A 57,671-nucleotide genomic window follows, 5' to 3' on the forward strand; every position below is an offset into this window, starting at 1 on the left:
ACGCTCAAGGAGGAATACGAGCGTGATATGGAACGTGGCATGAGCAATGTGCCATTCCCACATAATTACTTCCCGCACGATGACCCGACCCTTGAACCCCTGTTCTCGTGGCGGGCCCATGCAAATCTGCTGTGGCGCAATTGGTTGAACTGGGTATATCAGACAACCCCATACGATTTGCGCGAGATACCCCAACTGCGCGCGGAGAAGCGTCTTGGAACCGATCGCTCGATACGTCATAGTCCCGAAAGTCCAAGAGGCGATGGATACCAGCCTTTCATGAATCTTGATGACTAATATTTCGTTCAATGAGATTATTCTCTGGACTCATCTGCTGGGCACATAAAATTTACTGAGTTTTCACATGAAGAAAGGATTCATTGCTCCTCTCGCATCGTTGGCTTAGTGTTTCCAAGGATTTCAAGATCAGCGTCAAGACACATCAATCACCATGTGCTCATTTTGTGGTATGGATCATGCCTCAAATCCTTAAAAAGCTCGTAGGATATCCACGGATGGCAGTAGACCGAATACTGTTTCCTGTTACACAAGGAATGTTAGTTTCGTCACAGTCTGGAGTATCGTAAGTCCGGATGGATGCGACGCATGCCGATAAGTTTTGCAGAAACAAAAATGTCACATCAGTTTCAATAACTAGTGTTATATTGAATGCTGGTTTGAGTGAATTAGGAGGCGCTTGATGGCGGGATTGGTAAGTGCACAGATGGTTTTGGCATCAGGTCCAAACTTTCCGACAATTAATGACTTCCTTCCTCCAGAGATACTCTTCCAAGGCACACCGTTCGCACTCAATCGCATAGTGTTGATTCGTCTGATCATGACGGTTGTCATTCTGCTGGTTCTTGGGATCACAACCATGCGGGCAAAGCTCATTCCTGGCAGATGGCAGGGTGCCGTGGAGTGGATGCTGGGCTTCGTACGCAACAACATTGTCTATGAGGTGATGGGCGAGCGCAGAGGTAAGCGTTATGTTCCGATGATCACGACGATGTTCATGACCATCTTCCTGTTCAATCTTTGTGAGGTGATTCCAGGGGCAAACATTGCAGCTACGGCAACGATTGCAATGCCTCTGGTTTTCGCATTCTGGACCTTCTTCCAATATTGGATCGCTGCAGCTCGTGAACAGGGTCTTGGCAAGTATCTGCGCCATGAACTGATCCCGAAGGGTGTCCCGCTGCCAGTGCTGATCATCGTGTTGCCCATGCAATTGCTTGACGTATTGGTTGTCCGTCCCGTTTCACTCATGGTTCGACTCTTTGCCAACATGCTTGCTGGCTACTTTATTCTCGAGCTGTGTCTGGCAGCCGCCCAGTACTTCCTGGTAAACGTGACCGACAAGTTGATGATGCCTCTCGGAGGCTTCATGCTCATTGCGGCACTTGTCATGACGCTGTTTGAATCATTCGTCGCAGCGCTTCAGGCTTTCATCTTTGCAACCCTCAGCACGGTATACATCAATTTGAGCTACCCAGAGGAAGCATAACAACACTTATTCTCCAATAATCACGGCTTGACTCAAAGAGCCTATAGAAAGGAATAACAATGGATCTCATCACACTTGCAGAAGTGTCTGGCAACCTGAGCGCTATTGGCTACGGCCTTGCAGCTATCGGACCTGGCATTGGCGTAGGTATCATATTCGGCAAGGCAATTGAGGCAACGGCACGTCAACCAGAACTCGGCGGTCGCATTCAGACGTTGATGTGGATTGGTTTCGGACTTGTTGAGTTCCTCGCACTTTTGGGTATCGTTTGCGGCTTCCTGTTCAGCTGAACCACTCGTTACGCAGGTTCAAGACAACAGGTCGTAAGCATTAAAGAAAGGAGGATGATGTGATGACGTTAGCTCAAACAGGCGGAATTAAACTGTTTTTGCCACAGACCTATGACATCATTTGGTCGTTTATCATTCTCGTTGTCATAGCTTTGTTCTTCTACAAGTTCATGCTTCCACGATTCCAGAAGATTTTTGATGAGCGTGCAAGCAAGATCGAAGGCGGCATCAGCAAGGCGAAAGTCGCTCAGGAAGAGGCTGATGCAGCGAAGAAGAAATTCGAGGATCAACTTAAGTCAGCACGAGTCGACGCTTCGAAGATTCGTGATGACGCACGTGCTGAGGCATCGCATATTATTGCCGATGCGCGCAGCCGCGCTGAAACGGAGGCTGCACAGATCACCGCCAACGCTCAACGTTCCATCGAATCTCAGCAGCAGCAGGCTTTGGTAAGTTTGAAAAGTGAGGTCGGCGCTCTGGCAACTTCACTTGCAGGCAAGATTCTCGGGACCAGACTTCAGGACGATTCGGTTCAGTCCTCAATGCTTGATTCCATGATCGATGAGCTTGGTCAGGACAAGGACAAGGCAGCTTGAGCTTGAATATCACAAGTATCGGGAAGGGGATGTGATATGCGCGGTGAGACTTCGCTGGCTTCCGACAAGGTAGCTCGGCAGAAATTCGCTTCACAACTGCGTGATTCGGGTGTGCAATCCGGCACAGTCGCGATTGAGCTTTTCGATTTCGCAAACATGCTTGACGATAACGCTGCAGTGGAACGTGCTCTGACCGATCCTTCACGCCCTGCACATGACAAGATTGTGCTGACAGACAAGCTGATCGGCGATACGGTTGATCCCTTGACGAAAGAGATTCTCGAAGATCTTGTGTCACGAAAGTGGAGCCGAGTCGACCACATTGCCAATGCCGTCGAGGATTTGGCAGTTGACGCAACTCTGTATTATGCGGACGTCAAGGGTGTGACATCCACGGTTGCAATCGAGCTCGCAAAGATTCATTCTGCGTTCATCAATATTGCACCTGTGCGTGCCAAGCTTTCTGATATACGAATGTCGGCAAACAGCCGTGTTGCATTTCTCAGGGAACTGCTACGCAACCAGCGCTTGAATCCCTTGACGGTGCGCTTGGCCGAGCATGCGACGCGCGATTTGCGTAACCGCAGATTCCTTTCGACTCTGCAGTGGCTTATCGATGAGATTTCGCATCACATGGGTGAATCGGTGGTCACCGTAACCTCGGCAATTCCGCTTCGCAAGGAACAGTTTGCCAAGATCATTGCGGCCTATTCCGCGAAACTGGGACGCCAGGTCCACATCAATTCGGTGGTCGATCCCAATGTGCTTGGCGGCATGAGAATCCAATATGGCGCAGAAGTGCATGACAGCACGGTTGTTGCTCAATTGCAGCGCCTGAAACAGATGGTCTCGGTCCCCGCCTGATTTTCGTCAGACTCAGACACGGAACATACTTATCAACCAGAAAATAATGTAAGGAGTGATCATGGCAGAACTTACCATTGATCCCGCCACGATACGCAAGGCGCTCGATGATTTTGTCGAGTCGTACAAGCCGTCGGACAATCCCGCTCAGGAAGTCGGATATGTCAAGACGGCCGGCGATGGCATTGCGCACGTGGAGGGTCTGCCTGGTTGTATGGCCAACGAGCTGCTGACCTTTGAAAACGGCACGCTCGGTCTGGCATTCAACCTTGATGCTCGTGAAATCGGTGTGGTTATCCTCGGTGATTTCGCAGGTATTGAAGAAGGACAGGAAGTTCGTCGTACCGGAGATGTGCTCTCCGTACCCGTTGGAGATGGATATCTCGGCCGTACGGTAGATCCTTTGGGCAAGCCAATCGACGGTCTCGGAGAGATCAAGAGTGAAGGACGTCGTATTCTTGAGGCTCAGGCCCCGGATGTGATGCACCGTCATCCCGTTGACGAGCCGCTATCAACCGGTATCAAGGCAATCGACGCCATGACCCCAATCGGTCGTGGACAGCGTCAGCTCATCATCGGTGATCGTCAGACCGGTAAGACCGCTCTGGCAATCGACACCATCATCAATCAGAAGGCCAACTGGGAGAGCAACGACCCGAAGAAACAGGTCCGCTGCATCTACGTAGCCATCGGTCAAAAGGGCTCAACCATCGCATCAGTCCGTTCTTCCCTTGAAGACGCCGGAGCTATGGCATACACAACAATCGTTGCGTCCCCGGCCTCTGATTCCGCAGGTTTCAAGTACATCGCCCCATACACCGGTTCTGCAATCGGTCAGCACTGGATGTACAACGGCAAGCACGTGCTCATTGTCTTCGATGATTTGAGCAAGCAGGCCGAAGCCTATCGTTCAATTTCCCTTCTGCTGCGTCGTCCGCCGGGGCGAGAAGCCTACCCAGGCGATGTGTTCTACCTGCATTCTCGTCTGCTGGAACGTTGCGCAAAGCTTTCCGACAACCTTGGTGGCGGTTCGATGACGGGTCTGCCGATCATCGAGACCAAGGCAAACGATGTGTCTGCGTACATTCCAACCAACGTGATTTCCATCACCGATGGCCAGATATTCTTGCAGTCAGATCTGTTCAACGCCAACCAGCGGCCAGCTGTGGATGTCGGTATTTCCGTGTCCCGTGTGGGAGGTGCCGCGCAGACCAAGGCTTTGAAGAAAGTTTCTGGAACACTGAAGATTTCGCTGGCTCAGTACCGTTCGCTCGAATCCTTCGCAATGTTTGCATCCGATTTGGATGCGGCTTCCAAGGCTCAGCTGACCCGTGGCTCGCGTCTGACTGAATTGCTCAAGCAACCCCAGTTCTCGCCATATTCGATGGAGCAGGAAGTCGTTTCGGTGTGGGCTGGAACTCACGGCAAGCTTGACGACCTCGATTTGGCCGATGTCTTGCCATTCGAGCATGGTCTGCTGGACTATCTGGCTCACAACACTGATATCCTCAAGACGATTCGTGACACCGAGGATTTCACTGCCGATACGGAGAAGGCACTGGACAAGGCAGTTGACGAATTCCGCAGCAACTTTGTCACCAAGACAGGCAAGACGCTTGATGGCAAGAAGCAGGATGGCGTCAAGTCAGCCAATGTTGAGCAGGAAAAGCTCGTAGCGGGGGCGAAGTAATCTATGGGATCGCAACTCGCATTCAAGTCAAGGATTGCTTCGACTGGTTCGTTGGAGAAGATATTCAACGCCCAGGAGATGATAGCGTCTTCGCATATTGCCAAGGCTCGCAAGGTAGCTTTGGACGCGAAGCCATATACTGATGCGATTTTCGATGCCGTTCAGGCACTTGCTGCACATACCCATATCAAGCACCCGATTGTTGAGAAGCGAGATGACACGCCAAGAGTCGCTGTGCTCGCTCTTACTTCGGATCGTGGTATGGCTGGCGCGTTCACGTCATCAATCATTCGAGAGACCGAAACTCTGCTATCGAATCTCGATAGCCAAGGCAAGAAGCCGGAGTTGTTCGTATACGGTCGACGCGGTGTGACCTATTACAAATATCGCAATCGTGAGATTGCCGATACTTGGGAAGGTGACAGTGATCAGCCAGGTGTGGAGATTGCCGAGAAGATTTCGGCTGAATTGATGAAGGCTTACATGGCACCTGCCGATAAGGGCGGTGTGAGTGAGCTGTACGTTGTATTCACCGAATTCGTCAACATGGTGGTGCAGAGGGTTCGCGTCTTAAGGATGCTTCCGGTTGAGCTCATAGCGGCTTCGGACAGCGCCAATGACGAGGATCTGCTCTCTGACGAGCATGGTGATCTGCAGAAGAACGATGGCAAATCCGAGGCACCGAGTGCCTCGCCTCTCTATTCGTTCGAGCCAAGTGTGGATGAAGTTCTGGATGCGATTCTTCCCAAGTACATTCAGTCCCGCATTCATGAGTGCTTGCTCACTTCTGCAGCTTCGGAGACGGCGAGTCGCCAGAACGCCATGCATACGGCAACGGATAATGCGCGCAATCTCATCGACGACCTGACAAGGCAGCTTAACCAGTCCAGGCAAGCCGCGATTACGCAGGAACTTAGTGAAATAATTGGCAGCGCTGATGCGCTGAACACAGAGGAAGAGTAGGAACGCCAATGGTTACAGAGCAAGATACTCAAACCAGAACGGCACCTGACGACACGGATTCCATGTCGCAGGGTCGCGTGACTCGCGTCCAAGGCTCGGTTATCGACATCGAATTTCCGGTAAATCATCTGCCGGATATCTACAACGCCTTAACCGTAGAGATCGCCTCGACGGGAGACACCGAGGGCGAAAGCGTTCATGAGATCACGCTGGAAGTCGAGCAGCATCTCGGGGACTCAATCGTTCGCGCAGTGGCTCTTAAGCCAACCGATGGCATTGTGCGTGGTGCCAAGGTCACCGACACCGGTGGCCCGATCGAGGTGCCAGTCGGCGATGTGACCAAGGGCCATGTCTTCGATGTGGTCGGTCATATCTTGAACAAGTCCGACGACGAGACGATTTCAGTCAAGGAACGCTGGCCAATTCACCGCGATCCACCGCCATTCGATCAGCTTGAGCCAAAGACCGAGATGTTCGAGACGGGTATCAAGGTCATCGATCTGCTCACCCCATATGTGCAGGGCGGAAAGATTGGTCTGTTCGGCGGTGCAGGTGTTGGCAAGACCGTGCTGATTCAGGAAATGATTCAGCGTGTGGCGCAGAACCACGGCGGTGTTTCGGTGTTCGCAGGTGTCGGGGAGCGTACCCGTGAGGGCAACGATCTGATTGGTGAAATGGCCGAGGCTGGCGTGCTTGAAAAGACCGCGCTGGTCTTTGGACAGATGGATGAGCCCCCGGGGACTCGACTTCGTGTTCCGCTCACCGCCTTGACGATGGCTGAATACTTCCGTGATGTTCAGAATCAGGATGTGCTGCTCTTCATCGACAACATCTTCAGATTCACCCAGGCGGGCATGGAAGTTTCCACGCTGCTTGGTCGTATGCCTTCTGCAGTCGGTTATCAGCCAAATCTGGCTGACGAGATGGGTGCTCTTCAGGAGCGCATCACCTCGACCCGTGGTCACTCAATCACCTCGCTCCAGGCCATTTATGTGCCTGCGGATGATTACACTGATCCAGCCCCTGCAACGACATTCGCCCATTTGGATGCAACGACCGAGCTTTCTCGTGACATCGCTTCCAAGGGTATTTACCCTGCAGTCGATCCGCTCGGTTCCAGCTCTCGCATTCTGGATCCTCGCTATGTTGGTCAGTCGCATTACGATTGCGCCAACCGTGTGAAGGCGATTCTGCAGAGAAACAAGGAGCTTCAGGACATCATCGCCTTGATCGGTATTGATGAACTCTCTGAGGAAGATAAGACCACTGTCAATCGCGCTCGTCGCATTGAGCAGTACCTTGGTCAGAACTTCTATGTTGCAGAAAAGTTCACCGGCCGTCCAGGCTCATACGTGCCAGCGGATGAAACCATCGAGGCGTTCACCAGAATCTGCGATGGCGTCTACGACGATGTGCCAGTTCAGGCGTTCACCGGTGTCGGTGGCATCGATGACCTTGAGAAGAAGTGGCATGACATGGAAAAGGGCAATGACTGATTATGGCCGGCGTTGAAAAACCAACGATGGCAGTCAACATTGTTGCTGCCGATCGCCCGGTATGGTCTGGGAAGGCACGTTCCGTCACCATACCGGCCTCCGAGGGTGGCATGGGCATTCTGCCGAATCACGAACCGGTGCTCACCGTTATCAAAAGCGGTACGGTCACGGTTGTGGATCCGGAAGGAACCCGACAATCCTTCAAGGTTGATAACGGTTTCATAGCTTTTGACTCCAATAAGCTCACCGTTGCGGTGGATCGAGGATCGGTCGTAACGGCAGAGCCCGAAGATTCGGATGCTCTCGCCAGCTGACGGTGCTTTTCCGTTTCGCCTTGTCTTCAAGTGGGTGGGAAGTGAACAATGGTTCACTTCCCACCCACTTCGTATATTCCTCGCGGTCATGAGATGGCTGCCCCATCCCCAATTACACGATTTGAATCGAGATTTTTATACAGTCAACCGCTTCAACATGAGTCTCGTGACGCGAATTTAGGCAAGAAGAAACGACACATTCTTAGATTTGAATAGTTCAAAACAATGATATAGTCTGTTTATGTGAGCAACATTGGTGAAAACAACATGGAGCATGGGCTGATGGCATCTCAAGATGCCACGTACGAGGCTCAGACGAAAGCGCAAGCCAATGCTTCACATGCTTCAGATGTTTTCGATGCTTCCCAGAATTCTACGGTCACGAAAACCACAACGGATTGGCGTGATCGCCTACGCAAGGCTCGCATCAGGGTTACCTCGCAGCGTCTTGCTGTGCTTTCAACTCTTGAAGATCATCCTCATAGTTCCGCTGGTGAAATCATCAGCTCCGTCAACGCTGGGGAACGTGAAAATCTCACTGCGCAGGGTACATATGTCATCCTGCAACAGCTGGAGCAATATGGTCTTGTCAGGCGTGTGAGCTTACCGGATTCTGCGAGCATTCGTTGGGAGACCCGAGTTGCGGACAACCACCATCATGTGCAATGCGTGGTGTGTGGACGCGTCGAGGATGTTGACTGCGTTGTTGGTCATGCTCCTTGCCTTACGCCTTCCGACACTCACGATATGGAAATATTCGAGGCCCAGATTGTATTCCGCGGACTCTGCAAGGCGTGCAAGGCAAAAATTGAGAGTGGTGCAATCCATAAGGAAGACCTACCTCATCAATTGACCGATGAACTGTTCGGAACCGCAGGATGAAAGCACGCCATTTGCTCATCTGGATGACAGCACATCGGTACGAGATAACGAAAAACTTGTCCACACGAAACATCGAACAAGATTGAACCCTTTAAAGGGGTTGGAAAGGTTGGGTTGCAAATGAGTGCAGCTAAGAAAGTCATAGTGGTAGGATCATCGCACGGCGGGTATGAGGCAGTGCAACAGCTGCTGATGGATGCTCCTGACACCAACATTCAGTGGTACGAGAAGGGTGACTTCCTATCCTTCCTCTCTTGTGGCATGCAGTTGTATTTGGAAGGCGTTGTCAAGGATGTCAATTCAGTCCGCTACGCAACTCCAGAGGGGGAAACCGCAAAGGGCGCGCACGTCTTTACACAACAGGAAGTGACATCGGTTGATGCTGCGGCGCACACGGTTCATGTCAAGGACCTCAAGTCCGGTGAAGAACGCGATGAATCCTATGACAAGCTCATCTTAAGTCCAGGTGCAGTTCCTGCTTCCCTGCCGGTCGAAGGCAAGGATCTGCAGAATATATATGCGATGCGTGGACGCAATTGGGCGATCAAGCTCAAGGCCGCCACCGTTAATCCAGACATCAAGAACATCGTGGTCATCGGTGCCGGCTACATCGGCGTCGAGGCTGCCGAAGTCTTTGCCAAGGCAGGCAAGAAAGTTACGCTCATTGATATTCTGCCGCGTATGCTGCAGCTGTATCTCGATTCGGAATTCACCGAGACCCTTGAAGATGTAGTCAGCAAGCACGGTATCACGCCTGCCATGGGGCAGACTGTCCAAAGCTTTGAAGGCAAAAACGGCAAGGTTTCACAGGTGAAGACCGACAAGGGCAGCTATGACGCTGATCTCGTCATTGAGACCGCCGGAATCACAGCTAACACCGCATGGCTGAAGGAGACGCTCGATGTGGATGACCATGGTCTCATCAAGATTGACGAGCACCAGGCAACCAGCGCCCCAGATATCTTTGCAGTGGGCGATGCCACGCAGATCAAGTTCGCGCCGACCGGTGGCGAGGCTCGCATTGCGCTGGCAACCAACGCACGTCGTCAAGGCCGTATCGCAGCGCGCAACGCCCTTGGCGAGAACGTTGCCATCACGCCGGTTTCCGGTTCTTCTGCATTGTCTGTATACGAATACAAGTTCGCATCCACGGGCATGAAGGAAGGCACTGCAGCGAAGTATGGTGTCAAGGTCGCATCGGTGTTCGTTGAAGATACATATCGTCCACCGTTTGTTCCTGATGATGCTGGGAATGCACCGGTGCGTTTCAAACTTACCTATGATCCTGCCGATGGAAGAGTGTTGGGAGCCCAGATCATGAGCACCCAGGATGCCACCGCAAACATCAATGCGATTTCCCTCGCCGTGCAACTGCATGCAACGGTCGAAGATCTTGCATATGCCGACTTCTTCTTCCAGCCAGGATTTGATCGTCCCTGGAACATCATCAACATTGCAGCCCAGAAGGCTGTTGCAGCGATGAAGACTGAGAAGTAACAGCATATTCTGTTTCGGGCGGCAACTGATGAGTTCGCTGCCTGAAACCGAACAACAGACTTATCTCGAGTGATTGGTTAGTGCCCATGCCATATATGGTGTGGGCACATTTCTTTATCTCCCAGATATTTGGGCAGCGTGTGGTTCTGCCATCGCCGTACTCTTCCGGCCATCCCGAGCGGAGAGCAGCGGAGTCTAGGGATTTCACACCATGGGACGTCATCAGAGGAGATCCCTCGACTTCGCTCGGGATGACGGGGTGTGGTGGGATGACGGGGTGTGGTGTGTTCCGTCCATAAACTATGGTGAATTGTTATGCGCATTATCGTAGCTGACTGTTCCGCTCGCTATACCGGACGTTTGAATGCTTCCCTTGACCGTGCCAAGCGGGTTTTGCTCATCAAGGCAGATTCCAGCTGCCTTATATTTTCAGAGCTTGGTTCATACAAGCCCTTGAATTGGATGACGGCTCCGTGCACGCTGCATGAGTCGGTGCCTCAATGCTCCGGGAACGAGAGGGCAGTCAATACAGGCATTGTCGAGGCCGCTGAAGTCGATGCGGCCGATGTTACTGACGACGATGCATTGGATAATGATTGCATTCCGGAAAAGGTCATCACGGTCTGCGCTGATAAGTCTGACGATGTGCTCGCGATTGATCTATGGCACATCTACAGCGATCAGATGCACGAGCTCGGCATTGACCCAGGTCTGGTCAAGGACGGCGTCGAGGACCATCTCCAGCATTATCTGGCTGAGCAGATTGACCGAATCGGCAAGGGAGCTCGTCTGGTGAGGCGTGAATATCCCACTGCAATCGGCCCGGTTGACATTATGGCAATCGATGCCGAGGGCAACCATGTGGCCATAGAAATCAAAAGGCACGGCGGCATTGATGGTGTCGAGCAGTTGACGCGATACTGCACGCTGTTGAACCGAGATCCACTGCTGACACCAGTGCGTGGAATCTTCGCTGCACAGACCATTACGCCGCAAGCGAAGGTTCTGGCAGAAGATCGAGGCTTTCATTGCCTGATCCTTGATTACGAGTCGATGAAACATGCGGAGAGTGACACGCTTACGCTGTTCTGAACAGCTTCAGAGAGCCAATTCCTATGAAAATCATGGAAATCCAGAAAATATGAAAATGGGCTGAAATCCCTATATCTAGTGACTGACCATACGACACGCCACTATAGATAGTGCTTTGCTTTCTAATCACATGCGTGTAGTCTTCAATATCACCGAGTAAATTACACGGATGAAATTTTTGATCGAGACGCTTCATTGCAAAGGCACTAATGCAAAGGCACTAATGCAAAGGCACTAATGCAAAGGCACTGAGTTTTTGCGGAAGTTCCTGAGGAGTCAAGCTTTTCGTTCATAAACGATGAATCTGTATGTTGAATTTGTATGTTGAACCAAGGGGAGAACATGTCAATCACGGTCTATGCAAAACCTCATTGCCCACAATGCAACGCCACCAAGCGTCAGCTGGACAAAATGGGAGCGGATTATTCCGTGGTTGATCTCACCCAAAGTCCTGATGACCTTGCTCATTTCGTATCTGAAGGTTTCCAGCAGGCACCAATCGTCGTCGCGGGTGAAGATACGTGGAGCGGATATCGCCCAGACTTGCTCAGCAAGGTTTCACAGCTTATCAATGCCTGAACAACCAGACGTTCTTTATGGATGATCCCGCACGGAACTTTCCTTGCGGGATCATCCATGTCTCACGAGCCACAGCTTGAAGGTCATGAACCTCAGTACGCTGCGAGAATATCCACCACGAAGATAAGCGTCGAATTTGCTGGGATGCTGCTTTGAGCCGTCGAACCATAGCCTTCATCAGGAGGAAACGATAAGCAGGACCTGCGATCCGACTGTCTGACCAGCAAGGCCCTTCTTCCAACCGGTGATGACCCGGCTAAGACTGAAATCGCTTGCCGATCCGCGATCCCAAGAAGAGTCGAACTGCTTGGCGTTACTCGCCAACCAACCGGTGTAGTTTGCACTGACCGTATTGGTGTCCTTGACGGTTTCTCCCTTGCCCTTGATCAGTGTCTGCACCACAAGCGTCTTTCCAGGCTTGTAGCCGTTCAGATCGATAGAGGGCTTGCCATTGGAAGCGAGCGTGACCTTGGGGAGATTTGAAGGGATATCCTTGACCTTGTCGCCTTCGGCGCGTGTCAGTGCCTTGGAACGTGAAACGAAGGTGAGTGCCATGATGTATGAGCCCGACGATGAAGTCGTTTGTGAAGTATCAGTCGATGCAATCGCAATCGTCGTATTGATCTTTTGCCCTGCAAACAGCTTGTACCTGGCCGCTCCCAGCGATGTCGAATTCACGACGACATCGCATTGTGGGGTGTTCGCATCCCATGTGGACTGAACCTCCTTGCCGGTCTCGGCACTGAGGGCGATGCCTTGATAGCAGACGCGATCGCCTTCCTTTATGGTGGCACCATCGCCTTCCTGAAGGATTGCCGCAGCACCATCGGTGGCCTTGAACGGTGTCTTAAAAGAAATCGTAGGCTTCTTGCCGAGTGTGCCCTTTGCCGTCACCCCCGTCAACGTTGCTGTTGAGTCGCTGCCGGTTGCTGAACTGGAGGTCGTTGGAGATGCGCTGGTACTAGACGAACCTGAACTTGATGCGGAGCTGGAGCTGCCGCAGGCAGCAAGTGAAACAGCGAGAGTGAGCGAGCAAACCGCTGCAAACAGTTTGATCAAAGGAGTAATCTTGATATGTTGATGCATATAGGCCACTCTAATGCTCGACATTGATTTTCCTCGTGATGCTTTGTTATTTCTGGTTAGTATTGATTGCGACAGTTATCGTTGATCGGTGCCATCCGGCGCTGATTTATGCCCTCACCCTAAGCATTGATAGGGGGAGACTGTAGAATAGCGGTGTTATGAGTGTAGATGAACAGACAAAGCGCCGAGACCCGGCAGATGAGAAACCATCACGCCACAGCACAATTATGCGTGGTGTAGTGACACCTGCCCTTGGAATAATTGCTATCGCATTCATTGTCCTGGGGGTCTTGAATGCCACGATATGGCAGCCGACACGTCGGATAATCGCAACGGCAACAACGAATTCGCAGTATGTAGTTACTGATCCAGGCGTTCTGCAGGTCGTCGATTCGAAGGTAAGGATCAGGGTTGCTGCCACCAATAACGATGCTCGGGTATGCCTCGCTCTCGGATCCCCGCAAGATGTGACTGGGTGGCTTGGAGATGCCGGTTACACGCGACTCACCGGACTTTCCAGTTGGACTGAGCTCAGCCATCGTCGCAGTGCATCGAACGGCAAGACAATGGACAATGCTGTCGGTTTCAGTGATTCCGATCTGTGGTCTCAAGTCGTGTGTGGCGAGGGTAAGGCGGCACTGACAACTTCCCAAGGAACATCGGGCAAGGTGTTGCTTATCGATGCAGATGCTGGAAGCTCGCAGGGCACGGACTCATCATCTGACGATGCAACCACGGATTTGAAGGAATCTCAGGCGACCATATCAATGGATTGGACCCGTGAGAATCTTCCAAATTATGCCATGCCATTCTATTTTGTAGGCGGGCTGCTTATCGTTGCCGCTATTCTTGCTGCTAGCGTCTTCGCTATCGATCCAATGAGACGCCGCAAGAAGCTGGATGAATCCAAACTCAAGAAAATCGAAGAAACGGAAATGAGCGTCATGGAGGCCTTTGCCGGTGCCATGCGTCCGCTTGCAGGTGAGATTCGTTCCTCGTTCAAGAGGAATCCTGACAGCCGCCGTCGCCATGCCCATGGTGGTGCATCGCGGCGTTCCCGCAGAAGTAACCGCACCGTGAGCGCTGCTCAGCAGAGCGAAGAACCTCAGGTTCCTTCAACGCCTCGCGTTATCGACGTGGGCTCCAAGAATCTGGTTGCCGTGCAGCAGGGGAGCGCCGATGCCATGCATACTTCAGCAGAAGGGCATACGCATGCAAATCATGTTACGAAAGTTTCTTCGACATTGAGTAACACGCATTCTGCTTCAGACAGTGCAGAGGAAACTGCGGTGATCAGTCCGGAGGAATTGCAATCCTATTTTGCGCGCTTTACTGCTGAAACGACTGGCTCAATCAAGAAGCTGGATGATGACAACGGCAGTTCGAAACAAACCGTTGATCCGGCCAAGGATGATCAAGAGGCGGCCGATGCATCTGATGTATCCGACATATCAGACACAACAGTTGAGGCACCGCAGCATCCATATGAGGACATCGAAGATCCAGCCAAGGAACAATCGACAACAGAGAACGGGGGTGAGTGAGATTCGCATGAGAAAACATATTGGGAAAATGGCTGCTTGCATTCTGGCTATTGGCCTGTGCACATCGATGGCCGCATGTGAAGGCCAGGTACCGCAGGTGAGTGCACCCACATCATCCGCTTCTGCTTCACCGGATCTGACTCAGGCACAGGAGAAGCGCATCAGGTTAAGAATTCTTGATGCACTGGAGAAGGCCAACAAGGCCAAGGATCCCAAGGGCATAGACGAGTATGTTGGTGGACCTCAGCTTCAGATTCGTACCAGCGAGCTCAACATAGCCAAGGCTTCTGGAGATTTGGATAACAAGACCACAATTCCGAGGCAAATCACGCAGACGGTGATTCCTACCGATTCAGGTTGGCCGCGTTCAATATTTACCATTACGACCACGACTGCAGATCAACAATCCAAGCGTCTGTTGGTGATGACTCAGGACGTCGCGGGCACCAATTACAAGCTGTGGGGTGTGGCAAGGCTTTTCCAAGGAGCACAGCTGCCAAAGTTTGCAGTGCCGACAATCGGTTCAGAGATGGGTGATTCAAGCGATACTGGTCTGGTCTTCACACCTGAGAGTGCAGTCAGCCATTATGCTGATATTCTCCAGAACGGCACTTCGAGTAAATATTCCTCGGATTTCACCTCAGATTATTTCCAGCAGGATCTCAGCAAGCTGGAACAAACGGTGCAGCAGGGGATGGAAGCCAATAATGGCACGCAGAAACAGACTTTCACTGCCGTTCCCGGAGCAATCAAGATCATGAGATCGTCCGATGGAGGTGATTTGGTTGTCGCTCAGATCGATTCAGTGTGGACGCGCACAGCCGGTGAAGGACGTGAATCGTTGCCGGCTTCGGATGATGAAAAGGCGCTCTTTGGCAATACCAAGGCAACAAGCACCATCAAGGTCACCTATGTGAATGTTGTCGCCATGTATGTGCCGCCTGCAGGATCGGGTGCGAAGGTGAGTGCGGTTGGAGCTGAACGTCAGGCGATCAAGGTCGAGGCGCTATAGCTTTTCTTCGCATCTCTGCTGGGTTGCCTCATGCTGATCCTGTGCAGGAGGCATCAATGATGCAGGGGATTGCCGGGAGTACAAGGATTTTTCAACGTTATATTCACAATGAGATGTGAAAGGGATGTCGATATGGTCGATAGCAACAAACAGTTTCAACCAGGAGTGTCTCTGGCAGGGGCAGTCGATTTGGAGGCTTTGTCCCATCAGGTGAAGGCACAGCCGGGAGAGCAGGGTGGAGCGCCTTCCGCGGGTGGATATGTCATAGATGTCACTACGTCGAGCTTCCAGGCAGTGATGCAGACATCGGGCACCTTCCCGATTCTTCTTCTGCTCTGGGTGCCTACGGATGATCGGCTGTTTCCACTGGTCAAGACGCTTTCGGATGCCGTGAATGCTCAACAGGGCAAGGTCCAGCTCGCACGAGTTGACATTGACACGGAGACACAGATTGCTCAGGCTTTCCGTGTTCAGAGTGCACCTGCTCTCTACGCTCTGGTGGGAGGACGACCGATGCCCATTCTGCAAGGCATGCCATCGGATGAAGAGCTTACACAGGTTACTGATGAATTGATTCCTCAGGTAATCCAGCTGGCACAGAAGTCAGGGATCACTGGCACCGCACCCTATCAGGGTGACGACACTGCAGATGCTGATGGCGCAGCCGAGAATGCCGACTCGAAAGACCAGGTTCCTCCTGAGCATCAGCAGGCCTATGCACTTGCACAACAAGGGGACTATTCAGGTGCTGCAGAGGAATACAAGAAAGTCCTTCAAGCTGATCCATCCGATAAGATTGCACAGCGTGAACGCTCAAAGGCTCTTCTGCTTGCCCGTTCCGGTAATGCAGATGTCAATGAGGCTCGCAAAGCCGCCGCTGATAGTCCTGACGATGTGACTGCCCAGCTCGCCGTTGCCGATATCGACATGATCGGTGGCCAGACTCAGGATGCCTTTGAACGTCTTCTGGATTTCTTGCAGGCTCACCGTGCAGATTCACAAGCGGTTCGGGAGCGTCTGCTCGAATTCTTCGCCATTCCCGAGCCAACCGATCCACGATTGGCGCACGCACGCCGCCGTTTGGCCACCTTGATCTATTAGTATTGCGTTCATTGTGAACTTGACCAAGTACCAAAGCTCGAAACGGGCGATTTGGCGTTGGAGATATGCGGAGAATACGCGCTGATACTTGGATGAGTTCACAATGAACATGCGGAATCGCCTACAGCACGAATTCAATGCTCGAAAGTTGTGTTTTCTCCAAAATTCTGCATGAATCGCGGACCTCGTGTCGCCAATTCCATTTCAAACTCATCCTTCCACGTTGAATACGGGCGTTCAGCGAGCCCATCGTTCGAGAATCTTGCATCGTCAGTGATTTCCGAGATGCAGAAGCGCGGAATGACGAGATTGGTCACGGGCCCACTGCGTTCAGCCTCAGCGACAATCAATGGACCGTTCTGTGCTCCGAAAATATCTACATCCCAACCATCCTCGGCAATCCAGACGCTATAGCGATTCTTGATGATGGGGATTCCACCTCTCGCGATGAGCTCAGCGGCAATACCGGGGTCGATGTCGCGTTCTGCCTCGTATCGGGTTCCTCCGACTGCCGGTCCTTTCACCGTTACAAATGCTTCGGTGAAGGCGTCTCGATAGCGGAAAAGCACTTTCTGTGGATCTATGCTCTCGTTCATTTCAAGAGTCAGACCATGAGCCTGAATGCGCACTCGCAAGGCAAAATTATCGCGGTGTACATAATAGCTTTGGATAATGAGGATGGGTGCGTCTCCATCATTGAGAGTATCGGGGAACTCCCGGCAGAAGAATCTCCGCTCATATTCAAAATCGCTCATATCTTCACGCATATGACAATTGTAGGGGCTTAGACGTAGATGCCATGAATTCAGCGATTTTTGCGCACAATCTCCGCGGATTCCAAGTTCGTATGATCGCTTTATCGATAATCTGTGCATTGGGATGCAATTACTTGGGCAGATGTAATAGTATGGTGGGTTGCGCGTTGCCGCGCACGGGTTCGTAGCTCAGTGGATAGAGCGTCTGTCTCCGGAACAGAAGGTCGAGGGTTCGAATCCCTTCGAGCCCACGTCTATTTCTACCCTAATCAGGGCCATTTTGGCCCACGGGTTTTCCAAGGAATCCACAACAATCGAGGAGACGATATGCCAGATAACATTCAGGAAGTTTCAACCGCTTATGCTCCGGCTGCGTTGGGAGCTTACAGTCAGGCAGTGAAGGCCAATGGATTCGTATTCGTTTCTGGACAATTGGGCATCGATCCGGCAACGGGCGAACTGGTTGGCGACTCCGCAGGGGAGCAGGCGCTTCAGGCATTGAAGAATATCAAGAATATTCTCGACACCGCAGGAACGGGCATCGAGGGTATTGTCAAGGCAACGATCTATCTCAAGAACGTCGAAGATTTCAAGGAGGTTGACGAGCAGTATGCCGCCGCATTCATCGGTTCGGTGAAGCCTGCGCGTGTGGCTTTCGGCAACAATTTCATTCCCAAAGGTGCACTTGTTGAAATAGATGCAATCGCGGCCGAATAAAGCCGGTCGTGAACGCGGGGAGTAAGTGTGTCGCAGTCTTGGTTAGACTGGGTTAAATGAGTCCTGAAGCACTTGGCGCATTGATCGCCTCCGTCATTACACAGCTAGTTGCAGCACATAAAACCGGAAGTCTGACCGAATCGGATATTCCCGCAGCAGATAAAGTCGCCGTCATGCGACCGAAAGACCGCGCACATGGAGATTGGGCTACCAATATCGCCCTTCAGCTTGCCAAGAAGGCAGGGCTGAAACCTCGCGATCTGGCGCAGCCCCTCGCTGAGTTGCTTCAGGCATCAGAGGGCATTGCGTCCGTTGAGGTTGCCGGTCCTGGATTCATCAACATCGTTCTTGATACATCATCTGCTGCGCAGGTGGTGCAAAGCATTCTTGACCAACAGCAGCAATTCGGCACCAGCACGGCCTTCACAGGTGAAACGCTCAACCTGGAGTTCGTCTCTGCCAATCCAACCGGACCCATCCACATCGGAGGCACGCGCTGGGCTGCAATCGGTGATTCCATGGCGAGAATTCTTGCCGCCAATGGCGCAAAGGTCGTCAGTGAATACTACTTCAACGACCATGGCGAGCAGATTGACCGCTTTGCCAAGTCGCTCGTTGCCGCTGCCCATGGCGAACCGACGCCGGCCGATGGATACAAGGGCACATATATCAGTGAAATTGCGGCACGGGTCATCGCTGAGTCACATGCGGCGGGCATTGACGCTTTGGCTCTGCCACGTGTCAGAGACGATCAGGGCAACGAAGGCGACAGCGAGCAGCGTGAGGAATTCCGCAAGCGCGCAGTGCCCATGATGTTTGCGGAGATTCAAGAATCCATGAAGAACTTCCGCGTGAACTTCGATGTGTGGTTCCATGAAAACAGTCTCTATGCATCAGGCGCTGTTCAACAGGCAATTGACGAACTGCGCGAACAGGGCGACATCTATGAGAAAGATGGCGCAACATGGTTCACCTCCACCAAGTATGGCGACGACAAGGACCGCGTCATCATCAAATCTGACGGTCATGCAGCGTACATCGCTGGTGATATCGCCTATTACCTCAACAAGCGCAGACGCCCTGAAAACCCGTGTGACGTTGCCATCTACATGCTCGGTGCCGACCATCATGGCTACATTGGACGCATGATGGCAGTCTGCGCAGCGTTTGGCGACAAGCCCGGCACAAACATGCAGATTCTTATCGGGCAGATGGTCAACGTCATCAAGGATGGCAAGGCGGTGCGCATGAGCAAGCGAGCGGGGAACGTCGTTACGATTGACGACCTAGTCTCTGCGATCGGCGTCGATGCATCTCGCTATTCGCTGGCACGCACCGATTACAATCAGAGCGTTGACATCGACTTGAATCTTCTTGCCTCTCACACGAAAGATAACCCCGTCTATTACGTACAATATGCGCACGCGCGATCTTGGAACGTGGATCGCAATGCGCACGATGCCGGAATCGATCAGGCAACTGCAGACTTGAGTCTGCTTGATACTCCGGCCGACGAGGATGTGCTTGCAGTGCTCGCCATGTATCCATCCGTCGTTCTCACCGCAGGCGAGCAGCGTGCACCTCATCGCGTGGCACACTATCTCGAACAATTGGCTGGCTCATATCATCGCTGGTACAACAGCGAGCGCGTCGTCCCCATGCCCCTGACCGAACCCGAAGAACGACTCGACATGGAATCCCAGAAGGAGCTCAGCACTGCAAAGAATCCCGAGCCAGCGCGTGCGGCAGCTCGACTCAAACTCAATGATGCAGTGCAACGCGTTCTGGAAAATGGACTCGAATTATTGGGCGTCGAAGCGCCAGAAAAGATGTGAATGATGAACAGAGCACCAGATATCACGCCGATATGGCCGGCGGGCACGCAGATCTGCAACGGTCAGATGCGTTTTCGTGGAATTCGTGCGGAAGAGCTTGTCGATCGTTTTGGCACACCACTGTATCTGATGGATCTGGATACCATGGTTGGTCGTGCCCAATGGTTCCGCGATGTGGCCGTGACAGCTTTCCCAAATGTGACGACGCGTGTCAGCTATTCGACCAAGGCGTTCATCAGCAAGGAAGTCGTGCGCATGCTGCTCAAGCAGGGTCTCAACATTGACACCTGCAGCATGGGTGAGATGCGGATTGCTCTGGCAGCCGGCGCTCCCGGCCGCCGCATGGTGCTTCATGGCAACAATAAGTCAGATGAAGAGATCGAGCTTGCAATTGAGCGGGGATTCTCAAAGATTGTCGTTGACGATCCCGAGGAGCCTGCTCGAATTGCGGCAATCGCACACCGGCTTGGCAAGGTTGCTCGCGTGATGCTCCGCGTAACGGTAGGTATCCATGCCGGTGGGCATGAGTACATCTCAACTGCCCACGAGGATCAGAAGTTCGGAGTCCCGTTGCTGAAAAGTGGCAGTGATCCAACCGTGCTCGACATTGATTTTTCTGATGAATCATCGTCAGGGGTTGAATCGTCGGAAGTTCAATCATTGCATGATCATCTTGACGAGGGCAATGCTCAGGAGCAGGGCTCGGTAAAGATTTCCTCGCTCTATTCCCACACGTCGGCAGAGGCGAGAGAAAACGTCGATATGGAGCTTGTGAGGGCGATGGATGTGATTGCCGATGGTCCGGCACTCGCTGTATTGAAGGACATGCATAGCCGTAGTGAGGACCTCGAACTTGTCGGTATCCATGCCCATATCGGTTCGCAGATTCACGATGCAACCGCTTATGTGGAGTCTGCGAAGCGTCTCATGCTGCTGCGCCGCACCTTCTGGGCAACTGATGGATTCATGCTTCCCGAAATCGATTTGGGCGGCGGGTTCTCAATCGCCTACACGGACAATGACACGTCGATGGACATCGAGTCGACCATGGCTGAGCTCTCCGACGCGATCACGCAGACCACGCATCGTCTGGGACTGCCAGCTCCGATACTTTCATTTGAACCCGGTCGTTGGATCGCCGGCCCCTCGGGAGTCACGCTCTACCGCGTGGGAACCATCAAGCCAGTCCAACTTTCGGACGGTACCGTCAGAACGTACGTAAGCGTCGATGGCGGCATGAGTGACAATATTCGGCCTGCGCTCTATGGTGCCGATTACGCAGTACGGCTTGCGAATCGTTGTGGGAGCGAGCGTTCCATGCTCGTTCGCGTTGTCGGCAAGCATTGCGAATCTGGAGATATCGTCGTTCACGATGCTCAATTGCCGGATGATCTCAAACGCGGTGATATTCTTGCCGTCCCCGTCACAGGGGCGTATTGCCGTACGATGGCAAGCAACTACAACCAGTTGCCGACCCCACCGGTTGTCGGCATATGTGAAGGCAAGGCGAGAGTCCTCGTGAAGTCATTGTCCATCGATGATCTGTTGGCCTTGGACCAAGGCTAGGGTCTTTCATGCTCTAGTCAGGCTGATTTCGTAGGATAAGGCTAGATTCTTAACGCTTTTCTCGATTGGGAGGACTCACCAGTGTCAGAAAACAATAACAGGCCAATTCGCGTGGCTCTTTTGGGAGCAGGGACCGTTGGTTCGCAGACTGCAAGACTGTTGGTCGAGCAAAGCGATGAGTTGGCAAGCCGTATCGGCAGACCCATGGAGTTGGTGGGTGTTGCCGTTCTCGATCCCAGTTCGGTAACCGACCCATGGATTGAGAGGTCATTGCTCACCACGGATGCCGCGGAGCTTGCTTCACGTGCTGACATAGTCATTGAATTGATTGGTGGCATTGAGCCCGCGCGTACCTTCCTGCTCACGGCCATCGAATCTGGGGCAAGCGTCGTCACCGCAAATAAGGCGTTGCTGGCGAAGCACGGTCCTGAGCTGTATGAGGCAGCGGCCAGGCAGGGCGTTGACATCTACTTCGAGGCAGCTGTTGGAGGCGCTATTCCAATTGTGCGCCCATTGCGCGAATCTTTGGTTGGAGACAAGGTTCTGAGCGTCATGGGCATCGTCAACGGGACCACGAATTACATTCTTGACGAGATGACGACCAAGGGTATCGGATTTGACGAGGCATTGAGGGACGCGCAGGCGAAAGGCTTTGCCGAGGCCGATCCCACCGCAGACATTGAAGGTCACGATGCCGCTGCCAAGGCAGCCATCATGGCGTTGCTTGCATTCCATACGGACGTTCGCATCGATGATGTTCCCGTGGAGGGCATTGCTCATATCACCGCAGGCGATATTGCTGCGGCAAGTGCAGAACATAAGGTCATCAAGCTTTTGGCAGTCGTTGAACAGACAGATGCAGGCATTTCTGCGCGTGTATATCCGGCGCTGTTGGACGAGACCCACCCGCTGGCAACCGTGCATGGCAGTTTCAACGCCGTATTCGTCAAGGCAGAGGCTGCAGACGATCTGATGTTCTATGGTCGCGGTGCAGGTGGGGCTCCAACCGCTTCTGCAGTGGTTGGTGATGTCGTGACTGAGGCTCGTCATATTGCACAGCACTCACTGGGACCCGTTATTCCGATATATGCCAACCTTCCCAAGGCTCCTTTGAATGCATCGAAGGCTGCGTTTGCCGTTCGATTCCTGATTCATGATCGACCAGGCGTGCTCACTGCGATTGCCAAGGAATTCTCAGACCGTGAGATCTCGATCAATGGTGTGAACCAAGACATCAAGCCCACACAGCACGACCCGGGTTACAGCGGCGAGGTTCAGCAGTTGCGCATCGTGACGCATCTGTGTGACGAAATTACCTTACGAGATGCGGTGAAGGCAGTCTCTCAGCTCGATGCGGTGACAGGGGACGCGTCTATCATTCGCGTTCTGAACTGAGCGCCACCTACAGAACACTGGCACGGTAACATCGACACTGCAACGGCAGTTTTTTAATAGTGATGGCAACACAACGCAGCAACAGTCCACAGCCTGGAGGCTTGATGATGGGTGAAGCAAACATAATGACCACAGTCGTCAATCACAGCGATACGGTCCATGTATCTGTACCCGCGACGAGCGCGAACCTGGGTTCGGGATTCGACTCGGTCGGCCTTGCTCTCGATAGGCGTGACCATGTGACCTTTACGCTTGGAGATGTGGGTGATTCCAGCGTCGAAGTGGAAATTCACGGCGAAGGCGAGGACGCGCTGCCTCGTGACGAGAGCAATCTTATTGTTCATACATTCCTTGGGGCATGCGAGGCGCTTGGACTGCCACGACGGGCGCTGCGGATGGTCGCCGAGAACAGGATTCCACAGGCACGTGGCATGGGTTCGAGTGCAGAGGCAATCGTGACTGCCACGGCAGCGGCACGGGCGTTCGCTCAGGATCCAGCGAGCAGCCTTGACCGAGAGTATGTCTTTGCACATGCGGCAGAGATAGAGGGACATCCCGATAACGTGGCACCTGCGGTCTATGGAGGATTGACGGTGTCGTGGCACTATCGCCACAATGATGAAAATCTTCAGGATGTCAATGGAGGGGCGATTCAGGATGCTTCCATTGTCGAAGGTTTCCATACAGTCAATTATCTGGTCTCACCCGAAATTGCGGCCTACGTGTTTGTTCCCGATTTCTCGCTCTCAACCAACAAGGCCAGAAGGAGTCTTCCGGACACGGTTCCCTATGCAGATGCAGTGTTCAACGTTTCTCGCGCTGGACTGCTTCCCGCTGCGTTGGAATCAGCTGGTGGAGAAAGTTCCAATGAGCTGCTCTTCTATGCCACACAGGACCGTTTGCACCAGTCATACAGGTCGCAATTGATGCCTCAATCGGCAGCACTGATGCATTCGCTACGAGCTCATGGCTATGCGGCTATGATTTCTGGTGCAGGCCCTTGCGTAATCGTGCTGCATTATGGCGAAATCAGCCAGGAACTGAGGCAGCTCGCGGGGGAACAATTGGAATCGGGGCACTGGAATCTGCTCAACCTTCCGATTGATTCGCAGGGTGTGCGCGTAACCAGAGACTAAGGTGACGGTTAAACGCCGCCCAACGACGATTGAACTGCACGATTTGTGTGCATAAGAGGAGAATAATGGCATTACCGCTGATTTTGGCATCTCATTCACGTCCAAGACGCGACTTGCTGTATAGCGCGGGTATATGTCCAATGATTCGTGAATCGCATGTTGATGAGCGTGCTGTGATTCTCGACATGGCGAAGCGGCAGAACGTCAATCCTGATCAGATTCCGGCTCAGGAACGCGTCGCTGCACTTTCCCGTGCCAAGGCGCAGACCGTCGCAGAATCCTTCAAGGCAGTCAAGGAAGCTGCCAAAAATGCTCGCGGATACCGCCAGATCAGTACACCACTCAAGGACGGCCATGGCACGATCAGTGCCGTCGAATCCATGCAGGATGCAATCAATTCTCAGCAGGGCATGGCGACGATTCAGGTTGGACCGCTGGTGGTCGGTTGCGATTCAATGTTTACCCTTGACGGGGTGACCTACGGCAAGCCTCATGACAAGGATCGTGCCCGGACACGCCTGCATCTGATGAGTGGCAAGACCGGAACGCTGTGGACAGGTCACTGCCTGATCGATCTCGCAAGCGGGAAGGAACTTCATGCGGTGAGTTCCTCGCAAGTAACGTTTTGTGAATTGAGCGATGCCGACATCGAGAGTTACATCGCCACCGGCGAGCCACTTGAAGTTGCCGGATCATTCACGCTTGAAGGCTTTGGCAGTGCCTTCATCTCCAGCATTCAGGGTGATCCCAGTGGAGTCATCGGTCTGAGCATTCCCACCCTGCGAGGAATGATCGAGAGTCTGGGAATCGCATGGACGAATCTGTGGAATCTTACCCGTGAGGACAAGAGTCCATCGAACCCCGATAATCCGGTAGCTCCCAAGGATAACGTGCATCAACCTGGAGACGGGTGGATCGAATGCCTATGCGGTCATCGCCACTGGGGCTTGAATGGGGCTTCGGGAGTTCTGCTTGCCCGTCGCAATGAGCAGACCGGTGAAGTGACTGACGTACTGTTGCAGCATCGTGCGTTGTGGAGCGCAGAGGGTGGCACCTGGGGAGCTCCTGGCGGTGCCACTTCCGATGGTGAAAGTCCTTTGGAGGGGGCCTTGCGCGAGAGCTTCGAAGAAGCCAACATTCACCCCGACGATATCGAAGTCGAGGGTTCATACCTTGAGGATCATGGACCGTGGGGGTATACGACCGTATTCGCATTCGAAAAACCAGGCCATAGCGTTGTTCCCAAGGCCAATGATGATGAGAGCCTCGAAGTGGGATGGATTCCCCTCAGGGACGTGGTGAATTACAGGCTGATTTCGCCGCTTCAGAACGATTGGAGCGAATTCGTCAAGCGTCTGCAAGAGATTTCACGCCGAATGCTGAACAATCAGATCAGCTCAGCACAGCGGCAATAATCGCGATGATCAATGGCGAGGTAATGGTGCTGACAAGGATGCCATCACGCGCGAATGTAAGTCCAACGTTGTAGCGAGCGGCATAATTATAAACGTTCTGGCCGGTTGGCAAAGCGGCGAGCACAACGCATCCGTAGAGCTCCATGCCACGGAAGCCCATGAAGAAGTAGGCAATGATGAAGGCAACGATTGGCATAATGACGTTTTTGAGCATGACCACCGTTACCGTTGCCCTGCGGTTCGTACCCTTGCGCATGGGCTGACTGCCGCGCAGTGACATGCCGAAAGCCATCAGGATCATGGGCACGGCTGAATCGCCGATCATATCAATCGGTTTGAAGAGAAAATCAGGAATGATGAAGTGACCGCTATAGGCGGTGATTGCCGAAATCAGAATGCCACTGAGCGAACCAATCAGCAACGGTTGATGCAGCGGTTGACGAAGCACGGCCATCAATGAGAATTTTCCCTTGGTGGTCACATCGAGGGCTGTCAGTCCAATGGGTGTGAACAGAGCTTGTTGCATGACCAGAATCGGGGCGACCAAGGCTGGATTGCCAAGAATGTATGTGGCTACGGGAAGACCGATGTTATTTGAATTCAGATACAGTGAATTCAATGCGCCGATCGTCGTGTCCGCAGCATTCATATGGAAGAACATCTTGTTGAGCACCACGAACAGGCCACCGACTATTGCGGCTGAAAAGAACGCGATGATGATGCTCGGATGAAAAATATCCCTCAGCGGCTGCTTTGCCATCACCGCAAACATCAGGCAGGGACTCGTGACAAAGAAGCTGTATCGGTTGAGTACCATCTGGGCTGTTGGTCCGCCAATACGGTATCGGGAAGCGATGTAACCGACAAAGATGACGATTCCGATTATGCAAAAGCCCTGCATTGCGCTTAACAGACCTAGCATTGATGACTCTCCCATATCGTGAACTAGCATAACTATAGGTGCAACCGAAGCCTTGCTGCCCGCCTGTCTCACAGAATGGCTGAATGCATGCATTTCGTACAAGAGATTGGCGACGCGTTACGATGTGTACATGCATGCTTCCTCAGATAGTTCCGCAACGGCCATCAATCTCGACATTCATTCATCTGAACGCAGCCAGCTGGATGCTGTGTTCGAACAGATCATGAACATGTATTCGGTGAGTGACAACGAGCATGCCTTGGCCGATGCCGTTGAGGCTTTCCTTATGAAACAGCAGCATCTTGAGGTGCATCGCCTCGGTGATACCGTTGTCGCCTTGACTCATCGCAATCGAGAGGCACGCGTGGTTCTTGCGGGGCACCTTGACACCGTTCCGGTCATCAACAATTTTCCGCCCCGTTGGCTCGAACCGGGAGATCCATTGATACGTCCGGAGATTGCGGCGGCGCATCCGTCGTCAGCAGTGATGTGGGGTAGAGGGTCGGTTGACATGAAGGCATCCGATGCCGTGATGCTGTATCTCGCGGCGACTCTGACGAACATCAGATATGATTTGACCTTCGTGTTCTATGATCATGAAGAGGTGGCGGCCGAACACAATGGCCTGCGAAAAGTCGCGCAAGCGCACCCTGATTGGATTCAGGCGGATTTCGCCATCATCGGCGAGCCTACATCGTGCGCAATTGAGGGCGGATGCAATGGAACGATGCGGTTCGACGTGGTTACCCATGGTGTCGCCGCGCATTCTGCCCGGGCATGGATGGGAAGAAATGCCATCCATGAGGCCGCCGATATTCTGAACCGACTCAATGCCTTTGAACCACGCGCATTCATCGTCGATGGACTCGAATATCAGGAAGGGTTGAATGCGACGATGATTTCAGGTGGAAGCGGCACCAATGTGATTCCTGAGGAATGCAGAGTGCATGTCAACTATCGCTTTGCACCTGACAAGTCCATCGAAGAGGCCAAAAGTCTGATGTTTGGTGAGCACAGCGGCATTCGGCTTGGTTCTGAGGAAGTGAAGGCTCCCGGCGGAATCTTTGCAGGATATGGCATTGTGATGCACGACGAATCCCCATCGGCGAGACCTGGAATGGATGCCCCTCTCAGCACATCGCTGGCGCAGTTGGTGCTGGAGCAGACGAAGCAGGAACCTCGCGCAAAGATGGGGTGGACGGATGTCGCCAGATTCTCTCAGCTTGGCACCCCGGCTGTGAACTTTGGCGCAGGAGACCCCCTCCTGGCGCACAAACATGACGAGCAGGTTCCAGTCGATGATGTAATCACCATGGCTGACATTCTCACGCAGTGGCTCTCATAACCATATATTCCCTGAGAGCGCACATTCGTCCGTTGCTGCCATGTGGCGACATACAGCGCTTGACAAGAACCTTTTCTAAACCTCGATGCGTATGAGAGAGCGTTGATTTTCGCCACGATTGTAGAGAACTTACACCATTGTGACTCGCAGAATGCAGGTGTGTGCAATACTTGAACGTGGTGATTCTGCATATCACCAACTAGCAAGGCGTTGATCCCCCTGCAATCTCTGTGAAACGCAGATTGTGGAACGTGAAGCAGGCGACGGTGTCCGCCTTTGTTTAGGACGACTTTTTAATGGAGTCTTCAAGGAGCGTAGATTACGCAGCTACGGTGAGAGCGTAGAGTGAGCATCCTGAAGACATGGAGAGCGGCATGATGCAGCGTGCCGCGAGGAGCATCGTGCCCAATTTGCAAGAAGAGAGTCTTGGCGAGAGCGAGACCCTGACAAATAAAACTGAACAGTCACAGCAGTCACAGCGTTCGGAGCAACCTGAGCAGCCACATCGTCGCAGAGTCGGTCGACGCGTTGTACGCGTTGCCGGGGCTGCAAATGTACACGTGCCGGTTCGTGTCGAGAATCAGGAATCTGAAACAAAGACTCCAGATAGAGTGACAGCTGTTGAGAGCAATGCCGTAAAAAATGATACCGGCAAGAATGACTCTGCACAACGTGAAAATCCGCGTAAGCGTGCAAAAGGGCAAAAGCGTATTAAGGGTTTGGATGCACTCGAATTTGAGTCACCGACCACTCGGAATCGTAAGGCTTCTGTCGATGATTCGCACAAGGAATCTGCCAATGACACCACGGTCAAGCGCACGAGACGTCGCAGTGCCAAGCGAACGCGAGGCGTTGAAGTCACAGGGGACAGTGCCTCTGGCAGTGACATCGCAAGTGACGCCAGCAATACCGCCTCGAGAAATTCTTCCTCCAAGGAGGATAATTCCGTTGAAAGAATGTCGAGGGCACAAGAGGCAGTTGAATCACTTTCAACCACAGCCCCCCATCATGCGCCTGCAGCTGCTCGGCCGATGACTTCGCTGCTCTTCCAGGAACCGGTGATTCCTGCTGAAACGGCATGGCACAATGCGTGGGATTCCGATGGGAAAGCCGAAGCGTCGGAAGACACAGTGAGTTCCGACAAGCACGAGAGACGAAGCAAGCGCTCGCAGGATCGCAACGGATCCAATCGCAGCAATGACAATCTCAATGCTGACGAACAGAATTCGGAAACAACGTCAGAATCCGCCGTAGACGAGGGCGAGCAGAGCGAGTCTCGACGTAGAAGCCGCCGTTCACGCCATGCGCAGGAAGACAATCAGCATGAATCCCGTGCCAAGCGCACACAGAGGCTCAATGCCCAGGAGCGTCGCGCTGCTGCAGAGGTCGAACAAATTGAAGAGGATCTTGAATACGACGAGATTCACTATGTGCCGATTGATGAAGATGAATTTAGACTTTCCAAGGCATCGAAGCGTCGCCGCAGTCGTGGCGCTCGCAAGGATGAAGACACTCGCCGAGAGAGCGATCGTCATGAGAACGGACGTGACGAGGACGAAAACTCACGCGAGCATGAGTCCGAAGAAGATTTCAGGGATAAACGTCGTGGCAATGATGACGATTATGACGAGGAAGATCGTGACGAGGAGCAGCTCAGTGGCATCCGCCGTCGCCGTCGTCATAATCACGAGGGCGAATCCGATGACGATGGAAGCTATGAGACCACAGGTACACGTCGTCGTCGTAGAAGGCGCGCAACCAAATCTGCTGAATCGTCACGTTCCGAGGAGAGTGATGCGACATCAAAGCGATCTCGCAAGCAGCAATATATTGACGAGATAACCGACATCCAAGGTTCCACGCGACTTGAGGCGAAGCGTCAGCGTCGCCGTGACAACCGTCGTGACCGTACCCGCCAGATGCAGCTTGTCGAGCAGGACTTCCTGGCACGCCGTGAGAACGTGAAGCGTGAAATGGTGGTACGTGAAAGGGAACAGCATACGCAGATCTCGGTGATCGAAGACGATATTCTTGTGGAGCACTATGTGTCAGATATTCAGGAGGTTGCCACAGTCGGCAACATCTATATCGGTCGTGTGCAGAACGTCCTGCCAAGCATGGAAGCCGCGTTCGTTGATATCGGGCAGGCGAGAAACGGTGTACTCTATGCTGGCGAAGTGAACTGGGACACAACGAGACTTGAAGGGCAGCCGCGCAGAATCGAGCTTGCATTTAGATCCGGCGATCCCGTGCTCGTGCAGGTCACCAAGGACCCGATTGGGCATAAGGGTGCTCGTCTCACATCTCAGGTGACGCTTGCTGGTAGATTCCTTGTTCTCGTGCCATCTGGAGGTATGACTGGTGTAAGCCGTAAGTTGACGGAGCGCGAACGTACTCGTCTCAAGTCGATCGTTGCCAAGATTGCGCCGAAAGACATGGGTGTGATCATTCGTACCGCTGCGGAAAATGCGAGCGAAGAGGCCATCACCAAGGATCTTCAAAGTCTCATGAAGCAGTGGGAGACAATCGACCGCAAGCGCAAGACCACGGTCATTCTCAAGAAACCGAAGCTTTTGCAGGGAGAGCCGGATGTTGCGATTCGTGTGGTTCGTGATATCTTCAACGATGAATTCCAATCCCTCATCGTTCAGGGCGACAAGGTATATGAGCGCATCGAGGAATATCTTGATTCCATGGCTCCTGACTTGAAGAGCCGGCTGACCAAGTGGGAACCTGCCGATCACCACGGCGCCGACGTCTTCGACACATGGCACATCGACGGTCAGTTGCGCAAGGGCATGGAGCGTCAGGTCTATCTTCCATCCGGCGGTTCGCTGGTGATTGATCGCACTGAGGCAATGACAACGATCGATGTAAACACAGGCCGTTATATTGGCAAGGGCAAGTCGCTTGAGGAGACGGTCACGCGCTGCAACCTTGAGGCATCCGAAGAGATAGCCCGCCAGCTGAGGTTGCGCGACATCGGTGGCATGGTCATGATCGATTATGTGGATATGGTTATGCCCGCGAACCGTGATCTTGTGCTGAAGCGTTTGCTTGAGTGCCTTGCCCGGGACAGGACGAAGCATCAGGTTGCCGAGGTCACTTCCCTTGGTCTGGTTCAGATGACGCGAAAGCGCGTCGGTCAGGGTCTTGTCGAGGCGTTCTCGGAGGAGTGCCCGACCTGCAAGGGTCGAGGTTTCATCCTTCATGATGAGCCGACAGTTTCGGCATCGTATGATGATCCGTATGCTCTGAAGGGCGGCGATCCCTTCGTCAAGACGAAGCATGCTCACCATGAGGCACAGGAGCAGGGCGGCTCGGGAGTGTCGTCTCCCGATGTGAAGGCGAAGTTGGCAAAAATCGCCGCTGCGGCTCAGGCCGCATCCACTGAGCCGCAGGGCACCGTGGAATAACTGCGGAGCAATGCATTCAAGGAATCAACGCTCACGCTTCTGGCAATACGTCCGGAACTTGACGTAGGTACAGGTGAGCGTGTATGTTTGACAGTCGGTGTCTAGCCATGCCTGTTATGGACTGTTGTTTCATGATGGTAGATTGCTAGGCAAGAACATAGCTTTCGGAATAGGCAAGGTAGGGTAATGTACGCGATTGTGAAGGCCGGTGGCCATCAGGAAAAGGTTGAGGTCGGAGATATCATCACCATCAACCGTCTTAACAAGGCAAACGGTGAGACCGTTGAGTTTCCCGTGGCCTTGGTTGTCGACGGAACCAAGGTGACGGTTGCCGCCAAGGATCTCGCCAAGCTTTCTGCAACTGGTGAGGTTGTGGATGATGAGGCCAAGGGTCCCAAGATTCATATTCAGAAGTTCAAGAACAAGACTGGTGTGGCACGCAAACAGGGTCACCGTCAGAAGCTTACTTCTGTCAAAATCACCGCAATCGCCTGATACGACGCATTCGGACTTTTCTTAGAAAGGAAACAAGATGGCACATAAGAAGGGCGCTTCCGCCTCTCGTAACGGGCGCGATTCAAACGCGCAGTACCTCGGCGTGAAGAAGTTTGGCGGAGAAGCCGTTGTTGCTGGAAACATCATTGTTCGTCAGCGCGGCACCAACTTCCATCCAGGCCAAAACGTTGGTATCGGCAAGGATCACACCTTGTTCGCACTGGCTGATGGCAGCGTTCAGTTTGGCGTTCGTCGCGATCGCAAGACTGTTGATGTGGTTTCTGACTGACCACAGTTGATTTTTTAGGCCGCGCCCGGTGAAGGTGCGGCCTTTTGCATATATCGGTTAAATATTCTCTTCTATCAGTTCTCTTGATTAAGGTAAAACGTTATGAGCTCATTCGTAGACCGTGTGACGGTTCATGTCAAAGGTGGAGATGGCGGCAATGGTGCCTCGTCCATCAGACGCGAGAAATACAAGCCGCTCGCTGGCCCGAATGGTGGTAACGGCGGTCAGGGTGGTTCAGTGATATTTCAGGCAGATTCGAATTCCACCAGCCTGTTGGACTACCGTTTCCTGCCTCATCGCACGGCCGACTCGGGAACCATGGGTCTTGGCGACGACAAGGATGGCAGCGATGGTGGCGATGTGATTCTGCCTGTGCCAGTCGGAACCGTCGTCTTCACTGCCAAGGGAGGTTCTGGGGAACAGAAGCGCCCAGGCGAGCTGCTTGCCGATCTACGACATCTGGGAGATACCTTCGTGGCCGCGAGAGGCGGTAACGGGGGACTCGGCAACCGGGCACTGGCCAACAAGACGCGCCGTGCACCGGGCTTCGCATTGCTCGGTGAACCTGGAGAGGAACGTGACATCGTTCTTGAGCTCAAGTCCATCGCGGACGTTGCCCTGGTCGGATACCCAAGCTCTGGCAAGTCCAGCCTGATCGCCGCCCTAAGCTCGGCAAAGCCAAAGATTGCGGATTATCCATTCACAACCTTGGTTCCCAATCTTGGTGTGGTCGAAGCGGGCAATCACCGCTTCACGATTGCCGATGTGCCAGGACTGATACCTGGTGCTTCAGAGGGCAAGGGGCTCGGTCTTGAATTCCTGCGTCACATTGAGCGCACGGAAATCATCGCTCATGTCATCGATTGCGCGACCATGGAAGCTGATCGCGATCCCGTTGCGGACTATAGAACGATTGAGCGTGAGCTTTCGAATTATGCGGAAAGCCTTGATCTGCCGCTCGGTGTGATTCCGATTGCGGATCGTCCGCGTCTGATTCTTCTCAATAAGGCGGATGTGCCCGATGCCAAGGAACTCGCCCAATTTGTGAGCGGTGAGTTCGCAAAGATGGGATTGCGCACTTTCATCATCTCAACCGCATCCCATGAGGGTTTGAAGGAGCTGAAGTTCGCGCTTGCCGATCTTGTTGAGGAATTGCGCAAGACGATACAGGCCAAGGAGGAGAGCGCTCAGGAAGAACGAGTGCTCATCAAGCCGTTGGAGACAGGCCGACGCAGCAGAAGATCCGATGAGGGTGGATTCAGCACCGACTTCGATATCAAGCGTGAGCAGGATCGTGACGGTAACCACTGGTTCACCGTGACTGGCGTAAAGCCTGAGCGCTGGGTCATGCAGACAAACTTTGACAATGATGAGGCCGTGGGATATCTCGCAGATCGTCTGGCCAAGCTCGGTGTCGAGGATTCCCTGCGCAGACTCGGTGCCCGTCCAGGTGATGAAGTTCATATTGGCCTTGGCCGAAATTCCGTTGCATTCGATTGGGATCCGACCATCGCGGCAGGAGCCGAAATGCTTGATGGTGAGCCGATGGCTTCGCGAGGCAAGGATTTGCGTCTCGAAGACCAGTCTGGTCGAACCCGTAGAAGGACCAATTCCGAGCGACGCGAGCAATATCACGAGATGATGGATGCCAAGCAGGCCGTGCGCGATGCCATGATGGCCGAGCGCAAGGCTGGACATTGGGCAGATCCAGCAGTGCAAGATGATCCTCACGATGCGGGCAGCATGCTCAATGCGAATGACCCTCAGGGAAGCGACGACAACGGCGGCCAAGACAGCGATAACCAGTAATCACGCTATTGTGGGATTGAGTTCGTCATGTCTTCCGCTTTTCAGCGTCAGACATCAATCCCGAGGAGGCTTTCGAGCATGACCACACCATCCCAGGCACAGGTGCGTTCAATCGTGGCTCAGGCAAAGACCATCGTCGTCAAGGTTGGTTCAAGTTCGCTTACCTCGTCGACTGGTCATCTCGATGTGGCACGGTTAAGCGCACTGGTCGCAGCACTGGCTGAGGTTCGTCGAATGGACGCGAATGTGGTGCTGGTTTCTTCAGGTGCCATCGCAGCCGGCTTTGGGCCACTCGGCTTTGATTCACGGCCGATTGATGTCACGACGCAGCAAGCGACTGCCTCGGTAGGGCAGGGGTTGCTGATGGCGCATTATGAGGCGGCGTTCGGAAGATATGGCATCCGTGTCGGCCAGATTCTGATTACGGCAGAAGACACAATCCGCTCCGTGCAGTATCGCAATGCACAACGTACGTTGAAGCGCCTGCTTCAGCTTGGTGTTGTGCCGATTGTGAACGAGAACGATGCCTTGGCAAGCAACGAGATCCGATTTGGCGACAATGACCGTCTCTCTGCCCTTGTCGCAAATTTGGTTCGTGCCGACGCACTGGTATTGCTTACCGATGTCGATGGTCTCTATACTGCTCCACCATCTGAGAAGGATGCGAAACGACTGGGATATGTCCCCAATGTCGAGAAGATTCTGGATAAGGTCAGGGTTTCCGGTTCGGGTTCAGGAATAGGCACCGGAGGCATGGTCACCAAGCTTGAAGCTGTTCATGTTGCCGCAGCGTCGGGAATTCCTTCCGTGCTCACGTGTGCGGAGAATGCCGGACCTGCCCTGTTGGGCGATCCAGTCGGCACTGCATTTGCACCGATTCGTCATCGCGGCAGTTCGCGACGTCTCTGGATTGGATACGCCGCAGCTCCTCGTGGCGAACTCATTGTCGATGATGGCGCGGCTCAGGCAGTGCGTGGCGGCAGGGCAAGTCTTCTCGCAGCGGGTGTCGTCGCCGTGGATCGAGATTTTTCTGCCGGCGATCCGGTGTGGATCTGTGACGAAGAGGGCAATCATCTCGCCAAAGGACTCTCTTCCTTCGATTCTGAAGAAATCGCGCAGATGCTCGGCAAGAATACGTCAGAACTTAAATCTGAATTCGGTGCCGAATACGCCCATCCGCTGGTTCACCGCGACAATCTCGTGCTTGTCTGATCTCTCTCATCCAAGCATTCCTCCTCCTCGTCATCCCTCGACTTCGCTACGCTCCGCTCGGGATGACGGGGGGAGGCATCGTTGCCAAAGGTCATGGTGAGATCAAACAGGGAAACTGTGGATTTCTAGTCAGCGGGCTACAGTGTGAGGCATGACCGCACAAGCATGGCAAACTTTGAGCAATCGTATTCAGCAGGTGGCGCCCAGCGCAACTTTGGCCGTTGATACCAAGGCAAAGACAATGAAGGCCGAGGGAATCGACATCATCGGCTTTGGTGCGGGCGAACCGAATTTTCCGACCCCAGGATACATCGTTGATGCCGCCGTCGCGGCATGTCAGGATCCGAAAAATCATCGATATACGCCGACCGCGGGTCTTCCCGAGCTGCGAGCGGCCATCGCCAGGAAAACCGAACGTGATTCGGGATATGCCGTCGATCCTGCGCAGGTAGTGGTGACCAATGGTGGGAAACAGGCGGTATATGAGACACTCCAGGTTCTGATTGATCCCGGCGATGAGGTGATCGTTCCTGCTCCGTATTGGACGAGCTACCCCGAGATGGTCAAGCTCGCGGGCGGCAAGCCCATCAGTGTTCTTGCATCGGTCGATCAGGGCTTCATACCAACGGTTGCACAGCTTGATGCCGCTCGCTCTGAGAGGACCAAGGCGATCATCGTCAATTCGCCATCCAATCCTTGCGGTTCTGTGTGGGATGCGAAGACAATCCGCGACATAGCGCACTGGGCGATCGAACATCACATTTGGATTCTTTCAGACGAAATATATGAGCATTTGACCTATGACAACACGGTGACAAGCTACATAGGTGCAGAAGTCCCCGAATGCCGCGAACAGCTCATCGTCCTCAACGGCGTTGCCAAGACCTTTGCCATGACCGGTTGGCGAGTCGGCTGGCTCATTGCGCCTCGGTTCTTTGCACAGGCGGTCTCCAAGCTTCAGGGGCACCTAAGCTCCAATGTGTCGGATGTGAGCCAGCGCGCGGCGTTGGCAGCAGTCTCGGGCGATTTGAGTGCCGTGGCTCACATGCGTTCGGCATTTGACATTCGTCGCCAGCATATAGAAGCCATGCTGAACGAGATTCCCGATGTATTCTGCCCCAATCCAACTGGCGCTTTCTATGCGTTCTGCAATGTGACGGGCTTGCTGAACAAGCCACACGGACAGCATTCGAGCGTTGCGTATACGTCTGCCGAATTGGCCGCCTTGCTGCTTGAAGAGGCGCATATTGCCGCGGTTCCGGGCGAGGCATTTGGCGCAGAGGGGTATCTGCGCTTCTCCTACGCCCTTGACGACAAGGACCTGATTGAAGGCATACGGCGTTTCAAGGCCTGGGTTGAAGCCTGATGTTGTGGTCTGTGCCGGCGCTGGATCTGTGGTGAGTCTGAGACGCATAATCCACGAAACTTCGCGCTGGGTGTGCCGTCAAGTGGACGAAATGCATTTTGAACGCTAAACTGTCGATTTGGCGGTTTTGCCCAATGAGACGAAAATCTCCAGTGAGGTGAGTAGTATGGGCAAAGTTCACTTAGGGAAGTGGCGCAATTGGTAGCGCAACGGTCTCCAAAACCGTAGGTTGTGGGTTCGAGTCCCGCCTTCCCTGCAAAGTAAGTCAATAATTGCGAACGAAGGACGGATATGGCGAAGTCACAACGGTCTGGAGATAAGGACCCAAAGCCCAACTTCTTCATGCGCATCGGTCAGTTCATCAAGCAGATCATTGATGAACTGCGTAAGGTCGTAACACCAACACGCAAGGATTTGTTGCTGTGGTCCGTTGCAGTGTTCATCTTCGTTCTGATTCTCATGGTGTTCGTGACTGTTATGGATATAGGGCTTGGTAAGCTCGTGCTTTTGGTATTCGGCTGAGATAAATCTCATAAAGGTGATATTTGAATGACTGATGAACAAGAAAACATCGATAACGAGGCTCCAGTTGCCGATGAGGCGTTGAACGACGCGCAGCAATTCGAGAACGGTCTTGCTACCGATAAGGAACCGTTGGAAGGGGATCCAGCAGTTTCTACCGATCAGCCTCATGAGCAGGTCGATGAGCTTCCCAACACAACAGGCGAGACAACAGGCGACGATAATCATGTCGAAGCGGAATCTGATTCAATGTCTTCCGCACATGCCGTGGGTGCTGAACCTGCTGAAGATTCTTCCGAGGATTCTTCCGAATCGGACGCTGAGCATGAGTCCGATGCTGAACAGGCAGAAGAAGAGGGAGACGCAGGGGAGCGGGCTGTAAAGGCTTTTTCCAAGCAACTGCGCACGCTCGAAGGCAAGTGGTACGTCTTGCATACGTATTCCGGCTATGAGAAGCGCGTCAAGGCCAACATCGAATCCAGAGTGACTTCCTTCGGTCTGGAAGACAGAATCTTTCAGGTCGAGATTCCCATGGAAGAGGTTGAGAAGCACACCGACAAGGGTAAGAAAGTCATTACTCGCGTCCGTATTCCAGGATATGTGCTCATTCGTATGTGGCCAGACGAGGATGCGCGTCGTATTGTTCGCGAAACCGAGGCAGTCACCGGCTTTGTTGGTCCGTCGCGTGAACCTGCGCCATTGTCACGCAAAGAGGTCGTCAACATGATGGCTCCGATGATTGCATCTGAGGCCCTCAAGGAGTCTGGCGACAAGCCTGCGGCAGCCAAGAAGCGCAAGGTCGAGGTTTCCTTCGCGGCTGGCGATCAGGTGACCGTCACCGAAGGACCATTCGCAACTATGCCTGCGGTTGTCTCCGAAGTCGAGCCAGCCACTCAGAAGCTTACGGTGTTGGTCTCCATCTTCGGTCGTGACACGCCGGTCGAACTCAGCTTCGAACAAGTCGAGAAGATTTCCTGATTCGCAATATCAATATGTTTCATTGAATGGGTGCAAGTCGCTAGGCTTGTGCCCATTCCTTTTTCCGAGCTGATTTCGCCGCCGCTTTCAATATGGTTGCGTTGAAAGAAGCGGAATCGTTGGGTATAGCTTCAGTGGCGTGGAACAGTACGTGCTTTGATGTGTACGGTTCCACCTGTTCTTGACTGTTACCAGTCCTATCGTCTCGAGTACCCATTCCTAGTCGTCTCGAGTGTTTTTCTTCCCTGTTGTCTCGAGCAGAGGCTATCTCCTCCTTGCCATCTTGGGCGGGCTGCCACTCCCTTGTCATCTCGAGCGAAGGCGAAGCCGTAGTCGAGAGATTTCATCTGTTGGCATCCTGTGGATGGTGGTGGGATCTCTCCTTCCCTGACGTAATGAGATAGCGGTTGATGTGCATTGAACATAGTCGTCATGTATGATGTTGAACATATTGTATGGATGCGTGGTTGTTCCTGCCGTTTCTGGTGGAGGCCGCGCTGGTTGACTGTCGTGGATGGAGTGCTGATGCTTGTCTCTCGTTTGTTTGGTTCTGTCGCCGGTCGTCTGGCGCGTCGTTGTTCCGGTCGTTCCACGGCAGCTCTGTTACCATCCGCCCGTCGCGGGGGGGGGGTAGCTGTATCGGCTTTGCTGCTGTCGGTGGTGGTGTTGCTGTCGGGGTTGTTGGCGGTGTCGCCGGCTGAGCGGGCGACTGCGGACGAGCCGGCTGGCTATGGTCCCGATGGCTATTTCAGTACGCTGAGTGCGGGTGCAACTCCGGTGATTGATGCGGATGCTGCGACGCCGGGTGTTGCCAAGGATGGTTGGGCGAACACGCGGCGGATTGTGTTCGGGAAATCTGGTGTCTTGTCTCAACACTCGCCTTTGACGGGGACGGCGAGCGTGTCTGGTGGATACAAGACGTTGGCGAAGGGCCCTGTGGAGAGTGTGGCGAATGCCAATTCCTTCAGTGATCGGGAGGGTGATAGTAATATTGTGAAATCGGCGACGACGTCGGTTGCTGCGGATGAGGCGTTGTTGTGGGCTGATAATGTGGTGACTGTTGGCTTTGCGTTTTCTACGGTGACTGCATATACATGCCCTGGTGGATATACGTGCAATTCTTTTGACTCGACGGGCTATAAGTCGCAGTTGGCTCTGGTGTCTGATGTGGCGGGTGCTACAAATTATTCATCCTTTGAGCAGGGTCTGTTGCGTGTAGCTCTCGTGGAGGGTGTGTGCACAGCCCAAGCGACCCAAGGGTGCAATTCTGGTAGTTATACGCAGCAAACTAATTCGGTGAACGATTACATGGTGTTTCCGTTGTCTGTTGGTGATTTGAACCAGTATGCCGGTGCAACAAACGGCTGGTTGGATAACGTTCCCGACTCTAATCTCGCTTGCCCTTCAAACACTTGTGCTAATGGTGTTTCGGGCTCTTGGCTGCGCACTGCTCGTTGGAACATCGCAGGCCCTGTATTCAATGTGCAAAGCAAAGGTATACCGTTCACTTGGGATTCGTACGAATCCGATCAAGGGTTGCGTCCTGCTTTTCGTTTGGGTCTTGATGGTTTGTTGTTGTCGGCGCATAGTGGTGACCAGTCCCAAGTGTTGAATGCGCCAAATAGCGCACAGCCTGATTCGTTGCGGTTGACGTTTGTGGATGAGGGTAAGCGGGTGAGTCTGTCGAAGAAGCCGTATCTTGCTGAGTCTGGTGGGGTGTGGAGGGTGACGGATTTGGAGGGTGTTGCTGATTTGGAGGCTCCTTCTGGTTTGGGGTGGAAGATTGTGGATCCTGAGGATGATTCGGGTGTTGTGGTGGCTTCGGGTCGGACGAATTATGATGCTGCTGCGGGGTCTGATGGCAATATGGTGGTGCCGTGTGCGACGTTGGTGTCGGGCAGGGAGTATGACTTCTATGCGTGGGGTCAGCAGGATGGTTCGGATTCGGTGGGTTGGTCGAATCGTGCGACGGAGCCGGTGCGGGGTGTGGTGACTAAGAATGCTGCTGGTACGTGCGCTCTGAAGATAGCGTCTCCGCCGTCGTATGGGATTGAGGTGTCGGGTGTTTCGTCTGGTGGGTTGATGGCGTATCGGATTGGTGATTATGACGAGACTGTGTTTGATCAGACGGGTGCGTTGCAGAGTGTAAGACTGGCGACTCCTGCTGACCCGGTGAAAGCGTCGGTGTTGGCTGCGGCGGTGGCTGCTGGTGGTTCGGGTGTTGATGTGGATAATCCTGTTGGTTGGGTGGCGGCTCGTTGGCTTGGGTATCCGTCTGATCCGTTGTCGGGTGATACGTCGTCGGCGTCGAGTCCGTATGCGGGGAGTTTGCAGTTGTTTGCGCAAGGGTTGGCTGCGAACACGGGTGGTTTGTCGGTGGCGGGGAGTCTTCCTGCGGGTACGTTCTCTTCGGGTGGGACGTTTGTGTTGTCGGTGTCGGGGCCTGGCTTGTATCTGATTGTGGATTCGAGTGGTGCGAGTTTGCCGATTATCGTGGGGTCGAAGGCGTTTAACGAGGGGGTGGGTGAGGATGGGTTGATGGTTGATTTCCCGGATGCGGGTGTTCATGGTAAGCCGCAGTTGGGCAGGGCGGTGTTGAAGACGAGTGTGGTGGGTGTGTCGAAGCGGGTGGTGAACAATGGGTTGCAGGGTTTCGATATGGGAGCTTCTGTGGAGTATGAGGTCGCGCTCACGGTGCCTGACTTGGTCGGCTTCTCTGGTGTGACGTATGACGCGTATGAGTTCGAGATTGATGATGTGGCGACCAACGGTCTGACATTGCCTGCTGCTGGTTCGGTGCGGGTGTTGATGGATGTGGATCCCGACAGTGGCGTCGCCTCCCCGGATGTGGATGTGACGGGGAGGTTGTCGTCCTCGTCGATTGTGGTGGCCGACAAGTCGTTGACGGTGAGCGGGTTGAAGGCCTTGTTCGCCACGGATTCGGGTGGTCATGTGGCGAACAGGGCGACGGTGCCGGCTGGTTCCCTGGTTCGGGTTCGTTATGAGGCTACGGTGAATGTGGATGCGTTGGTGAGTATGCCGGGTGGTGGTGGCGTGCATTCGAATCTGAACGAGGCGACTCTGACGCGTTCCATGGCTGCGGGTGGCACGGAGGGGTTGACGGTGTCGGCGGATGTGTACACTTTCGGGGTGGATGTGGTGAAGGTGGCGATGGATGATGCGACGAGTCCGTTGGCTGATGCTGGGTTCGTGGTGAAGCGGCATGGGGTGGCGCTCTCGTTCGTGGACTTGGGTGGTGGAGTGTATCGCAAGGCCGTGCCGAGTGACGTGTTGGTGACGACCACGCTTGTCACGGGTGGGGATGGCAGGCTCGCCTTGCGGGGTGTGGCTGCTGGCGGGTTGGTGTTTGAGGAGATGGCTGCCCCGTCGGGTTATTTCAAGGTTCCGGGGTTCACGGTCGAGACGGTGCCGGTGTGGAATGTGGACGCGAGTGGGATCGAGCTTGTTTCGTATCGTACTGCTGGCACGCCGCTCGTGTATGTGAGTCAGGATGGGCATACGGTGGTGGTGGCTGATCCGCCGGTGGGTCTTGCGAGTTTGCCCTACACGGGTGGGGTGGGCATCGCGCTCCTTCTGCTGTTCGCGGGCGCGGTTGCTATGCTTGCGATCCGACCGTATTATCTGGCTCACTGCGCCGAGGCCACTGCCAACATTATCTGAAGGCGTCCCCCGTCATCTCGAGCGTTCTTTCCTTGTCATCTCTCGACTACGGCTTCGCCTCCGCTCGAGATGACAGGGGGAGGAAGGACGCTGGACTGAATTGTCCGTGACTTCGTGCATAATGAGAAAGTTGCTCTGAGCTCTATCGGCTCAGCAAGAAATACAGGTAAGTTGCGGGAGGAACCTGATCGTTCCGTCAGAACCGCTTTACAGAAAGAAGAACCGGAATATGGCTCCTAAGAAGAAAGTCTCTGCGCTTATCAAGCTCGAGATTCAGGCCGGCAAAGCCAATCCTGCTCCACCGCTGGGCCCAGCACTGGGTTCACATGGTGTGAACATCATGGACTTCTGCAAGGCATACAACGATGCCACCAAAGACAAGATGGGTCAGGTTGTTCCTGTCGAAATCACCGTCTTCGAGGATCGTACCTTCACCTTCGTGCTCAAGACCCCACCGGCTGCTGACTTGCTTCGCAAGGCTGCAGGTGTTGACAAAGGCGCTGCAAATCCTTTGACGACCAAGGTCGGCTCGGTTACCAAGGCACAGGTTCGCGAAATTGCAGAAACCAAGATGGCTGATCTCTCGGCTCGCGATGTTGAAGCTGGAATGAAGATCATTGAAGGTTCCGCACGCTCAATGGGCATCACGGTCACCGACTGAAACATTCGTTTAAGCGGTAGGGCCGCGCTAGCCCGCACCGCGACTGCTGAATAGGAGAAGCAGATGGCAAAGCGTTCTAAAAAATACCGCGAGGCGGCCGAAAAGGTCGATCGCAATAATCTCTACACTGCCAACGAGGCAATTGCTCTGCTGAAGAGCCTGCCAAAGCGCGGCTTTGACGAGACCGTCGAGGCTGTGTACCGTCTCAGCGTCGATCCCCGCAAGGCCGACCAGTTGGTTCGTGGAACCGTTAACCTTCCTCATGGAACCGGCAAGACCGCCAAGGTCATCGTTTTCGCTCGTGGCCCTCAGGCCACTGCAGCAACCGAAGCTGGAGCCGATGAAGTTGGGGATGACGAGCTGATCGCCAAGGTTTCCGATGGATACCTCGATTTCGATGCAGTTGTTGCAACCCCAGACATGATGGGCAAGGTCGGTCGTCTCGGTCGTGTGCTCGGACCTCGTGGTCTGATGCCAAACCCAAAGACTGGTACCGTCACCATGGATGTAGCCAAGGCTGTTTCCGACATCAAGGGCGGCAAGATTGAGTTCCGTGTTGACAAGCACGGCAACCTGAGCTTCCTGGTTGGCAAGCTTTCCTTCGCCGAAGGCGATTTGGACGAGAACTTCAAGGCCGTTGCCGATGAAGTCAAGCGCCTGAAGCCAAGCACTGTCAAGGGTCGCTACATCACCAAGGCCACCATAACCTCAACGATGGGCCCAGGAATTCCTCTGGATCCAGCAATCCTGTCGTGATAGGCAGCAATTCGTAAACAGTATTCGTAACTCTGATGCTCAGCGCCAATCCGCTGGGCATCAGTGTGTTACGGGTCTGATACAGCGCGGACATTCCTTGGAAGAGGCCCTTGATACTTGTTATGAGTTGCACTTTCGCGGGAAGTGTGCTGAGCTCATTGGTTGTCGTCTGATTGTGCTGTGCTTGCCCATCAACGGACACGTAAAGTGCAAGCGGTATGTCAACATCCCCACAAGAAATATGCAAAACCTTGAAGCCTTAGCCCCACCATGCTGGATGCTTCGCTTATTGTGAACTCTTCAAAGTATAGAGGCCCTCAACAGGGCCATTTTTCGCCCACAATGGTGTGATATCGGTCCGCTGAAGGCTTGTCTACTTTTCCAAGTTCACAATTAACGCTCTCACACCAATCGGTCTTCGAAAGAGGCAGTGTATTTACTCTTGAGAGGTGTGTGAGGTGTCAGCGTTGCGCGCGTCCATGATAAGGCCGATCTTTACGGCGGTGAGCAGGACATAGGCCTCGCGAGGATTCATCGGATCCCAACCGGTGATTTCGATGGAGCGCTTGAGGCGATAGCGCACGGTGTTGGGGTGCACATTGAGTTCGCGAGCTGTGATCTCAAGCGAACTCCCTGAAAGCAGGAATGTCTGTAAGGTGTTGAGCAAGGGATTCTCAAGATCGTCGCCACGCAGGGTCTTGTAGATGCTGGTATACAGTTCATCTCTGGCTTCATCATCGCCGAAGAGCGCGCGTTCGGGCAATGCATCATCGGCGCGCAATGGGCGCGGAATGCCATGTGCCATATCCATGCGGACAAGTGCCGGCGTGGCTGCAACGGTATTCAGTGAAGCTCTGATGGTCTGCGATGCACCTTCGATATGGGAGCGAAGCGGTCCCAGGCATACTGGACTGTCATCGAAATAACGAAGCAGCGGTTCGCAGAGTTCTTCCGGTGATCCATGGCCTCGAGGATCGATGAGTGTAATGAGCATTTCGTTATGGCTTGACATCATGCATTCCGCGCCATGACCTCGAATCAGGCTGCGCATGCGCCGCTGCGTGATGCCGGAACCCATCTCGGTGGTATCGGCCAGTCGTCCGATTATGGCGAAACAGTGGTAGTCCACAGGCCAGCCCAGCATACTCATGCGAGCCACGACCTGATGATCAATTACGCCATCGATCAGATCCTCGATCGTGAGCGTTTCTATGCGAGCGTCCCAATCGCCACGCGCCTCGGCGGATGTTGCGTAGACCGATGCTGCAGAGAAGGCAACTTCCCGGGCGTAATAGAGCATGCCATTGCGAATTTCCTGTTCATTGCCTTTCTCGGCGAAGTCTTCGACATTGCGCTCAAGAATATCGACGATGAAACGCGTCACCTCCAGTGCCTGATGCAGGCTGATTGCCTTGGTGAATTCGAGTGGCGCGACAAAGAAGATGTGATCGGTCGATGGCCGTGGTCCGGTTGCTGAATCAGGAGATTTACGGTATTGCGTCATCCAGGCAATGAAATCCGCGACAGCCGTTCTGATGATCAGCGTCAGAAGATTCTTGTCGGTAGCGCTCAGATTCTTGTACCAGTCCAGATCATGATCGAGGTGACCTAAAGCTTTGCTGAGTGCCTGTTCAACGTCTTTGGGCAACTTGGGCCGTGCATCATGCTTCGTTTTGAGCCGGAGGCCATTGGCTGCCTCTTCAGCCTTCTGTGCATCATCTGCAACGGTGACGGCATTCATACCGGGAAACGGCGTGTCCTCGGTCTGTTGCATTGCTGCGGTATCAACGTCCGTGCGCTTGCCCCCGGCCGCGGTGCCCTTGACGCTGATACTCGCTGAACTCGAGGATTTCTTCGATCTGTGCGCGTCATCCTCAGCACTGCGCTGCCCCGATTTACGCAAGTCGGGGTTGAACAGTGCAGCGGCGTCGCGAGCGACCTTCGCCAAGGCATTTCCGCCGGAATGTGATGATTTTGGCCTACTCATAGTGCCCAGCTTAGCGAGTTTGGCTGATGCGCAAAGCTGTTTCGGTGGTTTTCACACCAAGTCTGTCATCTCGCGCAGTCGTCAGCAGGTGAGAACTTGCACCGCCTTGCCTAAGTTGCTAACTCCTGTGTGTCTTTCACAAAGGCAAGCGCCAGGAAGCCGAAGACAAAGACCAGGGGAAGAATATGACGGTCATAATTATTGGCCGGGGCAAATACCATCACGCCCATCAGCACCAGCAGCGTGGTGTGGTATGAGAGAGCGCGGAATCGTTTGAGTGCGAATTCAATACAGATGAGCAGCAGTGAGAGCACCAGCCAGAAGTTTCCATTGGTCAGCCAGCCAAGTACCGGAGTTCTGCCCCATGCAAAGGCGAAACCGGCGACCTTGTCGCGCCACACGTGCAACCAATTCTTGATCCATGTGCTTGAATCCTGAACATATCCGTTGTTGACGTAGTAGTTCATCGAAACATAGGGCACATCTGTCACATCGAAGTATCCGTAGCATTCCGCCATGAAGGCATCAATGTACAGCACAGGATTCTTCAAGCCGATGGAGAGCCATGCACTGTTGAACTGGGTCATATCCGCTGCAGTGACCGTTCGCCATTTGTATACGGTGAGCTTGTCTTCTCCGCCAGATGATTTCACCGGATCGGCATCGTTCGGGTTGTATCGCAAGGCCATGGTGTCAAGATCCAGGATGGGTTCGAGCTGCCTGCGCGCCTGAGCAGGAATGTTTGCAGGGTCCCGTTCAGCAACGCGGGCGATCTGTTGCAATTGAATGCCTTTGGCTTCGATGGGATCGCCCTGAATCACAGCACCGGCAGCGATGAGACTCATCAGCAATCCTTCAAATGCAATGACGGGAATCAACATGCAGAGCACGTAACTCCTCCAATGCCTGCGGTCGGAAAGAAGCGAGAGAATGAGCTGAACAACAATGATATACACGCCATATTTCACTGTTCCAAGCATCAGGAGTGAGCTGGCTGCCAATTCAATCTTGAGAGAACGAGGTATTCGTACAGTTGGCGATGACGAGTCGTCGCTGTGAGAAACGGTGGTATTGAAATCTTTGCCGTGCAGTGTATGGCGTAATGGATTCCTGCGATAGAGAGTATAGAGGATGCCAATCCACCATACGAAGGAATATGCGAATGCGGGTGACTTGGTTATTGAGATTGTGCTGAAAACGCTGATTGGCGTCAGCAGGAAGAGCGCGATGATGGCAAGACGCGGACCTGCCGACGCATACAATCGCGATGACCCGTATGCAAATGTGTCCTTCATTCCCTTATGCGGTTGCGCCTGTGCCTGTGTCTGTGTGCTGGCTTGTCGTACTCCATAATTAAAGAATCGATTCGCCGTTGAGGAACAGCAGAATGCTGCGAAGAGCATTTGCAGTCCTGCTAGAGCAACGATTCCGGCATCGTCTGATCCACTCAGCTTGCGAAATGCTGCAACAACGGCGCCGTAGAACAGGGTGAGCAAATAATTGTGTTGATCGGTGAGATAGGTCGGATTCTTTGGCCACAGGTAGTGTGCCGTCGGATAGATATCCATTTGCGTGAAGCCATCAAGATAGGGCAACTTCATGCCGCGCAGATTCGCCCACCAGAGATTGAATTCATTGATTTGCGAATGGATGTCAGCGCCATACGCTGCGAGTAAGGTCACATAGGCCCACAGCCAGCCGATTGCGAAAACGAGGAAGAGACGTCGGCGGCTTGATGTCAGGCGCATGATCCATGGTGCAAGCCTTGACCATCCTCGTGATATGGCATGAAGCATTATGCGAATTGAACGATGACGGAGTAGATGACGGAGTAATAGTGCCCGCAGCCGTGATATCGGTGTTGAGCGGAAAGAGGAGTGGCCTTCGGCTGCCACGCTGGAACGATTCGCGTCGCCTTGACATGCGCGAGTCCAGTGAACAGCAACGATGATGATCCCTAAGGTTACGCCAAAGGCTGTGATGAAAATCAGAGCATTCGTCCACGAATATGATGCGATTGAAGCATTTGCCCTGTAGATTGGCCCCACTGAGGTGCACAGTGCAATCCACATGCAGACCAGCGTTATGCAAACCCAGCGGAGGGTGCTCAGAATGGAACGAGAATGTGATTTTAAATCATGGTGTGAGTTACTCATCGTCCACGATTGTAGTACCTGGCCTGACTGCAGAGTCCTGCGCTCAGCATTAGATTCCTCTGGCATCCAACGAATCGGCAAGTTCATCGGCTTGCTTAAGCACCAGCACCATCAGAGGAACTGCCCATGCCTGAATTCCGAGGAGTATTCCGGTATGCACACCTCGGGCCTGACTCGCTTCATGGACGGTTTTCATTGATGCCGAGATAATGGGAATCACACTGATTCCCAAGGAAACTGCAATGCCTATGCGGTCGGTATCCACACCAAAACGCTGAAATGGGTGCAGCATTCGCACTACATTTGCGAAAATCTCGGAAAGTGGCGTGGTTAGCGTTATCAATGCGGCGAACAGCACTATTGCGGTGATGCGCAAGGTGATGACGGCCGTCTCCTGCATTGGCTTGAACCAGACCTGAGCCACGAAGGTGAATGTGATAATCCAGCGAGAGGTCCACAACTGCCTGAAACATATGCGTAAGCCGAGTTCGCTGAAGCAATAGAGCAGCACGCATGCCGTTGCCAGCAATCCCGTGATCCATACCGGCAGATCAGGGTAGGCGAGGACTGCACCGGTGGCGAAAAGCGCAAGAAGTTTCCAACCGGCGGGGCAGCGGTGCAGAAGACTGTGGCCGGGAACATACATGGCGATCATGCGCTGTAACCCAGCCCTGTGCTCGGTATGCTGGCACTGATTTGTGAGCAGTATCTTCGATAATCTTCAATCACCTTGCCGCTTTCTGCGATTTCGACAATCTGACCGTCGTGGAAATGCATGGCAAGCTCACAATGGGAGGCGAGCTCAAGATCATGTGTGGCAATGATTACCGGCCGGCTGTGGTTGCCGAGCAAAACGTGTGATATGCGCTCTGCGTTGGGAAGGTCGAGCATGGTCGTCGGTTCATCGGCGAGCAGTAATTGCGGGTCTCGTATCAGAATTCCTGCCAATGCGAGCATTTGCTTCTGTCCGCCAGACAGCGAATGCGCCGGCTGATTGGCGAATTGCGAGAGATGAAAATCTGCGAGCTGCTCTTTCACTCGTTCGGTCTTCTCTTGCTTGCTCATCACTGCACCATGCAGTGAAAAGGCCACATCTTCGGCAACGGTTGGCATGATGATCTGGGTATCGGGATTGGTAAATACGAAGCCGATTCTATGGTGGAGCTCCTTGGCTTTGCGCGATGGATCAAGTCCCAGCACCTGCAAATCTCCCGATGTTCTGCGTTCCAGACCGTCTATCAGGCGAAGGAAGGTCGATTTTCCCGATCCGTTCGTTCCCAGTATCGCAATGCTTTTTGCGCTCAGCTCGCACGAGACATTATTGAGAATCAATCGCTGGTTAATCGAATAGTTCAAGCGAGTGGTGTGAATATATATGTCATTTTGTTGGCTTTTGTGAGGAGTTGTCATCGTAGCATGCCTTCGTATTGAGTTTTGTTCGTGAGCACATTATTTTGTTGCCTGACTGTAAAATCAATACGTGAAAACGTTGAAACGACGGTGCGAAAATCGCTCAATACCCGAGAAATTCTGAAAATAGGCAACAAAAAAATTATTCTCGAATGTTGAGTCGCTATTTCTGTGCGAAAGCCGCCGGATATGCCTTCCAGAGTGCAGAAGTGACGAGCGTTGCGACCACGATCTTCATGATATCGCCTGGAATGAAGACGAGTGCGCTATAGGCGGCGGTTCGTATCGGCTGATCGATGACGAGTGCTGTGACTGGAATGCCAAAGATATACGGAATCAGCATGCCGCCAACAAGACAGGCGAGAGCGGTTTTCCAAATGTTGAAACCTTTCCCACTATGCGAGATAAGACCGATAACGAATGCTCCAATGACGAATCCGAGCAGATACCCTGCAGTAGGACTGACGAAGAGTGCCAAACCGCCATTGCCGCCAAGAAGGGGCAGTCCGAGCGCAGTCAGTGCAAGCAGCAAAATAACCGACAATGCGCCAAGCCATGGTCCAAGAACGACTCCTGCCAGCATGACCGCCAGATTCTCCAGGCTGATCGGAACGGGTCCAACTGCAATCCTGATGAAGCTCAATACGGAAATCAAAGCGGCGAATACTGCGACCTTTGCCAGGCTTCTGTTATCAAAAATACGTGTGTGTTCCTTTGCTGATGTATTCAAAATTCTTTGTTCTCCTGTTTCATGGATGCCTCGTGGAGTCCTGTGGCCACTTAGCGGATTACTGGCTCAACCGAGCCTTCCAGCTCTGGAAAACCAACATTTCCGCAGCTGATTGTTCATCATCCTAGATTTGGGCACTCTCTAGATTTTTGTGGAATCATACAAAATCCCGTCTCTCGATTTGTAGCCTCAGGACTGTTGCTACCCCATGGTCAGTTGATACGTTGGAAAACATGCCCTATCAAGACTGTATCTGGCCAGCTTCGGCCCCTGAGACAGAGGAAGTGGCATCAACCGTAAAAGTCCTCGACACCGTTGATTCGACCAATTCGTTGATCGCTCGTGCAATCGCAGCAAGCGAATATGCCGATGCGAGGCAATGTGTCAGGCACCTGTTCGAACAGCCCGACAAGGATGCTGCCAGAACTGCGACTCTTGATCCAACAACCGAAAAGATACCGGAAGCGTTGCCCATCAGCATTGCGATATCGGATATGCAGACCAAATGCCGCGGCCGTCAGGGCAGAAGCTGGTTCAATCAACCTGGGGAGTCGCTCTTAAGTTCCTGGGCGGTTCCAGTCGGCCGTAATCTTCTTGATTCCAGGTATTCGGGATGGCTCACCACTATCTGCGGTCTTGCTCTGGTAGATGCCGTCAATGAGGTGTTGCGAGCACATGACCTTCATGCCATGAACCCAGACAGCCAACTCAAGCTGAAATGGCCGAACGATGTGTTCTGTGAAGGGCACAAGCTGGCAGGAATCCTTTGCGAGATGGTTCCCTGCAACGAGGAATCAGCAGTCCTGATCATCGGTATAGGCATGAATCTTTTCGTTGCGAAAGAAGAGTTGCCAATTGACATGTCGACATCGCTGCAATTGCAATTTGGCCCTTTACCTGCATATGCCGAACTTCGCGATGAGCTGGTCTGCGCCACCACGCAGCATCTACGCAAGGAATTCAGCGTGTTTATGGCGGATCCGGCGATTGCGGTTCCCAAGCTGTTGGAACGCGTCAGGCAGATGAGTTGGACTCTTGGCAAGCAGGTTCAGGCACATTTGGCAGGAGACAAGCAACTGATCGGTCGGGCGCTTTCGATCAACGATGATGCCTCTCTCACCATTCTGCGCCACGATGGCAGTCAGCAGAAGGTAACCACTGCCGATGTCGGGGTGCTTCCCGATGTGGGTCTTTAAGCGATGAGATGCGCACGAGGCAGAGGGCAGCAATGTTGTGCAACGTTCAGGTTTTTCCATGAGTCACACCATTGCGGCGAATCATCAGGATGAAAAAGTTTGTACAGCTGTACAGGCAGCGAAGAAAGGATGCTATGAAGAAGCTGTTGATCGCGAATCGCGGTGAGATCGCCCTTCGTGTTGTGCGAACCGCGCAGGAGATGGGGATCGAAACGGTAGCAGTCTATGCAGAGCAGGACCGCAATGCGCCATACACACAGATGGCAGACGAGGCTTATCTGTTGCCGGGCGACACCAATCTGCAGACCTATCTGAACGAGGATCTGATCGTCGATGTGGCCAAGCGTGCTGGCGCCGATGCCTTGCACCCGGGGTATGGCTTCCTTTCAGAATTCCCAACATTCGCAAAAAAGGTCATCGATGCAGGTATCACCTGGGTCGGCCCATCACCGCACGTGTTGCAAGAGCTCGGCGACAAGATCACGGCGTGCAAGGTGGCACAGCGTGCGAAGGTTCCAGTCGTTCCTGGCATTGCAGAGCCGGTCAGCGACATGCGCGTGCTGCTGGACTTCGCAAACCAGAACGGCTATCCGGTCATGATGAAGAAGGCGGATGGCGGTGGTGGCCGCGGCATCACCCCCATCCACAACGATGATGAGCTGCGTGCCTTCTTCATGAACCATGATGCACTTCAGGGAGGCGATCTGGGTGATTACTTCATTGAGAAGTTCGTCGACAAGGCACGCCATGTCGAGACCCAGTCCGGTCGCGATGCTCACGGCAACTTCACCGTGTATTCGACACGCGACTGCTCGGTGCAGCGCAGAAACCAGAAGCTGGTCGAAGAGGCTCCTGCACCGTTCCTGAGCGGCGACGTCATCGCCCAGCTCGAAGGCTTCTCGCACCGTCTCTTCGAAACGGCCGGCTACGTTGGTCTGGGCACCTGCGAATTCCTGGTCAGCAGGGGCAAGGTCTACTTCATGGAAGTGAACCCGCGCCTGCAGGTCGAACACACGGTGAGCGAACAGGTGTGCGGCCTCGATCTGGTTCGTGAGCAGCTTGACATCGCTGACGGTGCTTCACTGACCAAGGCTCCCGAACCCCGCGGACACAGCTTCGAGCTGCGTATCACCAGCGAGGATCCGGCAACGAATCTGACACCGAGCTCCGGCACGCTCGAAGCCATCACATGGCCGACCGGCCCGGGCATCCGCATCGATTCTGGCGTTGAGGTGGGCGATACCGTCTCACCAAAGGACGATTCGATGATGGGCAAGGTCATCATCTCCGCTCAGGACCGCTTGAGCGCAGTCGCTCGCGTGCGCCGCGCATTGCGAGAAATGAGCATCGAAGGCGTGCCGACTCCGGCAACCCTGTTCCAGAAAATCTTCACCAATCCTGAATTCACAGCGGAAGATCACAGTTTCGATGTGACCACCAAGTGGCTTGAACGCAACTATCTGAACGTCGAGCCGAAGACCACAACGACCGGTCAGCCCGCATCGATGACCGCACCGGAAGCCGGTGGCGACGATGCAGAGGGCAAGGATCGCACCAGCGTCGAAACCTTCACCATCGAGGTTGACGACAAGCGCGTCAAGCTCGCGCTTCCAGAAGGCATGTTCGCAGGAATGGGTTCCGCAGCAGCGGGTTCTCGCGGCGCTCGCAGACCAACGCAACCATTGCGCGGTCAGGGCTTGCACGATGTGACCAAACAAGCAGCCCGTCAAAACCAGCAAGGCGCGGGCATTATCGTCGCCACGATGCAGGCTGTAGTGACCCGCATCAATGTGGCGGAAGGGCAGAAAGTCGACAAGGGCGATCTGATGATCGTGCTCGAATCCATGAAGATGGAAAACTACGTCTATGCGCCGGCAAAGGGCGTGGTATCCAAGATCATGGTCAGCGTTGCCGATGGCGTCGATCCCGGCGAGACGCTGGTCAAGCTTGATATTGGCAAGTCCGACACGGGCAATTCTGATATAGACAAGGAACAGAAAGGCGATACCGAGCATAGCGAATCTGCTTCAGCAGCAACGCGGCTTGCTCACTCCGCCGAAAACGTTGGCAAGCAGGGAGGTGCAGCATGACCGATATTGTGAGCGCAATCGAAGAGCGAATCCTACGCAGAACGCCGAAAAGCAAAATCGCAGAAATGAGCGATATTTCGAGCGATAATGTGAGCGATGCTCCGAGCGATACTGCTGCGAAGAAGGCCGACAAGGCAGCAGCGGCAGCCGAGGTCGAAGCCGTCAAGCGAGAAACCGCCCAGGCTGCCGTAGAGCAGATTTCGAATGGCGATGCGAAGGCTCAGATCAAGCAGCCCGTTCGCGATGCCATCATCAAGGCGGCACAGCTCGCACGAGAAGCCGAAACGAATGCGCGCAAGCGGCAGCACGGCAAGGGCAAGCATACGGCCCGTGAACGTCTCGATCTGTTGTTTGACACCGAGACCTTCGAAGAGATGGGTCGCTTCTCAGGGGGCAATATCAACAATGGCAAGGCTGGTTCTGCCGTAGTGACCGGTTTTGGCAAGGTTTACGGCCGAACGGTAGGGGTGTACGCGCAGGACTTTTCCGTGCGTGGCGGCACCCTTGGGCAGGCCGAGGGACTCAAGATCTGTCACCTGATGGACATGGCAATGCAGATGAAAGTGCCTGTTGTCGCATTAATCGACTCAGGTGGCGCTCGTATTCAGGAAGGCGTGGCAGCGCTGACCCAATACGGGCATATCTTCCGCAAAACCTGCCAGGCGAGTGGATTTATTCCGCAGATTTCCGTGATTCTTGGGCCCTGCGCCGGAGGAGCCGTGTATTGCCCCGCGTTGACCGACTTGATCATCATGACGAAAGAGAACTCCAATATGTTCGTCACCGGTCCAGACGTGGTGAAGGCCGCAACCGGTGAAACGATCAGCATGGATGAGCTTGGCGGTGGCTACGTGCACAATGCAACATCCGGCGTTGCTCACTATCTTGGTGAGGACGAGGCCGATGCCATTGACTACACGCGCACGGTGCTTGCCTATCTGCCGTCAAACAGCGATGAGAAGGCTCCCACCTATGCCTATGCATCCGGCCATGCAGAACAAGAGGCCGCAAAGCGCCTGAAGACCGTCGTGCCAACGAATGACCGTCAGCCATATGATGTGCTTGAAGTGGTTCGCGCCATCGTCGATTACGGCGAATTCGTGCAGGTGCAGGAACTGTTCGCTCAGTCTGCTGTAGTGGGCTTCGCCTGCATCTCGGGCAAGCCGGTTGGAATCGTCGCCAATCAGCCGAATGTGCGCGCAGGCATTCTCGACGTTGATGCATCCGAGAAGGTCGCACGTTTTGTCCGTCTGTGTGATTCCTTCAATCTGCCGATCATCACACTCGTTGACGTTCCCGGGTACAAGCCGGGCAGCGATCAGGAGCATGCGGGCATCATTCGTCGCGGTGCCAAGGTCATCTATGCATATGCGAATGCACAGGTGCCGATGGTCACCGTCATTCTGCGCAAGGCATTCGGTGGCGCGTATATCGTCATGGGATCGAAATCCATAGGTGCCGATATGAACTTCGCATGGCCTACATCGCAGATTGCCGTGCTTGGGGCCACAGGGGCCGTCAATATCATTCACCGCAAGGATCTGCAGAAAGCCAAGGAGGCAGGGCAGGATGTCGAAGCTTTGCGCAGCAGGTTGGCCGATGAATACGAAGCCAGCACGGTGAACGCCAATCTTTCGCTCGAGATGGGAGAGATAGACGCAATGATCGATCCAGAACAGACACGGGAGGTCATCGAAGAGTCGTTAGCCATGCTCGCGTCAAAGCGCCGCGTCTCGCATAACGACAAGCATCACGGAAATCAACCATTATAGACGCGAATGCACTTCAGCAAGATTCTTATCGTAATCTCAACCAGTAATACCCCAGACAGCAAGAAACGCATCGTTATCACTATGTGCAGTACACAAGAAGGCAAAGGAACACTATGACAAGCAGTACATTCTTCCTCAATCGTCTGAGCAGCGAACCACACGCTGTTATTTTCGGTGGACAATCCACGCCGTGGACGACTGCTTTGGCGGAATTGACCACCGACCCCACGCTTGAGGCCGTTCTCAGGGATCACGTGAAGGCGGCCGAACGCCTTCTGTCCCCTGTATATGCAGACCTGATGGCAACCAATGGTCGTTCGCTCGATATCTTTGGTTTCAAGCCAAATATGGCGAAATTGGGAGCCGCTGCAGACGCGTCGGCAAGCGTTCCCGGCATTGCACTGGCCCAGCTTGGTGCCATGCTCGATTCGGCAAACCTCGGCTATGATGTGGCAACCGCGAAGGCAACGGCGGTGCTTGGTCACTCGCAGGGCGTCATTGCCGCTCATATGGTGCAGCAGATTGTCGCCGCAGGGTCAATCAAGGCGGCAACCGCTGGAATTGATGAGATTCTTGCAATCGCCATGCTTATCGGTGCGGCGGGAACACGTAAGACCCGCCAGATCTCCCTGATCTCTCATGGTGAATCGACGCCGATGCTTTCGGTCAAGGGAGCCACGCGCAAGCAAGTGGAAACCTTGATTGCTCGCGTTCCTGAGCCACGTGGTCCCATCGTCATTGCAGTGTCAAATGCGCCTACGCATCAGGTTCTCTCGGGCTATCCTGGCGATCTCGAAGCCTTTGCCATAGAGGTCAGCAAGGAGCATCGTCACCAGGCAAAGCTTCGCGAAGAGAAGATTCGTGGAGGAGCCGTTTTCAACCCAGTTCTTGAATATCTTGAGGTAACTCTGCCATTCCATTCGCCATTGATGAAGGAAGCCGTCGAGATGACCATCGCCTGGGCGCAACAGTGCGGGCTTGATGCAGCGCGCACGCGCACCCTCGCTCAGGAAGTATTGGTGAACCCGGTTGATTGGGTTGACAACATAGGAACCCTGCTTAAAGACACGGATCCAACCAAGCTGTGGATCGTGGACTTTGGGCCAGGGACAACGCTCGGCAAAATCACGACTCCGCTGCTTCAGGGCAGTGGTGCAGGCATCGTTGAGGCGGCAACCGCTGCCGGACGCGCCAAGCTCTCCACACTTGAGACATCGCCGGAACGTACGCAGGATTGGAAGCGCTTCGCGCCAAGCATCATCAGCACTCCAGCAGGCGATAAGATCCGCACCAAGTTCAGTGAGCTCACTGGCAAGCCGCCGGTGCTGCTCGCTGGCATGACTCCAACGACCGTAGAGCCTGAAATCGTTGCGGCAGCGGCGAATGCCGGCTATTGGACCGAGCTTGCCGGTGGTGGCCAGGTCACCTCGGAAGTCTTCGACGGTCACGTTGCCAAGCTCGAGAAGGAATTGCAAGAGGGCCGCACCATTCAGTTCAACGCCATGTTCATGGATCGTTATCTATGGAACCTGCACTTTGGAACGCAGAAGATCGTCCCCAAGAAGCGCGCATCCGGTACGCCATTTGACGGCGTCGTCATCTCTGCAGGTATTCCCGAGCTCGATGAAGCCAAGGATTTGATCGCATCGCTCCAGGCCGATGGCTTCCCATTCGTGTGCTTCAAGCCGGGAACCGTCGATCAGATCCATCAGGTCGTTCGCATTGCACAGGCAGTTGCCCCAACCAAGGTTCTGATTCAGGTTGAAGGCGGAGCCGCGGGTGGACACCATTCGTGGGAATCGCTTGACGATCTGCTGATCAACACCTATGCCGAGGTTCGCTCATGCGACAATCTGGTGATCGTCACCGGTGGTGGCATCGGTACTCCCGAGCGTGCTGCCGATTACATTTCCGGTGAATGGGCACGCGTCTATGGCCTGCATGACATGCCGGTCGACGGTGTGCTTGTCGGTACCGCAGCAATGACGGCGAAGGAAGCCCATACCAGCCCGCAGGTCAAGCAGATGCTGGTGGATACGCCAGGAATCTCCGACAACACGCCAGATGCTGATCCATTCGCGCCAATCGGTGAGCAGTGGGTGCCGAGCGGCAAGGCTGTCGGGGGTGTCACATCGGGACTAAGCCACCTGCATGCAGATATCTATGAGCTTGAGAATTCATCAGCTCGTTGCGGCCGTCTGCTCGTTCGTGTGATGAAGCATCCAGAGGAGTTGGAATCTCGTCGTGAAGAGATCATCAAGGCTTTGGACGAAACTGCCAAGCCCTACTTCGGCGACCTTGATTCAATGACATACGAGCAGTGGGCAGAGCGCTTTGTCGAACTTGCCTACCCATGGGCCGACGGCACCTATGCCGACCGCTTCCTGCATTTGCTCAAGCGCATCGAGGCTCGTGTCTGCAAGCAGGAGAGCGGCAAATTCGTCTCGCTCTTCCCGGACCGCGCCAGCATTGCCGATCCACATGTGGCAATAGAGCAGCTGAAGAAGGAATATCCGCAGGTCGCCGACATTCGTGTCACTCCGACCGACGTTGCCTGGTTCCCCGTGCTGGTCCGTGAATACCCGAAGCCTATGCCATTCGTACCAGTCATCGATAACGATCTGCTGCGTTGGTGGGGTCAGGATCAGCTCTGGCAGTCCGAAGATTCGCGTTACAGCGCCGATTCGGTCCGAATCATTCCTGGGCCGATTTCCGTTGGCGGCATCACTACCAAGGATGAGCCGGTTGCACACATTCTTGAGCGTTTCGAAGATGCCTCGATTGAGCGCGTTAAGGAAAACGCCGGTGGAAAGACCACCAAGGCTTTCTCGGAGCTCGCAAGTTCTGCAACGCCTGAAGAGTTCATCCGTCGCAGCCCGCATATTTCGTGGGTTGGCCACTTGATGGACAATCCTGCATTCGGCACCGAAGTCGGAGACCCATATTACGAAATCGTCCCCGTTGCAGATACCAAGGCGGATGCCGACTCGACCCGCCAGCTCTTTGACCTTGACATTCATCTCGATACCTTCTGGGACAACGATCCTGACCGGGGCGTGAGTAAGCATGCCGTGCGGCACATTGTCATTCCTCTGGTCGTCGACGGTGCTCAGTCCGGTCTCTTCCCAGTCGTGGATCGCGATCGTCTGCCAAAGCATGTCTATCAGATGCTCGCAGCGACCGCCGGCATCGGCAACACCAGCATCACCGGTGACAAGCTCACCGCCATGCCGCAGATCGAGCAGGATGCCGACACGGCAGCCTATCCATTCGGCATCGCCCACACCAGCTACACCTTTGCTGAGAATCTTGGCTTCGACCACGAGTCCGCCACCGCGGGTACCTTGCCGAACGGTCTGGTTGCTTCGAAGATCACGCCGGATGCCCTTGTCGGACCAGCTTGGCCAGCCATCTATGCGGCACTGGGTTCGGTATATATCGACGGATTCCCCATCATCGAAGGCCTGTTGAATGCTGTGCATCTGGACCACTTGATTCGTATGGATGTCAATGAGCAGGAATTGCTTGATCACACTGGTGAAACGA

45 protein-coding genes, 2 tRNA genes and 1 pseudogene (2 of these 48 cut by a window edge) are annotated in these 57,671 nt (G+C 53.9%); 40 read left to right on the forward strand and 8 right to left on the reverse strand.

All coding sequences use genetic code 11. The annotated features are described in order from the left end of the window. The 13 genes from BAQU_RS02900 to BAQU_RS02960 form a co-directional block, all read left to right on the forward strand. Nucleotides 1-297: the 3' portion of a homoserine O-succinyltransferase gene (locus BAQU_RS02900; protein WP_094692549.1), read on the forward strand. Its footprint begins 723 nt before the window's first position; the window shows 297 of its 1,020 coding nt (coding positions 724-1,020); its start codon lies off the left edge, out of view; the stop codon is at nt 295-297. 403 nt (nt 298-700) lie between these two features. Further along, the gene (gene atpB / locus BAQU_RS02905; RefSeq protein ID WP_094692550.1) at nt 701-1,507 is read left to right on the forward strand and encodes a F0F1 ATP synthase subunit A; all 807 of its coding nucleotides are present in this window, start codon (nt 701-703) and stop codon (nt 1,505-1,507) included. 59 nt (nt 1,508-1,566) lie between these two features. Further along, entirely contained in the window at nt 1,567-1,797 is a 231-nt protein-coding gene (gene atpE, locus BAQU_RS02910) for an ATP synthase F0 subunit C (RefSeq protein WP_094692551.1), read from the forward strand. Between the two features lie 62 nt (nt 1,798-1,859). Continuing rightward, complete coding sequence (locus BAQU_RS02915; protein ID WP_094692552.1) at nt 1,860-2,393, forward strand: F0F1 ATP synthase subunit B; 534 nt, start codon at nt 1,860-1,862, stop codon at nt 2,391-2,393. A gap of 36 nt (nt 2,394-2,429) precedes the next feature. Beyond that, a complete protein-coding gene (locus tag BAQU_RS02920) occupies nt 2,430-3,257 on the forward strand; it encodes a F0F1 ATP synthase subunit delta (protein WP_094692553.1) in 828 nt (275 codons plus the stop codon). Between the two features lie 61 nt (nt 3,258-3,318). Beyond that, entirely contained in the window at nt 3,319-4,947 is a 1,629-nt protein-coding gene (gene atpA / locus BAQU_RS02925) for a F0F1 ATP synthase subunit alpha (protein ID WP_094692554.1), read from the forward strand. Nucleotides 4,948-4,950: 3 nt separating this feature from the next. After that, nucleotides 4,951-5,910 carry a F0F1 ATP synthase subunit gamma gene (locus BAQU_RS02930; RefSeq protein ID WP_094692555.1) on the forward strand — a complete coding sequence of 320 codons (960 nt, stop codon included), beginning with the start codon at nt 4,951-4,953 and terminating at the stop codon, nt 5,908-5,910. A gap of 8 nt (nt 5,911-5,918) precedes the next feature. Continuing rightward, a complete protein-coding gene (gene atpD / locus BAQU_RS02935) occupies nt 5,919-7,406 on the forward strand; it encodes a F0F1 ATP synthase subunit beta (protein ID WP_415447756.1) in 1,488 nt (495 codons plus the stop codon). Nucleotides 7,407-7,408: 2 nt separating this feature from the next. Continuing rightward, the gene (locus BAQU_RS02940) at nt 7,409-7,720 is read left to right on the forward strand and encodes a F0F1 ATP synthase subunit epsilon (protein WP_094692556.1); all 312 of its coding nucleotides are present in this window, start codon (nt 7,409-7,411) and stop codon (nt 7,718-7,720) included. A 282-nt stretch (nt 7,721-8,002) separates the two neighbouring features. After that, nucleotides 8,003-8,602 (forward strand): Fur family transcriptional regulator, encoded by a 600-nt coding sequence (locus tag BAQU_RS02945; protein WP_094692702.1) that lies wholly within the window; start codon nt 8,003-8,005, stop codon nt 8,600-8,602. Nucleotides 8,603-8,722: 120 nt separating this feature from the next. After that, the gene (locus BAQU_RS02950; protein WP_094692557.1) at nt 8,723-10,099 is read left to right on the forward strand and encodes an FAD-dependent oxidoreductase; all 1,377 of its coding nucleotides are present in this window, start codon (nt 8,723-8,725) and stop codon (nt 10,097-10,099) included. A 315-nt stretch (nt 10,100-10,414) separates the two neighbouring features. Next, nucleotides 10,415-11,191: an endonuclease NucS gene (gene nucS, locus BAQU_RS02955; RefSeq protein ID WP_094692558.1), complete on the forward strand. Its 777-nt coding sequence runs from the start codon at nt 10,415-10,417 to the stop codon at nt 11,189-11,191. Nucleotides 11,192-11,533: 342 nt separating this feature from the next. Further along, nucleotides 11,534-11,770 carry a glutaredoxin domain-containing protein gene (locus tag BAQU_RS02960; RefSeq protein ID WP_094692559.1) on the forward strand — a complete coding sequence of 79 codons (237 nt, stop codon included), beginning with the start codon at nt 11,534-11,536 and terminating at the stop codon, nt 11,768-11,770. A gap of 92 nt (nt 11,771-11,862) precedes the next feature. Here BAQU_RS02960 and BAQU_RS02965 read toward each other — a convergent pair. Beyond that, nucleotides 11,863-12,856 (reverse strand): annotated as a pseudogene (locus BAQU_RS02965) (FKBP-type peptidyl-prolyl cis-trans isomerase). A 158-nt stretch (nt 12,857-13,014) separates the two neighbouring features. On the opposite strand from BAQU_RS02965, the gene BAQU_RS02970 reads away from it, so the two are divergent. The 3 genes from BAQU_RS02970 to BAQU_RS02980 all read left to right on the forward strand — a co-directional run bounded on the left by BAQU_RS02970 (nt 13,015) and on the right by BAQU_RS02980 (nt 16,513). Next, the gene (locus BAQU_RS02970) at nt 13,015-14,400 is read left to right on the forward strand and encodes a hypothetical protein (RefSeq protein ID WP_094692560.1); all 1,386 of its coding nucleotides are present in this window, start codon (nt 13,015-13,017) and stop codon (nt 14,398-14,400) included. A gap of 7 nt (nt 14,401-14,407) precedes the next feature. Continuing rightward, nucleotides 14,408-15,412: a DUF8094 domain-containing protein gene (locus BAQU_RS02975; RefSeq protein ID WP_094692561.1), complete on the forward strand. Its 1,005-nt coding sequence runs from the start codon at nt 14,408-14,410 to the stop codon at nt 15,410-15,412. Nucleotides 15,413-15,544: 132 nt separating this feature from the next. Next, a complete protein-coding gene (locus BAQU_RS02980) occupies nt 15,545-16,513 on the forward strand; it encodes a tetratricopeptide repeat protein (protein ID WP_094692562.1) in 969 nt (322 codons plus the stop codon). 134 nt (nt 16,514-16,647) lie between these two features. Here the strand turns inward: BAQU_RS02980 and BAQU_RS02985 are convergent, their stop codons facing one another. After that, nucleotides 16,648-17,280 carry a CYTH domain-containing protein gene (locus BAQU_RS02985; RefSeq protein ID WP_094692563.1) on the reverse strand — a complete coding sequence of 211 codons (633 nt, stop codon included), beginning with the start codon at nt 17,278-17,280 and terminating at the stop codon, nt 16,648-16,650. Between the two features lie 166 nt (nt 17,281-17,446). On the opposite strand from BAQU_RS02985, the gene BAQU_RS02990 reads away from it, so the two are divergent. The 7 genes from BAQU_RS02990 (at nt 17,447) to BAQU_RS03020 (ending at nt 25,332) form a co-directional block, all read left to right on the forward strand. Continuing rightward, a tRNA-Arg gene (locus BAQU_RS02990) sits at nt 17,447-17,519 on the forward strand. Between the two features lie 76 nt (nt 17,520-17,595). Further along, entirely contained in the window at nt 17,596-17,985 is a 390-nt protein-coding gene (locus BAQU_RS02995; RefSeq protein WP_094692564.1) for a Rid family detoxifying hydrolase, read from the forward strand. A gap of 56 nt (nt 17,986-18,041) precedes the next feature. After that, entirely contained in the window at nt 18,042-19,820 is a 1,779-nt protein-coding gene (argS, locus tag BAQU_RS03000) for an arginine--tRNA ligase (RefSeq protein ID WP_094692565.1), read from the forward strand. Further along, the gene (locus tag BAQU_RS03005; RefSeq protein WP_094692566.1) at nt 19,821-21,386 is read left to right on the forward strand and encodes a diaminopimelate decarboxylase family protein; all 1,566 of its coding nucleotides are present in this window, start codon (nt 19,821-19,823) and stop codon (nt 21,384-21,386) included. 81 nt (nt 21,387-21,467) lie between these two features. Further along, nucleotides 21,468-22,781: a homoserine dehydrogenase gene (locus BAQU_RS03010; protein ID WP_094692567.1), complete on the forward strand. Its 1,314-nt coding sequence runs from the start codon at nt 21,468-21,470 to the stop codon at nt 22,779-22,781. 125 nt (nt 22,782-22,906) lie between these two features. Beyond that, a complete protein-coding gene (thrB, locus tag BAQU_RS03015; RefSeq protein ID WP_094692704.1) occupies nt 22,907-23,917 on the forward strand; it encodes a homoserine kinase in 1,011 nt (336 codons plus the stop codon). 65 nt (nt 23,918-23,982) lie between these two features. Next, the gene (locus BAQU_RS03020) at nt 23,983-25,332 is read left to right on the forward strand and encodes a Maf family nucleotide pyrophosphatase (protein ID WP_094692568.1); all 1,350 of its coding nucleotides are present in this window, start codon (nt 23,983-23,985) and stop codon (nt 25,330-25,332) included. On the opposite strand, the gene BAQU_RS03025 is transcribed toward BAQU_RS03020, so the two are convergent. Continuing rightward, complete coding sequence (locus BAQU_RS03025; RefSeq protein WP_094692569.1) at nt 25,310-26,254, reverse strand: AEC family transporter; 945 nt, start codon at nt 26,252-26,254, stop codon at nt 25,310-25,312. The two genes, BAQU_RS03020 and BAQU_RS03025, sit on opposite strands and share 23 nt — an antisense overlap. A gap of 130 nt (nt 26,255-26,384) precedes the next feature. On the opposite strand from BAQU_RS03025, the gene dapE reads away from it, so the two are divergent. The 13 genes from dapE to rplA all read left to right on the forward strand — a co-directional run bounded on the left by dapE (nt 26,385) and on the right by rplA (nt 42,784). Then, entirely contained in the window at nt 26,385-27,599 is a 1,215-nt protein-coding gene (dapE, locus tag BAQU_RS03030) for a succinyl-diaminopimelate desuccinylase (protein WP_094692706.1), read from the forward strand. Between the two features lie 377 nt (nt 27,600-27,976). After that, complete coding sequence (locus BAQU_RS03035) at nt 27,977-31,015, forward strand: Rne/Rng family ribonuclease (RefSeq protein WP_094692708.1); 3,039 nt, start codon at nt 27,977-27,979, stop codon at nt 31,013-31,015. A 186-nt stretch (nt 31,016-31,201) separates the two neighbouring features. Continuing rightward, a complete protein-coding gene (gene rplU / locus BAQU_RS03040) occupies nt 31,202-31,510 on the forward strand; it encodes a 50S ribosomal protein L21 (RefSeq protein WP_094692570.1) in 309 nt (102 codons plus the stop codon). A gap of 37 nt (nt 31,511-31,547) precedes the next feature. After that, nucleotides 31,548-31,799 (forward strand): 50S ribosomal protein L27, encoded by a 252-nt coding sequence (rpmA, locus tag BAQU_RS03045; protein ID WP_094692571.1) that lies wholly within the window; start codon nt 31,548-31,550, stop codon nt 31,797-31,799. Between the two features lie 102 nt (nt 31,800-31,901). Next, nucleotides 31,902-33,608, forward strand: a complete 1,707-nt coding sequence (gene obgE, locus BAQU_RS03050; RefSeq protein ID WP_094692572.1) for a GTPase ObgE — start codon at nt 31,902-31,904, stop codon at nt 33,606-33,608. A gap of 78 nt (nt 33,609-33,686) precedes the next feature. Then, entirely contained in the window at nt 33,687-34,820 is a 1,134-nt protein-coding gene (gene proB / locus BAQU_RS03055) for a glutamate 5-kinase (RefSeq protein ID WP_094692573.1), read from the forward strand. Nucleotides 34,821-34,971: 151 nt separating this feature from the next. Next, nucleotides 34,972-36,186 (forward strand): pyridoxal phosphate-dependent aminotransferase, encoded by a 1,215-nt coding sequence (locus tag BAQU_RS03060; RefSeq protein ID WP_094692574.1) that lies wholly within the window; start codon nt 34,972-34,974, stop codon nt 36,184-36,186. 183 nt (nt 36,187-36,369) lie between these two features. After that, nucleotides 36,370-36,442: transfer RNA gene (locus tag BAQU_RS03065), tRNA-Trp, on the forward strand. Nucleotides 36,443-36,477: 35 nt separating this feature from the next. Beyond that, nucleotides 36,478-36,708: a preprotein translocase subunit SecE gene (gene secE / locus BAQU_RS03070; protein ID WP_094692575.1), complete on the forward strand. Its 231-nt coding sequence runs from the start codon at nt 36,478-36,480 to the stop codon at nt 36,706-36,708. A gap of 27 nt (nt 36,709-36,735) precedes the next feature. Then, nucleotides 36,736-37,686 carry a transcription termination/antitermination protein NusG gene (nusG, locus tag BAQU_RS03075; RefSeq protein WP_169713253.1) on the forward strand — a complete coding sequence of 317 codons (951 nt, stop codon included), beginning with the start codon at nt 36,736-36,738 and terminating at the stop codon, nt 37,684-37,686. Nucleotides 37,687-38,187: 501 nt separating this feature from the next. Continuing rightward, nucleotides 38,188-41,367, forward strand: a complete 3,180-nt coding sequence (locus tag BAQU_RS03085) for an isopeptide-forming domain-containing protein (protein WP_211277094.1) — start codon at nt 38,188-38,190, stop codon at nt 41,365-41,367. A 229-nt stretch (nt 41,368-41,596) separates the two neighbouring features. Then, nucleotides 41,597-42,028 carry a 50S ribosomal protein L11 gene (gene rplK, locus BAQU_RS03090; RefSeq protein ID WP_094692578.1) on the forward strand — a complete coding sequence of 144 codons (432 nt, stop codon included), beginning with the start codon at nt 41,597-41,599 and terminating at the stop codon, nt 42,026-42,028. 63 nt (nt 42,029-42,091) lie between these two features. After that, entirely contained in the window at nt 42,092-42,784 is a 693-nt protein-coding gene (gene rplA / locus BAQU_RS03095; protein ID WP_094692580.1) for a 50S ribosomal protein L1, read from the forward strand. A 436-nt stretch (nt 42,785-43,220) separates the two neighbouring features. On the opposite strand, the gene BAQU_RS03100 is transcribed toward rplA, so the two are convergent. The 5 genes from BAQU_RS03100 to BAQU_RS03125 form a co-directional block, all read right to left on the reverse strand. Further along, nucleotides 43,221-44,771, reverse strand: coding sequence for a PucR family transcriptional regulator (locus BAQU_RS03100; RefSeq protein WP_094692582.1), 1,551 nt, complete (start codon nt 44,769-44,771; stop codon nt 43,221-43,223). A 110-nt stretch (nt 44,772-44,881) separates the two neighbouring features. Beyond that, the gene (locus tag BAQU_RS03105; RefSeq protein ID WP_158215620.1) at nt 44,882-46,927 is read right to left on the reverse strand and encodes a DUF6020 family protein; all 2,046 of its coding nucleotides are present in this window, start codon (nt 46,925-46,927) and stop codon (nt 44,882-44,884) included. A 49-nt stretch (nt 46,928-46,976) separates the two neighbouring features. Continuing rightward, on the reverse strand, nt 46,977-47,582 hold the full coding sequence (locus BAQU_RS03115) for an energy-coupling factor transporter transmembrane component T family protein (protein WP_094692587.1): 606 nt from the start codon (nt 47,580-47,582) through the stop codon (nt 46,977-46,979). Then, entirely contained in the window at nt 47,579-48,283 is a 705-nt protein-coding gene (locus tag BAQU_RS03120; RefSeq protein ID WP_244568407.1) for an energy-coupling factor ABC transporter ATP-binding protein, read from the reverse strand. Before BAQU_RS03120 ends, BAQU_RS03115 begins: the two co-directional genes overlap by 4 nt. A 217-nt stretch (nt 48,284-48,500) precedes the next feature. Continuing rightward, the gene (locus BAQU_RS03125; protein WP_094692590.1) at nt 48,501-49,067 is read right to left on the reverse strand and encodes a biotin transporter BioY; all 567 of its coding nucleotides are present in this window, start codon (nt 49,065-49,067) and stop codon (nt 48,501-48,503) included. Between the two features lie 284 nt (nt 49,068-49,351). On the opposite strand from BAQU_RS03125, the gene BAQU_RS03130 reads away from it, so the two are divergent. The 4 genes from BAQU_RS03130 to BAQU_RS03145 form a co-directional block, all read left to right on the forward strand. Next, a complete protein-coding gene (locus BAQU_RS03130) occupies nt 49,352-50,263 on the forward strand; it encodes a biotin--[acetyl-CoA-carboxylase] ligase (protein WP_158215621.1) in 912 nt (303 codons plus the stop codon). Nucleotides 50,264-50,397: 134 nt separating this feature from the next. Then, complete coding sequence (locus BAQU_RS03135) at nt 50,398-52,353, forward strand: ATP-binding protein (RefSeq protein WP_094692594.1); 1,956 nt, start codon at nt 50,398-50,400, stop codon at nt 52,351-52,353. Nucleotides 52,354-52,550: 197 nt separating this feature from the next. Then, nucleotides 52,551-54,125, forward strand: coding sequence for an acyl-CoA carboxylase subunit beta (locus BAQU_RS03140; protein ID WP_338022676.1), 1,575 nt, complete (start codon nt 52,551-52,553; stop codon nt 54,123-54,125). A 113-nt stretch (nt 54,126-54,238) separates the two neighbouring features. After that, nucleotides 54,239-57,671 carry the 5' end (the start) of a type I polyketide synthase gene (locus tag BAQU_RS03145; RefSeq protein ID WP_094692596.1) on the forward strand. Its footprint extends 5,918 nt past the window's final position, so only the first 3,433 of its 9,351 coding nucleotides appear in the window; it begins with the start codon at nt 54,239-54,241; its stop codon lies beyond the right edge, outside the window.

Source organism: Bifidobacterium aquikefiri (assembly GCF_002259795.1).
Lineage (GTDB): Bacteria > Actinomycetota > Actinomycetes > Actinomycetales > Bifidobacteriaceae > Bombiscardovia > Bombiscardovia aquikefiri.

Bases quoted from the DNA above. Each gene is read 5' to 3' on its own strand.
- BAQU_RS03105 (WP_158215620.1), bottom strand. From the start codon at position 46,927: ATGAGTAACTCACACCATGATTTAAAATCACATTCTCGTTCCATTCTG.
- BAQU_RS02980 (WP_094692562.1), top strand. From the start codon at position 15,545: ATGGTCGATAGCAACAAACAGTTTCAACCAGGAGTGTCTCTGGCAGGG.
- rpmA (WP_094692571.1), top strand. From the start codon at position 31,548: ATGGCACATAAGAAGGGCGCTTCCGCCTCTCGTAACGGGCGCGATTCA.
- BAQU_RS03035 (WP_094692708.1), top strand. From the start codon at position 27,977: ATGCAGCGTGCCGCGAGGAGCATCGTGCCCAATTTGCAAGAAGAGAGT.
- obgE (WP_094692572.1), top strand. From the start codon at position 31,902: ATGAGCTCATTCGTAGACCGTGTGACGGTTCATGTCAAAGGTGGAGAT.
- atpE (WP_094692551.1), top strand. From the start codon at position 1,567: ATGGATCTCATCACACTTGCAGAAGTGTCTGGCAACCTGAGCGCTATT.
- BAQU_RS02970 (WP_094692560.1), top strand. From the start codon at position 13,015: ATGAGTGTAGATGAACAGACAAAGCGCCGAGACCCGGCAGATGAGAAA.
- BAQU_RS03100 (WP_094692582.1), bottom strand. From the start codon at position 44,771: ATGAGTAGGCCAAAATCATCACATTCCGGCGGAAATGCCTTGGCGAAG.
- rplK (WP_094692578.1), top strand. From the start codon at position 41,597: ATGGCTCCTAAGAAGAAAGTCTCTGCGCTTATCAAGCTCGAGATTCAG.
- argS (WP_094692565.1), top strand. From the start codon at position 18,042: ATGAGTCCTGAAGCACTTGGCGCATTGATCGCCTCCGTCATTACACAG.
- BAQU_RS02945 (WP_094692702.1), top strand. From the start codon at position 8,003: ATGGCATCTCAAGATGCCACGTACGAGGCTCAGACGAAAGCGCAAGCC.
- rplA (WP_094692580.1), top strand. From the start codon at position 42,092: ATGGCAAAGCGTTCTAAAAAATACCGCGAGGCGGCCGAAAAGGTCGAT.
- atpA (WP_094692554.1), top strand. From the start codon at position 3,319: ATGGCAGAACTTACCATTGATCCCGCCACGATACGCAAGGCGCTCGAT.
- dapE (WP_094692706.1), top strand. From the start codon at position 26,385: ATGCATGCTTCCTCAGATAGTTCCGCAACGGCCATCAATCTCGACATT.
- BAQU_RS02915 (WP_094692552.1), top strand. From the start codon at position 1,860: ATGACGTTAGCTCAAACAGGCGGAATTAAACTGTTTTTGCCACAGACC.
- BAQU_RS02960 (WP_094692559.1), top strand. From the start codon at position 11,534: ATGTCAATCACGGTCTATGCAAAACCTCATTGCCCACAATGCAACGCC.
- atpD (WP_415447756.1), top strand. From the start codon at position 5,919: ATGGTTACAGAGCAAGATACTCAAACCAGAACGGCACCTGACGACACG.
- BAQU_RS03005 (WP_094692566.1), top strand. From the start codon at position 19,821: ATGATGAACAGAGCACCAGATATCACGCCGATATGGCCGGCGGGCACG.
- secE (WP_094692575.1), top strand. From the start codon at position 36,478: ATGGCGAAGTCACAACGGTCTGGAGATAAGGACCCAAAGCCCAACTTC.
- BAQU_RS02950 (WP_094692557.1), top strand. From the start codon at position 8,723: ATGAGTGCAGCTAAGAAAGTCATAGTGGTAGGATCATCGCACGGCGGG.
- BAQU_RS02995 (WP_094692564.1), top strand. From the start codon at position 17,596: ATGCCAGATAACATTCAGGAAGTTTCAACCGCTTATGCTCCGGCTGCG.
- BAQU_RS02930 (WP_094692555.1), top strand. From the start codon at position 4,951: ATGGGATCGCAACTCGCATTCAAGTCAAGGATTGCTTCGACTGGTTCG.
- nucS (WP_094692558.1), top strand. From the start codon at position 10,415: ATGCGCATTATCGTAGCTGACTGTTCCGCTCGCTATACCGGACGTTTG.
- thrB (WP_094692704.1), top strand. From the start codon at position 22,907: ATGACCACAGTCGTCAATCACAGCGATACGGTCCATGTATCTGTACCC.
- BAQU_RS03135 (WP_094692594.1), top strand. From the start codon at position 50,398: ATGAAGAAGCTGTTGATCGCGAATCGCGGTGAGATCGCCCTTCGTGTT.
- nusG (WP_169713253.1), top strand. From the start codon at position 36,736: ATGACTGATGAACAAGAAAACATCGATAACGAGGCTCCAGTTGCCGAT.
- BAQU_RS02975 (WP_094692561.1), top strand. From the start codon at position 14,408: ATGAGAAAACATATTGGGAAAATGGCTGCTTGCATTCTGGCTATTGGC.
- proB (WP_094692573.1), top strand. From the start codon at position 33,687: ATGACCACACCATCCCAGGCACAGGTGCGTTCAATCGTGGCTCAGGCA.
- BAQU_RS03060 (WP_094692574.1), top strand. From the start codon at position 34,972: ATGACCGCACAAGCATGGCAAACTTTGAGCAATCGTATTCAGCAGGTG.
- BAQU_RS02920 (WP_094692553.1), top strand. From the start codon at position 2,430: ATGCGCGGTGAGACTTCGCTGGCTTCCGACAAGGTAGCTCGGCAGAAA.
- BAQU_RS03020 (WP_094692568.1), top strand. From the start codon at position 23,983: ATGGCATTACCGCTGATTTTGGCATCTCATTCACGTCCAAGACGCGAC.
- BAQU_RS03115 (WP_094692587.1), bottom strand. From the start codon at position 47,582: ATGATCGCCATGTATGTTCCCGGCCACAGTCTTCTGCACCGCTGCCCC.
- atpB (WP_094692550.1), top strand. From the start codon at position 701: ATGGCGGGATTGGTAAGTGCACAGATGGTTTTGGCATCAGGTCCAAAC.
- BAQU_RS02940 (WP_094692556.1), top strand. From the start codon at position 7,409: ATGGCCGGCGTTGAAAAACCAACGATGGCAGTCAACATTGTTGCTGCC.
- BAQU_RS02985 (WP_094692563.1), bottom strand. From the start codon at position 17,280: ATGCGTGAAGATATGAGCGATTTTGAATATGAGCGGAGATTCTTCTGC.
- BAQU_RS03025 (WP_094692569.1), bottom strand. From the start codon at position 26,254: ATGCTAGGTCTGTTAAGCGCAATGCAGGGCTTTTGCATAATCGGAATC.
- rplU (WP_094692570.1), top strand. From the start codon at position 31,202: ATGTACGCGATTGTGAAGGCCGGTGGCCATCAGGAAAAGGTTGAGGTC.